The organism is Oceanisphaera arctica, from assembly GCF_002936955.1.
Classification (GTDB): Bacteria; Pseudomonadota; Gammaproteobacteria; order Enterobacterales; family Aeromonadaceae; genus Oceanimonas; species Oceanimonas arctica.
This window is the reverse complement of sequence record NZ_MPZM01000003.1, coordinates 1-56667: the sequence shown is the minus strand read 5'-3', so window position 1 is coordinate 56667 and position 56667 is coordinate 1. Positions and strand designations below refer to the sequence as shown.

At 55.2% G+C, this 56667-nt stretch carries 56 protein-coding genes, 2 tRNA genes and 2 pseudogenes (1 of these 60 only partly in view); 30 read left to right on the top strand and 30 right to left on the bottom strand.

The annotated features are described in order from the left end of the window. On the top strand, positions 1 to 206 hold the 3' end of the coding sequence (locus UN63_RS02375; protein ID WP_104485182.1) for a riboflavin synthase subunit alpha. It extends 400 nt beyond the left edge of the window; 206 of the gene's 606 nt are visible here — the last part of the coding sequence; its start codon lies beyond the left edge, outside the window; it ends in the stop codon at positions 204 to 206. A gap of 40 nt (positions 207 to 246) precedes the next feature. On the opposite strand, the gene UN63_RS02370 is transcribed toward UN63_RS02375, so the two are convergent. Genes UN63_RS02370 through UN63_RS02360 form a run of 3 tightly spaced genes read right to left on the bottom strand, consistent with a single transcriptional unit; the run spans position 247 to position 2179 of the window. After that, a complete protein-coding gene (locus tag UN63_RS02370; protein ID WP_104485181.1) occupies positions 247 to 450 on the bottom strand; it encodes a CPXCG motif-containing cysteine-rich protein in 204 nt (67 codons plus the stop codon). Positions 451 to 476: 26 nt separating this feature from the next. Then, positions 477 to 1223 carry a pteridine reductase gene (locus tag UN63_RS02365; protein WP_104485180.1) on the bottom strand — a complete coding sequence of 249 codons (747 nt, stop codon included), beginning with the start codon at positions 1221 to 1223 and terminating at the stop codon, positions 477 to 479. 8 nt (positions 1224 to 1231) lie between these two features. After that, positions 1232 to 2179 carry a fructosamine kinase family protein gene (locus UN63_RS02360; protein ID WP_229793450.1) on the bottom strand — a complete coding sequence of 316 codons (948 nt, stop codon included), beginning with the start codon at positions 2177 to 2179 and terminating at the stop codon, positions 1232 to 1234. Positions 2180 to 2475: 296 nt separating this feature from the next. On the opposite strand from UN63_RS02360, the gene thrS reads away from it, so the two are divergent. The 8 genes from thrS to cobB all read left to right on the top strand — a co-directional run bounded on the left by thrS (position 2476) and on the right by cobB (position 10323). After that, entirely contained in the window at positions 2476 to 4410 is a 1935-nt protein-coding gene (thrS, locus tag UN63_RS02355; protein ID WP_104485179.1) for a threonine--tRNA ligase, read from the top strand. Then, on the top strand, positions 4407 to 4949 hold the full coding sequence (infC, locus tag UN63_RS02350; protein ID WP_104485178.1) for a translation initiation factor IF-3: 543 nt from the start codon (positions 4407 to 4409) through the stop codon (positions 4947 to 4949). Before thrS ends, infC begins: the two co-directional genes overlap by 4 nt. Before the next feature lie 75 nt (positions 4950 to 5024). Beyond that, entirely contained in the window at positions 5025 to 5219 is a 195-nt protein-coding gene (rpmI, locus tag UN63_RS02345) for a 50S ribosomal protein L35 (protein ID WP_104485177.1), read from the top strand. 14 nt (positions 5220 to 5233) lie between these two features. After that, on the top strand, positions 5234 to 5590 hold the full coding sequence (gene rplT / locus UN63_RS02340) for a 50S ribosomal protein L20 (RefSeq protein ID WP_104485176.1): 357 nt from the start codon (positions 5234 to 5236) through the stop codon (positions 5588 to 5590). A gap of 154 nt (positions 5591 to 5744) precedes the next feature. Next, positions 5745 to 6728 (top strand): phenylalanine--tRNA ligase subunit alpha, encoded by a 984-nt coding sequence (pheS, locus tag UN63_RS02335; protein WP_104485175.1) that lies wholly within the window; start codon positions 5745 to 5747, stop codon positions 6726 to 6728. Positions 6729 to 6743: 15 nt separating this feature from the next. Continuing rightward, the gene (gene pheT, locus UN63_RS02330) at positions 6744 to 9131 is read left to right on the top strand and encodes a phenylalanine--tRNA ligase subunit beta (RefSeq protein WP_104485174.1); all 2388 of its coding nucleotides are present in this window, start codon (positions 6744 to 6746) and stop codon (positions 9129 to 9131) included. Between the two features lies 1 nt (position 9132). Next, entirely contained in the window at positions 9133 to 9438 is a 306-nt protein-coding gene (locus UN63_RS02325; protein ID WP_104485173.1) for an integration host factor subunit alpha, read from the top strand. 168 nt (positions 9439 to 9606) lie between these two features. Further along, positions 9607 to 10323: a Sir2 family NAD+-dependent deacetylase gene (gene cobB / locus UN63_RS02320; protein ID WP_104485172.1), complete on the top strand. Its 717-nt coding sequence runs from the start codon at positions 9607 to 9609 to the stop codon at positions 10321 to 10323. Positions 10324 to 10456: 133 nt separating this feature from the next. On the opposite strand, the gene UN63_RS02315 is transcribed toward cobB, so the two are convergent. The 4 genes from UN63_RS02315 to potA are packed head-to-tail and all read right to left on the bottom strand — an operon-like array spanning position 10457 to position 14341. Further along, positions 10457 to 11506 carry an extracellular solute-binding protein gene (locus UN63_RS02315; RefSeq protein ID WP_104485171.1) on the bottom strand — a complete coding sequence of 350 codons (1050 nt, stop codon included), beginning with the start codon at positions 11504 to 11506 and terminating at the stop codon, positions 10457 to 10459. 1 nt (position 11507) lies between these two features. Then, complete coding sequence (potC, locus tag UN63_RS02310; protein WP_104485170.1) at positions 11508 to 12275, bottom strand: spermidine/putrescine ABC transporter permease PotC; 768 nt, start codon at positions 12273 to 12275, stop codon at positions 11508 to 11510. Next, on the bottom strand, positions 12268 to 13170 hold the full coding sequence (gene potB / locus UN63_RS02305; protein ID WP_104485265.1) for a spermidine/putrescine ABC transporter permease PotB: 903 nt from the start codon (positions 13168 to 13170) through the stop codon (positions 12268 to 12270). The genes potC and potB overlap by 8 nt, the downstream gene beginning before the upstream one ends. A gap of 4 nt (positions 13171 to 13174) precedes the next feature. Beyond that, entirely contained in the window at positions 13175 to 14341 is a 1167-nt protein-coding gene (gene potA, locus UN63_RS02300; protein ID WP_104485169.1) for a spermidine/putrescine ABC transporter ATP-binding protein PotA, read from the bottom strand. Positions 14342 to 14577: 236 nt separating this feature from the next. Between potA and UN63_RS02295 the strand changes: the two genes are divergently transcribed. Both UN63_RS02295 and UN63_RS02290 read left to right on the top strand, forming a co-directional pair. Then, the gene (locus tag UN63_RS02295) at positions 14578 to 15348 is read left to right on the top strand and encodes a DUF2189 domain-containing protein (protein WP_181068150.1); all 771 of its coding nucleotides are present in this window, start codon (positions 14578 to 14580) and stop codon (positions 15346 to 15348) included. After that, positions 15345 to 15944 (top strand): DUF2987 domain-containing protein, encoded by a 600-nt coding sequence (locus tag UN63_RS02290; RefSeq protein WP_104485168.1) that lies wholly within the window; start codon positions 15345 to 15347, stop codon positions 15942 to 15944. Before UN63_RS02295 ends, UN63_RS02290 begins: the two co-directional genes overlap by 4 nt. A 307-nt stretch (positions 15945 to 16251) precedes the next feature. Here the strand turns inward: UN63_RS02290 and ttcA are convergent, their stop codons facing one another. The 11 genes from ttcA to ccoN all read right to left on the bottom strand — a co-directional run bounded on the left by ttcA (position 16252) and on the right by ccoN (position 26209). Then, on the bottom strand, positions 16252 to 17205 hold the full coding sequence (ttcA, locus tag UN63_RS02285; protein ID WP_104485167.1) for a tRNA 2-thiocytidine(32) synthetase TtcA: 954 nt from the start codon (positions 17203 to 17205) through the stop codon (positions 16252 to 16254). Positions 17206 to 17276: 71 nt separating this feature from the next. Continuing rightward, entirely contained in the window at positions 17277 to 18188 is a 912-nt protein-coding gene (gene uspE / locus UN63_RS02280; RefSeq protein WP_104485166.1) for a universal stress protein UspE, read from the bottom strand. A 33-nt stretch (positions 18189 to 18221) separates the two neighbouring features. Beyond that, a complete protein-coding gene (locus tag UN63_RS02275; protein ID WP_104485165.1) occupies positions 18222 to 18968 on the bottom strand; it encodes an FNR family transcription factor in 747 nt (248 codons plus the stop codon). Positions 18969 to 19102: 134 nt separating this feature from the next. Beyond that, entirely contained in the window at positions 19103 to 19783 is a 681-nt protein-coding gene (locus UN63_RS02270) for a sulfite exporter TauE/SafE family protein (RefSeq protein WP_104485164.1), read from the bottom strand. Beyond that, on the bottom strand, positions 19767 to 20009 hold the full coding sequence (gene ccoS / locus UN63_RS02265; protein WP_104485163.1) for a cbb3-type cytochrome oxidase assembly protein CcoS: 243 nt from the start codon (positions 20007 to 20009) through the stop codon (positions 19767 to 19769). Before ccoS ends, UN63_RS02270 begins: the two co-directional genes overlap by 17 nt. Next, the gene (locus UN63_RS02260) at positions 20006 to 22375 is read right to left on the bottom strand and encodes a heavy metal translocating P-type ATPase (protein WP_104485162.1); all 2370 of its coding nucleotides are present in this window, start codon (positions 22373 to 22375) and stop codon (positions 20006 to 20008) included. Before UN63_RS02260 ends, ccoS begins: the two co-directional genes overlap by 4 nt. A gap of 2 nt (positions 22376 to 22377) precedes the next feature. Then, positions 22378 to 22863, bottom strand: coding sequence for a FixH family protein (locus UN63_RS02255; RefSeq protein WP_104485161.1), 486 nt, complete (start codon positions 22861 to 22863; stop codon positions 22378 to 22380). A gap of 89 nt (positions 22864 to 22952) precedes the next feature. After that, on the bottom strand, positions 22953 to 23927 hold the full coding sequence (ccoP, locus tag UN63_RS02250; RefSeq protein WP_104485160.1) for a cytochrome-c oxidase, cbb3-type subunit III: 975 nt from the start codon (positions 23925 to 23927) through the stop codon (positions 22953 to 22955). Beyond that, a complete protein-coding gene (locus tag UN63_RS02245) occupies positions 23924 to 24142 on the bottom strand; it encodes a cbb3-type cytochrome oxidase subunit 3 (RefSeq protein ID WP_104485159.1) in 219 nt (72 codons plus the stop codon). Before UN63_RS02245 ends, ccoP begins: the two co-directional genes overlap by 4 nt. Before the next feature lie 12 nt (positions 24143 to 24154). Next, complete coding sequence (gene ccoO / locus UN63_RS02240) at positions 24155 to 24772, bottom strand: cytochrome-c oxidase, cbb3-type subunit II (RefSeq protein ID WP_104485158.1); 618 nt, start codon at positions 24770 to 24772, stop codon at positions 24155 to 24157. A 12-nt stretch (positions 24773 to 24784) separates the two neighbouring features. Beyond that, entirely contained in the window at positions 24785 to 26209 is a 1425-nt protein-coding gene (gene ccoN / locus UN63_RS02235; RefSeq protein WP_104485157.1) for a cytochrome-c oxidase, cbb3-type subunit I, read from the bottom strand. 305 nt (positions 26210 to 26514) lie between these two features. On the opposite strand from ccoN, the gene UN63_RS02230 reads away from it, so the two are divergent. The 3 genes from UN63_RS02230 to UN63_RS02220 all read left to right on the top strand — a co-directional run bounded on the left by UN63_RS02230 (position 26515) and on the right by UN63_RS02220 (position 31140). Beyond that, positions 26515 to 26985: a hypothetical protein gene (locus UN63_RS02230; protein WP_104485156.1), complete on the top strand. Its 471-nt coding sequence runs from the start codon at positions 26515 to 26517 to the stop codon at positions 26983 to 26985. A gap of 175 nt (positions 26986 to 27160) precedes the next feature. Continuing rightward, positions 27161 to 28456 (top strand): tyrosine-type recombinase/integrase, encoded by a 1296-nt coding sequence (locus UN63_RS02225; protein WP_104485155.1) that lies wholly within the window; start codon positions 27161 to 27163, stop codon positions 28454 to 28456. A 1040-nt stretch (positions 28457 to 29496) separates the two neighbouring features. Beyond that, entirely contained in the window at positions 29497 to 31140 is a 1644-nt protein-coding gene (locus tag UN63_RS02220; RefSeq protein ID WP_104485154.1) for an SNIPE associated domain-containing protein, read from the top strand. A 622-nt stretch (positions 31141 to 31762) separates the two neighbouring features. On the opposite strand, the gene UN63_RS02210 is transcribed toward UN63_RS02220, so the two are convergent. The 3 genes from UN63_RS02210 to UN63_RS02200 form a co-directional block, all read right to left on the bottom strand. Then, entirely contained in the window at positions 31763 to 32173 is a 411-nt protein-coding gene (locus UN63_RS02210) for a hypothetical protein (RefSeq protein WP_104485153.1), read from the bottom strand. Between the two features lie 158 nt (positions 32174 to 32331). Further along, complete coding sequence (locus UN63_RS02205; protein ID WP_229793448.1) at positions 32332 to 33018, bottom strand: M48 family metallopeptidase; 687 nt, start codon at positions 33016 to 33018, stop codon at positions 32332 to 32334. Between the two features lie 28 nt (positions 33019 to 33046). Then, positions 33047 to 33424 (bottom strand): hypothetical protein, encoded by a 378-nt coding sequence (locus UN63_RS02200; protein WP_219821049.1) that lies wholly within the window; start codon positions 33422 to 33424, stop codon positions 33047 to 33049. On the opposite strand from UN63_RS02200, the gene UN63_RS17450 reads away from it, so the two are divergent. The 5 genes from UN63_RS17450 to UN63_RS02175 all read left to right on the top strand — a co-directional run bounded on the left by UN63_RS17450 (position 33346) and on the right by UN63_RS02175 (position 37624). Then, on the top strand, positions 33346 to 33648 hold the full coding sequence (locus UN63_RS17450; RefSeq protein WP_219821055.1) for an EamA family transporter: 303 nt from the start codon (positions 33346 to 33348) through the stop codon (positions 33646 to 33648). The genes UN63_RS02200 and UN63_RS17450 overlap by 79 nt on opposite strands. Before the next feature lie 475 nt (positions 33649 to 34123). Further along, a complete protein-coding gene (locus tag UN63_RS02190; RefSeq protein WP_104485152.1) occupies positions 34124 to 34432 on the top strand; it encodes an ArsR/SmtB family transcription factor in 309 nt (102 codons plus the stop codon). A 79-nt stretch (positions 34433 to 34511) separates the two neighbouring features. Beyond that, positions 34512 to 35783, top strand: coding sequence for an NADH:flavin oxidoreductase/NADH oxidase family protein (locus tag UN63_RS02185; RefSeq protein WP_104485151.1), 1272 nt, complete (start codon positions 34512 to 34514; stop codon positions 35781 to 35783). A gap of 672 nt (positions 35784 to 36455) precedes the next feature. Next, positions 36456 to 36683, top strand: coding sequence for a hypothetical protein (locus tag UN63_RS02180; RefSeq protein ID WP_104485150.1), 228 nt, complete (start codon positions 36456 to 36458; stop codon positions 36681 to 36683). A 2-nt stretch (positions 36684 to 36685) separates the two neighbouring features. Continuing rightward, complete coding sequence (locus tag UN63_RS02175) at positions 36686 to 37624, top strand: hypothetical protein (RefSeq protein WP_104485149.1); 939 nt, start codon at positions 36686 to 36688, stop codon at positions 37622 to 37624. A gap of 378 nt (positions 37625 to 38002) precedes the next feature. On the opposite strand, the gene UN63_RS02170 is transcribed toward UN63_RS02175, so the two are convergent. The 3 genes and pseudogenes from UN63_RS02170 to UN63_RS17370 all read right to left on the bottom strand — a co-directional run. Continuing rightward, positions 38003 to 38206 (bottom strand): cold-shock protein, encoded by a 204-nt coding sequence (locus UN63_RS02170; protein ID WP_071474100.1) that lies wholly within the window; start codon positions 38204 to 38206, stop codon positions 38003 to 38005. 282 nt (positions 38207 to 38488) lie between these two features. Further along, positions 38489 to 39106 (bottom strand): GGDEF domain-containing protein, encoded by a 618-nt coding sequence (locus tag UN63_RS17375; protein ID WP_268244980.1) that lies wholly within the window; start codon positions 39104 to 39106, stop codon positions 38489 to 38491. An 84-nt stretch (positions 39107 to 39190) separates the two neighbouring features. Further along, a pseudogene (locus UN63_RS17370) lies at positions 39191 to 39811 on the bottom strand (transporter substrate-binding domain-containing protein); the annotation flags it as partial. A 534-nt stretch (positions 39812 to 40345) separates the two neighbouring features. Between UN63_RS17370 and UN63_RS02160 the strand changes: the two are divergent. The 6 genes and pseudogenes from UN63_RS02160 (at position 40346) to UN63_RS02140 (ending at position 44630) form a co-directional block, all read left to right on the top strand. Further along, positions 40346 to 40651: an MTH1187 family thiamine-binding protein gene (locus UN63_RS02160; RefSeq protein ID WP_104485147.1), complete on the top strand. Its 306-nt coding sequence runs from the start codon at positions 40346 to 40348 to the stop codon at positions 40649 to 40651. Between the two features lie 95 nt (positions 40652 to 40746). After that, positions 40747 to 40878: pseudogene (locus UN63_RS17445) on the top strand (homocysteine S-methyltransferase family protein); the annotation flags it as partial. Beyond that, positions 40878 to 41123, top strand: a complete 246-nt coding sequence (locus UN63_RS02155) for a BCCT family transporter (protein WP_104485146.1) — start codon at positions 40878 to 40880, stop codon at positions 41121 to 41123. The pseudogene UN63_RS17445 and the gene UN63_RS02155, both read left to right, overlap by 1 nt. Positions 41124 to 41356: 233 nt before the next feature. Further along, positions 41357 to 42682 (top strand): DEAD/DEAH box helicase, encoded by a 1326-nt coding sequence (locus UN63_RS02150; RefSeq protein ID WP_104485263.1) that lies wholly within the window; start codon positions 41357 to 41359, stop codon positions 42680 to 42682. A gap of 205 nt (positions 42683 to 42887) precedes the next feature. Beyond that, positions 42888 to 43583 carry a substrate-binding domain-containing protein gene (locus UN63_RS02145; protein WP_146084702.1) on the top strand — a complete coding sequence of 232 codons (696 nt, stop codon included), beginning with the start codon at positions 42888 to 42890 and terminating at the stop codon, positions 43581 to 43583. A gap of 99 nt (positions 43584 to 43682) precedes the next feature. Further along, complete coding sequence (locus tag UN63_RS02140) at positions 43683 to 44630, top strand: class I SAM-dependent methyltransferase (RefSeq protein WP_104485144.1); 948 nt, start codon at positions 43683 to 43685, stop codon at positions 44628 to 44630. 176 nt (positions 44631 to 44806) lie between these two features. Here UN63_RS02140 and UN63_RS02135 read toward each other — a convergent pair whose 3' ends face one another. Further along, positions 44807 to 46894, bottom strand: coding sequence for a sensor domain-containing diguanylate cyclase (locus UN63_RS02135; RefSeq protein WP_104485143.1), 2088 nt, complete (start codon positions 46892 to 46894; stop codon positions 44807 to 44809). A gap of 34 nt (positions 46895 to 46928) precedes the next feature. Further along, complete coding sequence (locus tag UN63_RS02130; protein ID WP_181068149.1) at positions 46929 to 47519, bottom strand: biliverdin-producing heme oxygenase; 591 nt, start codon at positions 47517 to 47519, stop codon at positions 46929 to 46931. A 199-nt stretch (positions 47520 to 47718) separates the two neighbouring features. Between UN63_RS02130 and UN63_RS02125 the strand changes: the two genes are divergently transcribed. The 3 genes from UN63_RS02125 to fabA all read left to right on the top strand — a co-directional run bounded on the left by UN63_RS02125 (position 47719) and on the right by fabA (position 51169). Then, positions 47719 to 48450: a hypothetical protein gene (locus tag UN63_RS02125; protein ID WP_104485141.1), complete on the top strand. Its 732-nt coding sequence runs from the start codon at positions 47719 to 47721 to the stop codon at positions 48448 to 48450. Positions 48451 to 48592: 142 nt separating this feature from the next. Further along, positions 48593 to 50548 carry a Lon protease family protein gene (locus UN63_RS02120; protein ID WP_104485140.1) on the top strand — a complete coding sequence of 652 codons (1956 nt, stop codon included), beginning with the start codon at positions 48593 to 48595 and terminating at the stop codon, positions 50546 to 50548. Positions 50549 to 50638: 90 nt separating this feature from the next. Continuing rightward, positions 50639 to 51169: a 3-hydroxyacyl-[acyl-carrier-protein] dehydratase FabA gene (fabA, locus tag UN63_RS02115; RefSeq protein ID WP_104485139.1), complete on the top strand. Its 531-nt coding sequence runs from the start codon at positions 50639 to 50641 to the stop codon at positions 51167 to 51169. A 109-nt stretch (positions 51170 to 51278) separates the two neighbouring features. On the opposite strand, the gene rmf is transcribed toward fabA, so the two are convergent. The 4 genes from rmf to rlmKL all read right to left on the bottom strand — a co-directional run bounded on the left by rmf (position 51279) and on the right by rlmKL (position 56279). Further along, on the bottom strand, positions 51279 to 51455 hold the full coding sequence (gene rmf / locus UN63_RS02110) for a ribosome modulation factor (protein ID WP_071474110.1): 177 nt from the start codon (positions 51453 to 51455) through the stop codon (positions 51279 to 51281). A gap of 590 nt (positions 51456 to 52045) precedes the next feature. Continuing rightward, positions 52046 to 53947, bottom strand: coding sequence for an ATP-binding cassette ATPase Uup (uup, locus tag UN63_RS02105; RefSeq protein ID WP_104485138.1), 1902 nt, complete (start codon positions 53945 to 53947; stop codon positions 52046 to 52048). Next, on the bottom strand, positions 53944 to 54177 hold the full coding sequence (locus UN63_RS02100) for a glutaredoxin family protein (RefSeq protein WP_104485137.1): 234 nt from the start codon (positions 54175 to 54177) through the stop codon (positions 53944 to 53946). Before UN63_RS02100 ends, uup begins: the two co-directional genes overlap by 4 nt. Further along, entirely contained in the window at positions 54177 to 56279 is a 2103-nt protein-coding gene (rlmKL, locus tag UN63_RS02095) for a bifunctional 23S rRNA (guanine(2069)-N(7))-methyltransferase RlmK/23S rRNA (guanine(2445)-N(2))-methyltransferase RlmL (protein WP_104485262.1), read from the bottom strand. The genes UN63_RS02100 and rlmKL overlap by 1 nt, the downstream gene beginning before the upstream one ends. A gap of 180 nt (positions 56280 to 56459) precedes the next feature. Here rlmKL and UN63_RS02090 point away from each other — a divergent pair. Together UN63_RS02090 and UN63_RS02085 are read left to right on the top strand one after the other, a co-directional pair. Then, a tRNA-Met gene (locus UN63_RS02090) sits at positions 56460 to 56536 on the top strand. A 44-nt stretch (positions 56537 to 56580) separates the two neighbouring features. After that, positions 56581 to 56657 (top strand) — tRNA-Met (locus UN63_RS02085). Positions 56658 to 56667 lie beyond the last annotated feature (10 nt).

Below are 56667 nucleotides of genomic sequence, written 5' to 3'. Positions count from 1 at the left end.
TTACCAAGGGTTATATCGGCATCGACGGTATCAGCCTGACGCTGGGAGAAATACGGGAAGACCGCTTTGCGGTGCATCTGATCCCGGAAACCCTGTCGCGCACCAACCTGGGCCATATTGAGCCAGGTTATCCGGTCAACATCGAGATAGACCCGCAAACCCAGGCAATTGTCGATACGGTAGAGCGGGTGATGGCGACACAATAATATTATGCCAACATACACTGTGTTCGTTTAACACAACCGGTCAGAAAAACTGCTCATCATCCGCATCCACGCTCAGTTCAACCGAGTCGCTTAGTTCATTACGTTTAACCACTATATGCATGGCATTGCAGCAGGCCATGCAGTCTTCGTAATAGTCCTGATCACCTTCGGAAGCATCAACCACGATGCGAGTATGATGACCACAGTGAGGGCACAGGATATTTTGCTCAAAATAGTCTCGCATCGGGCTTTCCTTATATTGGTTTCAACTCAGGCTTCGGGTAGCCCACGGCTGGATCTCCCGCCATCAAGGGCAATAATCTGCCCGGTCAGGTAACGGGGACCTGCCAGCAGAAAGGCGGCCGTCTCCGCGATTTCCCGGGGCTGACCCAGGCGGGCCATTGGAATAGACCCCAGCACCTGCTGTTTCTGCTGCTCGGTCAAGGCATGGGCCGGCCAGATGATGGCACCGGGCGCGATGCCGTTGACCCGAATCGCCGGAGCCAGCTCTTCTGCCAGTCCACGGGTAAGGGTGGCCAGGGCATTTTTAGCCATGGTGTACAGCAGGTGATGTTTCAGTCCTTTCTCTGCATGAATATCCACCATATTGATGATGGATCCCTGGCTGTCTCTTAATGCCGGTGCCAACGCCTGGATCAGGAAATAAGGAGCAGCGGCATTGGTGGCGGCCAGATCGTGCCACTGCGCCGGCGTACCCTCACCGAAAGGGGTAGGATAAAAGCTGGAGGCATTGTTGATCAGACCATCGAGGCGGCCGAAGTAACCCAGGGCCTTGTCGGCCATGCCGCTCAATTCATCGAGTCGGGTCAGATCCTGGCATAGCAGACGAACGCTGTCTGGTCGTATGGCGTTCAGTTCCTGCATCAGGGCCGTGGCCACGTCTTCACTGCGATGATAATGCAGCACCAGTCGATATCCCTGCTGATGCAAATGGCGGCTCATTTCGGCACCTATGCGTTTGGCGGCACCGGTAATCAACACCACGGGTTGCGGCATAACATCTCCTAACTGGCAATAATACGATACAGGCTGTCTTTGGCCTGAGCGAGATAAGGCTCGCCGAAATGGTTAACATGATTAAGTAAATGGTAGAGGTTGTAAATCTCTCGCCGTTCCCTGTAACCCTCTTCCAGCGGCCAGACTCTATTGTAACCTTGATAAAAGACCTGAGGGAACTGGCCAAACAGCTCGGTCATGGCGATATCAGTCTCTCGGTCACCAAAATAGCTCGCAGGATCAAACACTACGCCCATGTGTTCGTAAAAGGCAACATTGCCCCGCCAAAGGTCGCCGTGCAACAGGGAGGCGCGAGGCTGGTGATGGATCAGGTGCAACTTGATGCCCCCGATGATTTCTTCAATATCCCCCAGACGGATATCTTTTTCTTCCAGCAACTTCAGCTGCCAACCGATCCGCTGTTCGGAAAAAAAGGTGGCCCATTTCTTATGCCAGCTATTGGGTTGTACCGACAAGCCGAGAAAGTTGTCTTCATCCCAGCCATACATCGGCTGATGCTGGCTCTGATGCAGATGAGCCAGCTGGCGACCGAGCATATACCAGTCCTCTTCATCCGCATCACTAAAAGACAGGTATTCCAGCACCAGGAAGCTGATGGAAGCGGTGGTGCCGCTACAGATTGGCCTGGGAATGGTCACCGTCTGGCTACGCCGCAGGTGATCCAGACTGGTCCATTCACCGCGAAACATATCCACCCGTTCCTTGTCATTCAGCTTGACGAAATAGCTGCGTCGGCCGTCCGAAATCCAGAAGGCCTGATGGATATCGCCACCGGGCAGTGATTTTTTCTCTTTAATGAGAAAATCGCTGCCGGTTGCTTCCGAGATCTGGTGAGCGATCACCTGCCACATAATGCCTCCGCTGGGGCTGGGTTTGCCCACAGTATAGGCCAGGACGTCACAGCCAAAGCCCATCGAGATAAAAATCCAGGCCAAGGCCTGCACCAGGTAAAAGCCTGACGCCGCCGTCGACACCATGCCGATGGTAAGTCACTGTCATTACACGGGGCAGGGCACCATAAAAGTGGTGCAGTCGTGGCAGAAAAAGCGCAATTCTGGTAAAGTCCGTGGCTCTCAACCTGTGCCGCCGGGCAGCATAAGCACCCCAAGGCGCGCCAGACTGGCAAGGTACGCCAGATGGTTGACGCAGCCATGAAGCTTTCATTATATAGATTCATTTTCATACACTACATGTGCGCTTTGGTAGGGTGCACCACTGTTAAGGACATTTCATGCCGACAATTACTCTTCCCGATGGTAGCCAACGCCATTTCGAACAAGCTGTTTCCGTGCTGGACGTGGCACAGGATATCGGCCCCGGTCTGGCCAAGGCCTGTATCGCCGGCCGCATCGATGGTCAACTGGTTGACGCCTGTGAGCTGATAAATGCAGACGCCAAACTGGCGATTATCACTGCCAAGGATCAGGACGGTCTGGAAATTCTCCGCCACTCCTGTGCCCACCTGCTGGGTCATGCCATCAAGCAGTTATGGCCCCAGACCAAGATGGCGATAGGGCCGGTGATCGACAACGGTTTCTATTACGACATCGATCTCGACCACGTGCTGACCGAAGAAGACATCAGCAAGCTGGAAACCCGGATGCTGGAACTGGCCAAAACCGAATATGCGGTCATCAAGAAAAAGGTCAGCTGGCAGGAAGCACGGGATACCTTTGCCAAACGGCATGAACCTTACAAGATAGAAATTCTGGATCAGAACGTCAGCCAGGACGACAGACCCGGCCTCTATCATCACGACGAATACGTCGACATGTGCCGTGGCCCGCACGTGCCCAACATGCGCTTCTGCCAGCACTTCAAGCTGCAGAAAGTCTCCGGCGCCTACTGGCGTGGGGATGCCAAGAACAAGATGCTGCAGCGCATCTACGGTACCGCCTGGGCCGACAAGAAGGCGCTCAAGGGTTACCTGCTGCAGCTGGAAGAAGCCGCCAAGCGGGATCACCGTAAAATCGGCAAGCAGCTCGACCTCTATCATATGCAGGAAGAAGCACCGGGCATGGTGTTCTGGCACAATGACGGCTGGACCATCTTCCGTGAGCTGGAGCAATTCGTGCGCGACAAGCTGCGCGAATACCAGTACGAGGAAGTGAAGGGCCCCTTCATGATGGATCGGGTGCTGTGGGAAAAGTCCGGCCATTGGGATAAATATGCCGAAAACATGTTTACCACCCATTCAGAAAACCGGGACTACGCCATCAAGCCGATGAACTGTCCGGGCCACGTGCAGATCTTCAACCAGGGCCTGAAGTCCTACCGGGATCTGCCGCTGCGCATGGCGGAATTCGGTTGCTGCCATCGTAACGAGCCGAGCGGTGCCCTGCACGGCCTGATGCGGGTTCGGGGCTTTACCCAGGACGACGCTCATATCTTCTGTACCGAAGATCAGATCCAGCAAGAAGTGTCTGCCTGTATCCAGATGGTGTATGACACCTACGAAACCTTTGGCTTCAGCAACATCGCGGTCAAGCTCTCGACCCGTCCCGAGCAGCGTATCGGCAGCGACGAAGCCTGGGATCAGGCCGAGCTGGCTCTGGAGCAGGCGCTCAAGGCCGCCGACATCGAATATGATCTTCAGCCGGGTGAGGGTGCCTTCTATGGCCCTAAAATCGAATTTACCCTGTACGACTGTCTGAATCGGGCCTGGCAATGCGGCACCGTTCAGCTCGATTTCGCTCTTCCGGGGCGCCTGGGTGCCAGCTATGTGGGCGAAGACAACGAACGTCACGTGCCGGTAATGATTCACCGTGCTATCCTAGGGTCAATCGAGCGCTTTATCGGTATCCTGATTGAAGAGTACGCCGGTCTTTTCCCGACCTGGCTGGCCCCGAATCAGGTAGTCGTGCTCAACATTACCGATAATCAAGCCGATTACGCTCTCAATCTGGCTAACAGCCTGAATAATGTTGGCATTCGGGCCAAAGCGGACTTGAGAAATGAGAAGATAGGCTTTAAAATCCGCGAGCATACTCTGAAGCGGGTACCTTTCATGCTGGTTTGCGGCGACAAAGAAGTCGAAGCCGGCAAAGTAGCGGTTCGTACCCGGAAAGGACAGGATCTTGGCGTCTTCAACGTAGAAGAGCTGACCTCGCTGATACAGCAGGAGATCCTTACTCGCGGTAAGAAAACAGTGGAGGATAGGTTATAAAAGGCGCTAAAAGAGGGAGCAAACCAGCTCCACGCAATCGACTGAATGAAGAAATCCGACTGCCAGAAGTTAGATTGGTCGGCCTGGAAGGCGAACCGATTGGTGTCGTCTCTATTGCCGAGGCTCTCGAAGCTGCTGCCGGCGCAGGTGTAGACCTGGTGGAAATCAGTCCTAATGCCGAGCCGCCCGTCTGCCGTCTCATGGACTACGGCAAGTTCATCTACGAGAAGAGCAAGGCGACCAAGGAACAGAAGAAAAAGCATAAACAAATCCAGGTCAAGGAAATCAAATTCCGACCCGGTACAGATGATGGCGACTACCAGGTAAAACTACGCAACCTGGTTCGCTTTTTAGAAGAGGGCAACAAAGCCAAGGTCACGCTGCGTTTTCGCGGTCGTGAAATGGCGCACCAAGAGCTAGGTTTCGATTTGCTCAACCGTATCAAAGCGGATCTGGACGAATTGGCCGTGGTCGAGGCCTTTCCCAAGCTGGAAGGGCGTCAGGCTGTCATGGTGCTTGCCCCGAAGAAAAAACAGTAAGGTTTTGCAAGTAGCCGGGTAATGGTTATCCGGCTCGCCTTGTCTGTTTGTTGTTATTAACAATGCGGAGTTGTTATGCCGAAGATGAAGTCAAACAAAGGCGCTGCAAAGCGCTTTAAAAAAACAGCGAGTGGCTTTAAGCGTAAGCAGTCCCACTTGCGTCACATCCTCACCAAGAAAAGCACCAAGCGTAAGCGTCAGCTGCGCGGTAAGTGTCTGGTAGCTCCGTCTGACGTTGCCCAGATCAAATCCATGTTGCCGACTGCTTAAGAGGATAGTGAATAATGCCAAGAGTTAAACGTGGTGTGACTGCTCGCGCTCGTCACAAGAAAGTACTAAAGCAGGCCAAAGGTTATTACGGTGCCCGTTCACGCGTTTATCGCGTAGCGGTACAGGCAGTTACCAAGGCCGGTCAATATGCTTATCGTGACCGCCGTCAGAAAAAACGTCAGTTCCGTCAGCTGTGGATTGCGCGTATCAACGCTGCAAGCCGTCAGAACGGTCTGTCATACAGCCGCTTCATCAATGGCCTGAAAAAAGCCTCTGTTGAAATCGATCGCAAGATCCTGGCTGACATCGCCGTACACGACAAGACCACCTTCTCCGCTTTGGTTGCCAAAGCAAAAGAAGCCCTGGTTTAAGTCGCTTAGACGATAAATAAAAAAGGAGGCTCCGGCCTCCTTTTTTGTTGCTCCTTGCCGGGCTCAGTGGTGGCAGGGAAGAGACATATCCTTTATTATCAAGACCTTCAAATTATTCAGTGTCTGCATCAAGCGGGCAAGTAACGAGGAATACATGGATCAGCTGGAAGACGTGATCGTCAAAGCACAGGCGGAGATCCAGGCTGCCGCCAACGCCGCCGAACTGGATGACATCCGGGTACATTATCTGGGCAAAAAAGGCTTCTTTACCGAACAGTCGAAGGCCCTGGGCAAGCTGTCTGCCGAAGAGCGCCCCGCCGCCGGCCAGATAATCAACAAGGCCAAACAGGCGGTCAGCGATGCCATCAACAGCAAGCGCGAAACGCTGCAGCTGGCAGAGCTGAACCAGAAACTGGCCAGTGAGACCCTGGACATTACCCTGCCGGGCCGCCGTCAGTCTGCCGGTGGTCTGCATCCGGTCAGCCGCACTATCAAGCGCATCGAGTCGTTTTTCGGCGAGCTGGGCTTTCAGGTGGCCGAAGGTCCGGAAATCGAAGACGATTTCCATAATTTCGATGCCCTGAACATTCCGGCTCATCATCCGGCCCGAGCCGATCACGACACCTTCTACTTTAACCCCAAGCTGATGCTGCGCACCCAGACCTCCGGCGTGCAAATCCGCACCATGGAACAACAACAGCCGCCGATCCGCATCATTTCACCGGGCCGTGTCTATCGTAACGACTACGATCAGACCCACACCCCGATGTTCCATCAGGTGGAAGGTCTGCTGGTCGACGAAAACGTCAGCTTTACCCAGCTGAAAGGGGTGCTGCACGATTTTCTGAACAACTTTTTCGAAGAAGATTTGCAAATCCGTTTCCGTCCCTCCTATTTCCCCTTCACCGAGCCCAGTGCCGAAGTGGACGTCATGGGCAAGAACGGCAAGTGGCTGGAAGTGCTGGGCTGCGGCATGGTGCATCCCAATGTGCTACGTTCGGTCGGTATCGATCCCGAGCGTTACAGCGGTTTTGCCTTCGGTATGGGTGTTGAACGTCTTACCATGCTGCGTTATGGCGTGAACGACTTGCGCGCCTTCTTCGAAAATGATCTGCGTTTTCTCAAGCAATTCCGGTAAGCGGCAGGAGCAATAATGAAATTTTCAAAATCATGGCTGGATGAATGGGTCAACACCGGCCTTAACGCCGAGGCTCTTGCCGAGCAAATCACCATGGCCGGTCTGGAAGTGGATGGCATAGAGCCGGTCGCCGGCGATTTCAGCCAGGTGATAGTGGGTGAAGTGGTCGAATGTGGCCAGCACCCGGATGCCGACAAGCTGCGCGTCACCAAAATCAATGTCGGTGGCGACGAGCTACTCGACATCGTCTGTGGCGCGCCCAATTGCCGCCAGGGCCTGAAAGTAGCGGTGGCCGTGGTCGGCGCCGTGCTGCCAGGCGATTTCAAGATCAAGAAAGCCAAGCTGCGCGGCCAGCCGTCCCACGGCATGCTGTGCTCCTACGGCGAACTGGGCATCGAGCTGGACTCCAGCGGCATCATGGAGCTGCCGGCCGACGCCCCCGTCGGTACCCCGGTGCGTGACTACCTGGCCCTGAACGATGTCATCATCGAAGTGGACCTGACCCCCAACCGCGCCGACTGCCTGAGTATGGCCGGTCTGGCCCGGGAAGTGGGTGTACTGAATCAGCAGGATGTGAACTGGCCCGAGATCCCGGCGGTCCCCGCCAGCATAGACGACAAGGTCAACATCGAACTGAAAGCTCCGGCGGCTTGCCCGCGCTACCTGGGTCGGGTAGTCAGAAATATCGACGTCAACGCCACCACACCATTATGGATGCAGGAAAAACTGCGCCGCAGCGGCATCCGCAGCATAGATCCGGTGGTAGACATCACCAACTTCGTGCTGCTGGAATGGGGCCAGCCGATGCATGCCTTCGACCTGGCAACCCTGAGCGGTAACCTCAGCGTGCGCATGGCGGAGCAGGACGAAAAACTGACCCTGCTCGACGGCAATGAAGTCAGCCTGAACGCCGACACCCTGGTAATTGCCGACGAGAAGCAAGCCGTTGCCATGGCCGGCATCTTCGGTGGTGAAGCCACCGGCGTGACCGACACCACCCGCGACGTATTGCTGGAATGCGCCTTCTTCAGCCCACTGGCCATTACCGGCCGCGCGCGTAGCTACGGCCTGCACACCGACTCTTCCCACCGTTTCGAGCGCGGCGTCGACTACCAGTTGCAGCACAAGGTGATGGAGCGGGCGACCGCACTGTTACTGGACATCTGTGGCGGCGAAGCCGGCCCCGTGGTGGAAGCGATCGCCGAGTCCGAACTGCCCCAGGCAAGTACAGTGACCTTGCGTCACGCCAAACTGAATCGTCTGATTGGTATCGACATCGAGGCCGCTCAGGTGACCGACATGCTGGCTCGACTGGGCCTGGATGTAACCAGCACCGCAGACGGCTGGCAGGTCGTGGTGCCCAGCTATCGTTTCGACATCGGCATCGAAGAAGATCTGGTGGAAGAAGTGGCCCGTATCTACGGCTACAATAATATTCCCGATGTAGCCCCGGTGGCCGGTCTGACCATGTCTCGCCATCAGGAAGCAAAACTGCCCCTGAGCCGGCTGAAAGATGCGCTGGTGGATCTGGGTTATCAGGAAGCCATTACCTACAGTTTCGTGGATCCCGCTCAGCAGCAGCGGTTGTTCCCGGGCGTCGACACCATGGTGCTGCCCAACCCCATCGCCGCCGACATGTCCGTGATGCGGGTGTCGCTGTGGCCGGGTCTGATCCAGGCCGCAGTCTACAACCAGAACCGCCAGCAATCTCGGCTGCGTCTGTTTGAACAGGGTCTGACCTTTGTACCGGATGAAGCCTCTGAAAACGGCGTGTGTCAGACTCCGGTTCTGGCCGGTCTCTTGCTGGGTCCTGTGGTGGATGAGCACTGGGACATGGCCGACAAGGGCGTGGACTTCTTCGATATCAAGGGCGATGTCGAAAGCCTGCTGGCCCTGAGTGCCAACGAGTTGAGCTTCTCCTTTGCCCGGACCGACATCGGTGCCCTGCATCCGGGTCAGTCGGCCGCCTTGTTGCAACAAGGCCGGCAGGTCGGTCTGCTCGGTGCCGTGCATCCGAGTCTGCTGCGCAAGCTGGGACTCAAGTCTCAGGCTTATGTATTTGAAATCGAGCTGGCGGCCCTGACCGGACGCCGCGTGCCGGAAGCGGCCGAAGTGTCTCGCTTCCCCGCCAACCGCCGAGATTTGGCACTGGTGGTCGATCAGTCGGTATCCGCCGGCGATATCCTTGATTTAGCTAGGAAAGTTGGCGGAGATCAATTGGTTGGATTAAACTTGTTCGATGTATACCAAGGACAGGGTATTGCCGACGACAAGAAGAGCCTGGCGCTCAGCTTGGTGTTGCAGGATACCCACAGGACTTTGGAAGAAAAAGAAATTGCCGACACCGTGGCGCGTATTGTCTCGGCACTTTCTGACGAGTTTAGTGCTTCCTTGAGGGATTGATATGGCGTTAACCAAGGCCGACATAGCAGAGCATCTGTTCACCGAACTGGGCATGACCAAGCGTGATGCCAAAGACATGGTGGAGGCGTTTTTCGAAGAAATTCGTTCCTCACTGGAGCTGGGTGAACAGGTCAAGATTTCCGGTTTCGGTAATTTCGAGTTGCGCAACAAGGGCGAACGCCCCGGGCGTAATCCCAAAACCGGGGAAGACATTCCCATCTCGGCCCGGCGGGTAGTGACCTTTCGGCCCGGCCAGAAACTCAAGGCCAGGGTAGAAAACGTACCACAGCTCGACGATTCAGAATAAGACCAAAGCCAGGCCCAGAGCCTGGCTTTTTTATATCTGATTAAGGCTTTGTTTATTTCCTCACCATTCACGCTTCACACCTCACCCATCACAGATTAAGACTAAGGGCGCATTGTCTGCGGGGGAGGGATGCTGTTAGCCTAGACTCAGGATAAATTCAGCAAAGGTATGCGGACCGTGCGCAAAGGCAATATCGTTATTCTCACCGGGGCCGGCATTTCGGCCGAGTCGGGTATCAGAACCTTCAGGGCCAGTGACGGCCTGTGGGAAGAGCATCACATCGAAGACGTCGCCACCCCCGAAGGCTATCGGCGTGATCCGGAGCTGGTGCAGCGTTTTTACAATGCTCGCAGAGAGCTGTTGCAGACCGTCGAGCCGAATACCGCCCACCAGGCACTGGCCCGGCTGGAAGCCGAATGGCCGGGGCAGGTCACCCTGGTCACCCAGAATATCGACGACCTGCACGAACGCGCGGGTAGCAAGAATGTGCTGCACATGCACGGTGAACTGCTCAAGGCCCGTTGCCCGCACTCCAATCAGACCGTCGACTGGACAGGTCCTCTAAACACCACGGATCTGTGCCATTGCTGTCAGTTTCCCGAGCCGCTACGGCCCCATGTGGTGTGGTTTGGGGAAATGCCGCTGCAGCTGGATCACATCTATCAGGCCCTGAGCGAGGCCAGTCTGTTTATCGCCATCGGCACCTCCGGTAACGTCTATCCCGCCGCCGGCTTGGTGCATGAAGCAACGATGCATAACGCCCACACCATAGAGATCAATCTGGAGCCCAGCCAGGTCAACAACCATTTTAGCGAGCACCGTTACGGGCCCGCCACCATGAAAGTGGTCGATTATGTGGACGAGCTGCTCAGCAGCCGCAAATAACCGCTGTTCCTGATGGGTCACCTCCGCGAAGGCGGAGATCCATGGCACAGAGCACTTGATTTCCGCCTTGGCGGGAATGACTCACAACAAACCGGCAATATGAAAAAGCCCGCTGTCAGCGGGCTTTATATGGTTACCGGGAGCGCAGTTTGACCCAGTAGTCTTCGTAGATGGCCAGGGTTTCATCGCCCAGATCGTCCTGGAAGTGACCCTTGCCGATCACCTCAGGAGGGGGGAACAACACCGGATTTGCAGCCACCTCGGCCAACAGCAGCGGCTTGGCCCCCTTGTTCGGTACCGCCAGACCCAGCTCCTGAATGATCTGCGCGGCGATATCGGGCCGCATCAGAAAGTCCAGAAACTGGTGGGCGGCATCCACCGATTTGGCGTTGGCGGGAATGGCGGCGCTGTCTACCCAGAAGATGGCACCTTCTTCCGGATACACATATTCCAGGGCGATGCCGTCCTGCTGGGTCTTGTAGGCCTGATCGCTCCACAGCAGCCCCAGCGAAACTTCACCGGTCACATAGGGCATGCGCGGGTTGTCGGAATTATACAGCAGCACGTTGTCCTGCAGCGGCAGCAGCTTTTCGTAGGCGGCCTCGATTTCAGCCGGCTCACGACTGTTGGCGGAATAGCCCAGGGTCAGCAGCGCCATCTGAAAACTTTCGCGAATATCGTCGGTCAGCATCAGCTGGCCTTGCCATTGGCTGTCCCACAAATCCTGCCAGGAATGGATCTCGGCATCAGCCAGATCGTCCCGGTTCACCGCAATGCCGGTGCTGCCAAACGAGTAGGGCATGCTGTAGCGGTTACCCGGATCAAAGTCCTTGTTCAGCATGCTGTCGTCAAGCTGGTCAAAGTGGGGCAACTTGCTCTTGTCGAGCGGCTGCAGCATGCCTTCACGCGCCATCTTGCTCAGCATGTAGCTGGACGGAAAAATCAGATCGTAACTTTCGCGTGCCTTACTGGTTTGCAACAGCTTGAGCTTGGCATACAGCGCCTCGTTGGAGTCGAAGCTAGCGTAATCCACCTTGACGCCTGTTTCCTCGGTAAAGGCCTGCAGTACATCTTCGGGCAGATACTCGGCCCAGGCATAGACAGACAGACGATCCTGCGCCTGCGCCAGCATCGGCAGACTCGCGGCCACTACCAGGGCCAGAGGACGGAACCAGAATTTCATATCAGCGTTTATTCCTTAACAGCAGTTGGGATATCACCACCAGCGCCAGCGACACCGCCAGCATGATGGTGGCCAGGGCATTCACCTCGGGGGAAACACCCACCTTGACCATCGAGTAGATTTTCAACGGCAGAATTTCGTAACTCGGACCGGTGACAAAAGAGCTGACGATCACATCGTCCAGCGACAGGGTAAAACTCAGCAGCCAGCCGGCGGCAATGGCGGGCCCGGCCAGCGGCAGGATTATCTTGCGAAATATCACCGCCTCGCCGGCACCCAGATCTCGGGCCGCTTCCAGCATGCGCACATCAAAGCCCTTGAGCCGTGAATAGACGGTGATCACCACGAAGGGCAGGCAAAAAGTGATGTGAGCGAACAACAGCGACCAGAAGCCGAGTGAAACTCCCAGCACCACAAACAGCGCCAGCAAAGAGATGGCCATCACGATGTCCGGCGACATCATCACCACAAACAGCATGCCGCCGACGAAACCCTTGCCGCGAAAGCGGTAGCGATACAGAGCCACCGCCGCCAGGGTGCCGATCAGGGCCGCCGCACTGGCCGACACCAGGGCGACAGTTACCGAATGACGGGCGGCCTCCATCAGGCTGGCGTTGTTGGCCAGCCGCACGTACCAGTCGAGGGTGAATCCGTCCCAGCGGATGCCGTAACGGGAACGATTGAAGGAGTTGACGATCAATACCCCTATCGGAATATACAGATAGGCGAACACCAGCAGCAAGACGCTGCCCTTGAGCCAGTTAATCATCGATCGACACCTTCTTGTTCAGCATCTTCGCCGCCCGGTAATACAGAAACATCATCCCCGCCATCAACACCGTCAGAGTCACGCTGGTGGCTGCACCGAAAGGCCAGTCCCGGATGTTGAGAAACTGGGTCTTGATGATGTTGCCAATCAGCAGATTCTTGGCCCCGCCAAGCAAGTCCGAAATATAAAACATGCCCAGCGCCGGCAGAAAGACCAGCAGGCAACCGGCCACGATACCCGGCAGGGTCAGCGGCAGTATGATCCGAAAAAAACGCGCCAATGCACCGGCCCCCAGATCCTGCGCCGCTTCCAGCAGCCGGCCGTCGAGCTTGTCGATGGCGGAATACAGGGGCAGCACCATGAAGGGCAGCAGTATGTACACCAGACCGATAATCACCGCCACCTCGGTAAACATGATGCGCAACGGCTGTTCAATCAGCCCCACACTCAGCAATACCGTATTGAGCAGCCCCTTGGTTCCCAGCACCACCTTGAGCGCATAGGTACGGATCAGCGAGTTGGTCCAGAACGGCACTATCACCAAAAACAGCATCAGGGGCCGGATGCGGGCCGGCAGCCTGGCGATGATAAAGGCGAACGGATAGCCAAGCAGCAGACACAAGAGGGTGGCGATACCGGCCATCAGCAGCGAGTGCCCCAGCACCTTCACATACAAGGGATCCAACAGGCGGCCATAGCTGTCCAGGCTGAACACCAGGCTTATCAGACTGGCGTGATCCCGGGTCATGAAGCTGGTGACAATGATCATCAGGTTGGGCAGAAACACGAACAACAGCAACCAGCCGACAATAAGCGTGACCGCCACATTTCTGAAACCATTAGCCCGGATCCGCCTGGCTCGAGAGCCCTTCTCTCTTAAACCCTCGGTATGCATGCCATCAGTGCTGTTCATAGGGCAACACCACTTCCCAGCTGTCGGCCCAGCTGATGTCTACCTGCTGACCCAGACGATAATCGAAGTCCGGATCGTCTTCGTTGAAGAACTCGGAGATCAGGATCAGCTGTCCCGACTGCAACGCCACCCGTGACTCCAGAGTGGCGCCCTTGTACAGCCGCTCGACAATACGCCCCGGCACGCCCATTGTTTGTCGATCAAAAGTTTGCGAATCGAGAGTCTGCGGGGTCGTGGTGTCTTGCGGCTCGTTGCCTTCGGAACGACTCACCTTCATGCGCACGTCTTCCGGACGCAGCAGTACGCACACCTTGTCACCGGCGCTGAACGAGTGCTTGCTGTGTACCACGCATTCCCGACCTTCTACCCGGGCATGCCAGGCGCCGGCCGGCTCGGCCCGCGCCAGCAGCTCGCCGTCCATGATGTTGATCTCGCCGATAAAGCGGGCCACAAACAGATTGGCGGGCGACTCGTAGATCTCCCGCGGGGTGCCGTCCTGCACTATCTTACCGGCGTGCATCACCACAATCCTGTCGGACATGGACAGGGCTTCTTCCTGATCGTGGGTCACAAACACGAAGGTAATGCCGAGTCGGCGCTGCAGCTGCTTGAGCTCACTCTGCATCTGTTTGCGCAATTTGTAGTCGAGGGCACTGAGCGACTCGTCGAGCAGCAGCACTCTGGGGCGGTTGACCACGGCCCGGGCGATAGCCACCCGTTGTTGCTGGCCACCGGAGAGCTGATGCGGATAGCGGTTTGCCATCTGCTCCAGCTGCACCATCTTCAGTGCCTCCAGCACCCGCGGGCGGATCTCCGCCATCGGCAGCTTTTGCATGCGCAAACCAAAGGCTACGTTGTCGAACAGCGTCATGTGGGGGAAGAGGGCATAACTCTGAAAAACGGTGTTCACGTGCCGGTGTTCGGCCGCTACCCGGGTAATGTCTTCGTCGGCGAGGGTAATACGGCCACCGTCTGCCTGTTCCAGACCGGCCAGCAGGCGCAGCACCGTGGTTTTACCGCAACCGGAGGGACCAAGAATAGTGAGGAATTCGCCGTCATAAATGGATAAATCCAGGTTGTCTATGATAGCTTTGCCGTCGAACGTTTTACTGACACCAGTCAGAGAGACCAGGGGAATAGTGTGTTCCGCCATGTACCCTTATACACCTCGATGAAAACGCGCCGCGTTTTGAGATAAAAAAGAGCACGCATTCTAGGTCCGGGCTGCACCGAAGCAAAACGAATATTTATGGCCGAACCGAACACTTTTACTGTTTAACGACTGTCTGACCCATTTTTTAATTCCCTTGTTTTTATAATGGCTTAGCGCTACTGCCTCAGCCCTCTTCCTCCGTTATAATGGCACCACTTCAAGTAAGAGACCGTATTATGAACGAACCACGATTTGCCCGGCTGCAACAATCGCTGGAGCAGGGCTTTACACTGACTCCCAAGGCTGTTTTTCAGGAGGCCTGGCAGCGTATTCAGGGCGCCAAGATGCCGATATTGCTGGCCACCGTCGGCGTGGTCGGCTGCTGGCTGCTGTTGAACCAGTTATTGGTGACAGTCAGCGGCGAAGGCGAGGAGGCTTCATGGAACCTGAGCCTGCTGGGCTTGCTGATTTCCATGATCATGGCGCCCATGAGTGGCGGCCTGGACATGATGGGCGTGCACAGATCCGTAGACAGACCCATACGCCCCAATCAGATTTTCGACTACTTCCGCTATCTGTTGCCCCTGGCACTGGCCAGCATGATCATGGGCATCATCAGCAGTCTGTTTCTGCCCCTGGGTCAGAGCCTGGGACTGCCGCCCATGTTGTCGATGCTGCCGACGCTGATCCTGAGCGTGGCGCTGATGTTCACCTTTCCGTTGATCCTGGAAAAGGGCCTGAGCCCGATACAGGCCATTACCACCTCGTTGCGACTCTTTGCCCGCCAGTGGCTGGTGCTGCTGTCTATCCACTTGATGATGATGTTGCTGTTCATGGGCGCGGTATTGACCTTCGGCATCGGCCTTGTCTGGGTCGCCCCCCTGTATATAGTGGTGAAAGGCATTCTCTACCGGGAAGCCTGTGGCGTTGAAGGCATGCCGGACAGCCCGCAAGCCGCTTCTTCAAATACCCTTTCCAATACCCCCAAGGATCGTTTCGACGCATGAGGCTCTCTTTCATCATTACCATGCTGGCCCTGACCACTACTCCGGCGCAGGCAACGCCGTTCAACCTGGGCTACAGCGGCTTTTACAAGTACATGTCCAAGGTAGAAAAAGCCAAGGTGGAGCACGCCGAGCTCGGTTTTTATCTGAGCCGCACCGACGAGCAGGGGCTATGTAGCATAGAATCCGGCATCATTCGGGTAGATGACACGCTCAAGGGGGAGGTCGAGGTGCTGCCCCACGGCCAGTTTTTACTGCCCTACGATAAACAACTGGATCTGGACAAAGCCCTGGTCGAACTCGAGGTGACCGATACCGAGCAGTGTGATATATCCATTCAGATTCAGGCTAATCTGGTCGCCGGCGATGTGTCCATGGCGCAACTACGCCAGGCAGAAGACGAAATGTATCGTCTGCTGCAGAAGATGGCCGGCTGGCCGGGGAGATACTTTGTACCGGAACTGAAGGGGATAAAGCTGCATCCGGCCAAGCCGGGGCAAACTCTGAACGGCGTGGAACAATTAAAACTGAGTGATGCCGATCTGGCTGACGAGCGCACCCTGTCACTGCCGGCAGTACGGATCACTCCCTGGTTTTAGGCTCTGAATAAAGAGGCAACAGGGTTGCCTCTTCCGACACGCCATGAACCCATCCCTAGTCGTCTGCTGGCGGCGCTAGCAGGCGATACCGGCACTTCAACAAATCGCCCCCTACAAGAGCCAAACCAGCATGGTAATAATGCATTCGCCAAAAACTCAGCATGAACCTCTATGTAGTGAAATGTTGGCCCGGCAATAATCGATACCAGACAGGATAAAATTCTGCAGCCGATCATCAGTAAACAGTAACCAACAAAAAAGGCGCCGCGGCGCCTTTTTTGTTGTCTCACATCGCTCACATCGATGGTTATTTCACTTCGATGATGTCGAGCCGTTCACCCAGTGGCGGGGCGGCGTCTTCCTCTTCTTCATCAATAAAGCGCGGCGCCACGTCCGGCTTGTCGAAGCCGATGTCACCGCCGTCGATCACGCCCGAGTCGCTGGTGATGTTTTTGAAGTCGAACTGCTGATGATCCAGCAGGTGAGACGGAACTATTTGCTGCAGCGAGCGGAACATGCTTTCGATGCGGCCCGGGAAGCGATTGTCCCAGTCTTGCAGCATGTTCTTGATGGCCTGACGTTGCAGGTTTTCCTGCGAGCCACACAGGTTGCAGGGGATGATCGGAAACTCACGGGCTTCGGCAAAGCGCACCAGGTCTTTTTCTTTACAGTAGGCCAGCGGACGGATCACCACGTGCTTGCCGTTGTCGCTGACCAGCTTGGGCGGCATCGACTTCATGGTGCCGCCATAGAACATGTTCAGCAGCAAGGTTTCGAGAATGTCGTCTCTGTGATGGCCCAGGGCAATTTTGGTGGCTCCCAGCTCGGTGGCGGTACGGTACAGAATCCCTCGGCGCAGGCGGGAGCACAGCGAGCAGGTGGTTTTTCCTTCCGGCACCTTGTCCATCACGATGGAGTAGGTATCTTCTTCCACTATCTTGTATTCCACGCCCAGCTCGTCCAGGTAGGCGGGCAGCACATGCTCGGGAAAGCCCGGTTGTTTCTGATCCAGATTCACCGCAATGATGTCGAAATGGATCGGCGCATGGGCTTTCATGTTGAGCAGAATATCGAGCATGGCATAGCTGTCTTTGCCGCCGGACAGGCACACCATGACCCTATCGCCTTCTTCAATCATGTTGAAGTCGGCAATCGCTTCGCCCACATGACGACGCAGTCGCTTGTGCAGCTTGTTGAAGTTGTAGTCCTGCTTGGCAGTTTGAACTGACTTGTCTTGTTCGGAAATCGCTTGTTCGGTCATGGTAACCCCGGCAAAAAAACTGGGGCTATTATAGTGACTGGCGCCCCGAGGGCAAGGCGCCAGTGGCGGGATTAGACGTCGGGCCGCAGTACCAGTACGTCACAGCTGAGCTTGTCGATCACATGCTCGGCGGTATTGCCGAGCAGGGCGGCGGACAGGCCAGTGCGGCCGACCGAGCCCAGGATCACCAGGCTGGCGTTGGTGGCATCAGCACAGCGGGGAATGACTTCTTCTGCCAGTCCTTCCTCCAGGTGCAGCGCTTTGGACTCCAGATCGAAACGCACCGCATATTCATACAAGGCGCGCTCATGGTGTTTCTTCACCGCGGCATTGTAGACATGAGGGTCGAAGTCCGGCAGCTCCAGCGCCATGTTGGTCGGGGTAATGGGATAGGCGTTCACCAGATGCAGGCTGGCCGACAGCAACCGGGCCACTTCCGCACTTTCGGCGATGACCTTGTTATTCAGCGCTTCCTGGCCCTTGTCGTCGCTGCAGCAGTTGACGGCCGCCAGTACATTGCCACCCATGGGCCAGTCCCGCTCCTTGACCAGTAGCACGGGGCAGGGGCTCTTGCGCAGCAGATGCCAGTCGGTGGGAGTAAAGATAAAGGACTGGATCAGCGCATGCTTGTGGGTGCTTTTCACCACCAAATCGTGCTGACCATCCTGAACCTGTTGAATAATGGCCTCGAACGGACGACTGTGCCATACCACCTTGATAGCAAAACGAATTTTGCTGTCTTCATAGGGCGTCAGCAGGGTTTTCAGCCACTCTTCCTGGCTCTGAATCACCCCTTCACGCATTTCGTCCCGCTCGGTGCTGGACAGCATGGAGGTCATTTCATAAGAAAAGTCGTAGATGGGCAGAAACAGGGTGATGTCGGCCTGCTCCTGCAGCGCGGCGACAGACACGGCGCGGTGCAGGGCCGGCTGGTTTTCTGCCACCGGATCCATCACCACCAGAATATGTTGATACTTAATCATAAAGAGTCCCTTTCATGAAAGTGATGATGCTCGTCAGACCGCCGGCGGCGTTCCGGCCAACGCGGCCAGAGCCGGCAGATCCACGATGCGAATATACTTGCCGTCCACCTCGATAAGATGGTTTTTCTGAAAGCGACCCAGCAGGCGGCTGACGGTTTCGACAGTCAATCCCAGATAGTTGCCGATATCACCCCGGGTCATGGTCAGGCGAAATTCGCGGGCCGAAAAGCCGCGCATGGAAAAGCGGTTCGACAGGGCGTGCAGAAAAGAGGCCAGTCGCTCTTCCGCGGTTTTCTTGGAAAGCAGCAGTATCATCTGCTGATCGCCATTAATCTCGTTGCTCATCAACCGCATGATCTGCTGCCGAAGCCGGGGCAGCTTGCCAGACAAGTCGTCCAGCACCTCATAGGGGATCTCGCATACCATGGCGGTTTCCAGCGCCTGGGCAAAAGAAGGGTGGCTACCGTTATTGATGGCGTCGAAGCCGATGAGATCGCCGGCCAGATGGAAGGCCGTGATCTGTTCGTCGCCCTGCTCGCTAATGGTATAAGACTTGATAGAGCCGGAGCGGATAGCGTAAAGCGCCTTCAGCTCTTCGCCAGCCTTGAACAGTTCCTGACCTTTCTGAATCGGTTTTTTGCGCTCTATGATGTTGTCCAGCTCGTCCAGCTCGTCGGTGTTAAGCCCGAGCGGAATACATAACTGGCTGATACTGCAATCCTGGCAGTGAATTGAAGAACTGTTCGCGGCAGTTTTAGTTGCCTTTATAATATTTCCCATGGCTCAACCCTGGCAGTGAATGTCACAACTGCTCGCGGCAGTTTTAGTTGTTGTTATCTGATTTCCCCATGGCTAAATACGGCGATGGCATCACAGCACAATCATAGCACCGATGTCAGGGGCTTAATAGCGTGTTAAAGCAGCGAAAAAGCCTGGTAGAGCGTGAACAAACCATAACAAATCAACAAGATGCCCGAGCTTTGACGAAACCCCGGATGGTTGAGCCAATGCCTGAGCTGGCCGGCCAGCCCGCCCAGTGCCAGCAGGGTAGGCAGGGTGCCCAGCCCGAACAAGGCCATCACCCGGGCGCCTTCCATGGCGCCGCCCGACACCGCACTCCAGGTCAGCGCCGAATACACCAGGCCGCAAGGCAACCAGCCCCAGATCATGCCGAAGGGCAGGGCCGCAACGGGATGCCTAAACGGCACAAAACGACCGGCCAGCGGTTTGAGATGACGCCAGAGGCCATTACCGAGCTTCTCCAGTTTCAGCAACACAAACCACCAGCGTGCCAGATAGAGCCCGAGCAGTATGGTCATCACCCCGGCCAGCAGCCGAAGAAATACCAGACCCTGCTTACCCAGACTGACGTCCGCCAGACTGGCGAATACACCGCCGACCAAGGCACCGGCCAGGCTGTAACTGACAATGCGACCGGCGTTGTAACTGAGCAGATACAGCCATTGCCAACGGCGCTGAGTAGTAGGGATGGCCATGGAAAAGGCCGCCGCCACGCCGCCGCACATGGCGATGCAGTGACCGGCCCCCAGAAAGCCAATCAGCAACGCAGCCCATGCATCAAGCTGAGTGGTCATGCCGGCTCTTCGGTTTGGGGGCGTCCTGTTTGTGGTGGTCTTGCGGACCTTGCCGTTGCGCCTGTTGATGAGCCACGTCGTCGTCATCAAACAGGATATTGCTGCCATGCCGATCCAGATCTTCAAACTGGTCGCTTTTTACCGACCAGAAGAAGACAGCGATAGCGATGGCAGCAAACACCATGGCGATGGGGATCATCAGGTACCAGATTTCGACGTCGTTCATAGTCTAGAAAGCCTCAGTGAATTGGTCATCACAATCAGGGAGCTGACCGACATGCCTATCATGGCAAACCAGGGAGAAACCTGGCCCATGGCCGCCAGCGGCAGTATCACCAGGTTATAACCCAGCGCCCAGCTAAAGTTCTGTTTAATCACCCGTCGGCAGCGGGCAGAGATATGCCGCGCGGTAAGAATGTGCCGCAGATCGTCGGCCAGCATGATGGCGTCGGCACTGTTTTTGGCGATATCGGTGCCGCCGGCCATGGCAAAGGAGACATGAGCCCCGGCCAGCACTGGCGCATCGTTGATGCCATCACCCACCATCAGGCAGATTTCACCGGCCTGATCACAACTGCGCAGATAGGCCAGCTTGTCATCGGGACTGGCGTGTTTGATCAGCGTGTCGACGCCAAGCCGCTCGGCAACCCGTTCGGCCTGACCGGAACTGTCGCCGGTCAGAATGGTGGTGGCGATGCCCTGCTCCCGACAGTCACGAATCAAGGCATCGGCTTCTTCGCGCAGCGGATCGGTCAGCTCGAAACGAGCCACCGGGCCTTGCTCATTGGCCAGATAGACACAGAGCTCGGCATCCTGATTATCCGGTGCCAGCCAGGCACCGCTGCCCAGATGCCAGCGGGTGCCGTCAATCAGGCCACTGACGCCGCGACCGACCCGATTTTGCCGCTCGGACACCTGAAGTCGCTCATCCCGACAAGGACGAAAAGCACGAGCTATGGGGTGTTCCGACTGGGCTTCCAGAGCGGCGGCCATGGCCAGCACCTGCAGCTCATGCAGGTCGGCCAGCAGAGTCACAGAGGTCACTGCCACCTCACCCCGGGTCAGGGTGCCGGTTTTATCGAACACGATGCGAGTGACCTTGGGCAGGGTGTCCAGCACATGGGCCCGGCGCACCAGCACACCCGAACGGCTCAGACGGGAGGTCGCCACTGTCAGCGCGGTGGGAGTGGCCAGCGACAAGGCGCAGGGACAGGTTGCCACCAACACCGACAACATGACCCAGAATGCCTTGTCGGCATCGAGCTGTAGCCATACCACATAGGTGGCCAGAGTCACCAGCAACAGCGCCGCCACAAAGTAGCGGGACAACTGATCGGCCAGAATGGCTACCCTGGGTTTTTCCGCCAGGGCATCGTCCTGCGCGCGCAGTATTTCCGATACCCGGGCATCGGCCAGGGGGCGCAGAACCCGCAACCGCAAGGGCGCCTCCACGTTGGTGGTGCCGGCAAAGACCGTATCGCCCGGGTGTCGGGTCACCGGCAGGTGCTCGCCGGTCAGCATCGATTCATCCACGCTGGTGCTGCCGTCGAGTATTTGTGCATCGGCCGGGATCTGACTGCCCGGCGCCACCAGCACAGTCTGACCCGGATGCAGGGTTTTGGCGGCCACTTCCTGCTCGCCGGCTTCGGTTTCTAACCGGGCCAGCATGGGCACCAGCAAGGTCAGGTTCGCGGTGGTTTCCGAGGCCCGCCGCTTGGCCCGCATTTCGAGAAAACGACCGGTCAGCAGCAGAAAGGCGAACATGGATACACATTCGTAATAGACGTCACCGGTCTGGGTAACGGTGGCATAGACCGAGGCGAAAAAGGCAAACACCATCGCCAGCGATACCGGCAAGTCCATGTTCAGCGCCCGGTTTTTAAGGCCGCGCCAGGCATTACGATAGAAGGGCAGGGCAGAGTAGGTCATCACCGGGATGGACAGCCAGAGGCTTATCCAGCGGAAATACTCGACCAGATCCGCATCGGTGCCCGGAAACAAATCTTCATACAGCGCCAGTGCCACCATCATCACCTGCATACTGGCGATGCCCGCCACGCCCATGCGCAGCAGATAGGATTTCACTTCCCGGTTGTAGGCCTGCTCATGCTGATGGGGCTGAAAGGGCCGAGCCTGATAGCCAATATCGGCAAAGGCGGCCAGCAGCTGGCTCAAGGGCACCTGTTTATCGTGCCAGCGCAGCCGGGCCCGCTCTGTGGTGGTATTGACCTGAATCAATGACACCCCGGGCACCCGGGCCAGGTGACGCTCGATCAGCCAGGCACAGGCGGCACAACTCAGTCCGGTGATGGAAAGCTGTACTTCTTTGAGATTGTCTTTATCGCTGACGAAGTCCTGCTGTATCTCGGCCAGATCGTAATGCTGCAGCTGTTTAAGCTCGTCGGGAACCGCATCGGCCTTGGGGGCGGGAGCAGAGCGATGTTGATAGTAGCTGCCCAGACCACAGTCGATAATGGTATCAGCCACCGCCAGGCAGCCAGGGCAGCAGAAGGGCTGATTGAGGCCCTCCAGCTCCAGTTGATAGGTACTGCCGGTGGGAATGGTTTCACCGCAGTGAAAGCAGCCGCCCACGATCAGCTCCCGGCGCGAATGATCAGCCGATCGGCTATCGGCAGGCTGATGCGTTTTTGCATGCGCCAGTGGCCATCGAAGGCCTCAATCTGCAGGTTCCACTGGCCCTTCATCAAGGGCTGATCCAGCCGCTCTCGATACACACCGCTCGCGTCGCTGGTCATCAGCATCTGTTGATCCTGCTTGGCCAGGGTAGGGTGGGTGAAGTACATCCGTACCGCCTCACCATTATTATGCTGACCTTCAATCTTGAGTGCGAGCTGACCACCCTGATAGCTCAGTTCGGCCACCAGACCCAGATCGGCGGCCTGTTTCAGCTCGCTGAGATCCTGGTTGATGGCCCGGCCTTTTTTGTAGTAGTCATCGACCACCATGCTGTCGGCCCCGGAGCTTGCCAGGTAAAAGGTATAAAGGCTGGCCGCAACCGCACACAGCGGCAATACGATAAGAAACCAGGGCCAGAACTGCTGATACCAGGGACGTTGCATAACCAATTCCTACGACAAAAAAAGCGGCGTCTAATATAACAAAAAAAAGCCCCGACCAGCGGGGCTTTTTCACCAAAGCCCGGTGGGCCTTATTTACTGTTGTTCAGGCTGTAAACATAAGAGGCGAGCAGATGTACCTTGTCTTCACCCAGAATGTCTTTCCACGCCGGCATAACGCCGCCACGACCGTTACGCACGCTGTCTTCCACCGCGGCACGAGAGCCACCATAGAGCCAGATACCATCGGTCAGGTTCGGCGCACCCATAGCCTGGTTACCTTTGCCGTCCATACCATGACAGGCGGCACACATGGCGAAGCGAGCCTGACCCTTCTGGGCTTCCACTGCATCGACCTTGCGGCCGGACAGGCTAAGCACATAGGAAGTCACTTCACGCACACCGTCTTCACCGAGGCTGGCACCCCAGGCCGGCATGGCACCTTTGCGACCATGAAGCAGCGTGGTCTTGATTTGCTCGGGCGTACCACCGTACAGCCAGTCGGCATCGGTCAGGTTGGGGAAGCCGCGAGCACCGCGGGCATCCGAACCATGACACTGGGCACAGTTCTGCAGAAACAGACGCTGGCCCACCTTGGTGGCGTTTTCATCCAGGGCGATGTCGGCAATGGCACGATAGGTAGTGCCGTCGGCTTCATAGGTCAGCTCACGGAACTTGGCGCCGAAGACTTCATCGGCCTTGACCATTTCCCGCTCGTACTGCACCAGCTTGCCCTGCTCACGCGCGTCGGCAGAAGCGGCATGATATTCTTCCAGAGAACGCACGTTCTGGTTGGAACTCTGCCAGCCCAGCAGACCCTTGAAGTTACCCAGGCCTGGATACAGCGCCAGGTAGATCAACGCGAACACCACCATGAATATAAACAGGTAGGTCCACCACTTGGGCAGCGGGTTGTTCAGCTCGGCAATACCATCGTAGGTATGACCGGTGGGTGCGCCTTCTTCCATTCCCATCTTGTCGCGAGAACACCAGATCAGCAGGGCCAGACAACCAAAAATGGTCCCCAGGCTGATCACGGTTACAAACACACTTAGAAAAGTACTCATTTTTTATTAGCTCCTGCGCGATCCTGCTCAGTACCCGGGGGTATTCCGTTCGCCTCGTTTTCATCATCAAAAATAGAGCTGGCTATCGCATCGAACCTGTCTTTGCGTCGTTTACCGTAGGCCCACCAGACCAGCCCGATAAACAACACAAACAATAACAGCGTCTGATAACTGATCAGCGTTGGCTTGAGCGCTTCCAGGGTACTGAAATCCATAATCGACTCCGGTTATTTAAGGGCGTGGCCCAAAGACTGCAGATAGGCGATGATGGCATCCATCTCGGTCTTGCCCTTCACCGCGGCCTCGGCACCAGCAATATCGGCATCGGTATAGGGTACGCCGAAGCTATCCCGGAACAGTCTCAACTTGGCCTCAGTGTGCTCGCCATCCAGTACGTTGGTTTCCAACCAGGGGAATCCGGGCATGTTCGACTCGGGCACCACATTACGCGGGTTGATCAGGTGCACACGGTGCCACTCGTCAGAGTAACGACCGCCTACGCGCGCCAGATCAGGACCGGTACGCTTGGAACCCCACAGGAACGGATGCTCCCACACGCTTTCACCGGCAACAGAATAGTTACCATAGCGCTCGGTTTCTGCACGGAAGGGGCGGATCATCTGGCTGTGACACACATGACATCCGTCGCGAATATAGATATCACGACCTTCCATTTCCAGCGCGGTATAAGGGCGCAGGCCCTCTACCGGCTCGTTGGTCTGCTGCTGGAAAAACAGCGGCACGATTTCGACCAGGCCACCGAAGCTGATGGCGATCACGGTTAACACCACCAACCAGGTTGTGCTTGTTTCGACCAACTCGTGACGATTATTTGGGTTCTTCATTCACAAGTCTCCTTATGCCGGTTGGGGAATGGCTTGCAGGGAGCCTTTCGGCGCCTGAATGGTACGGTAGGCGTTGTAAGCCATCAGCAACATGCCGGTCACGAAGAAGCAGCCACCCAGGAAGCGAACGAAATAGAACGGGTAAGAGGCTTGCAGACTTTCAACAAAGCTGTAGGTCAGGGTGCCGTCGTCGTTTACCGCACGCCACATCAGACCCTGCATCACACCGCTGATCCACATGGACACGATGTACAGCACGGTACCAATGGTCGCCAGCCAGAAATGCGTGTTGATCAACTTCATGCTGTACATACGCTCCTGACCGAACAGGTTGGGGATCAGATGGTAAACGGCGCCGATGGAAATCATGGCAACCCAGCCCAGAGCACCGGAGTGCACGTGACCAACGGTCCAGTCGGTGTAGTGAGACAGGGCGTTAACGGTTTTGATCGCCATCATGGGGCCTTCGAAGGTGGACATACCGTAGAACGACAGGGACACGATCAAAAAGCGCAGAATGGGGTCATAACGCAGCTTGTGCCAGGCGCCGGACAGGGTCATGATGCCGTTGATCATGCCACCCCAGGAGGGGACGAACAGGATCAGTGACATCGCCATACCCAGAGACTGGGCCCAGTCGGGCAGGGCGGTATAGTGCAGGTGGTGAGAGCCGGCCCAGATATACAGGGTGATCAGCGACCAGAAATGCACGATGGACAAACGGTAGGAATATACCGGACGACCCGCCTGCTTGGGTACGAAGTAGTACATCATCCCCAGAAAACCGGCAGTCAGCAGGAAGCCCACGGCGTTATGACCGTACCACCACTGGATCATGGCATCGGCTGCGCCGGCATACATGGAGTAGGACTTCATGCCAGTCAGCGGTATTGCCATACTGTTGACCAGATGCAGCACGGTAACGGTCAGAATAAAGCCGCCGTAGAACCAGTTCGCTACATAGATATGCGAGGTAGTACGCTTGTACAGGGTTCCGAAGAACACGATAGCGTAAGACACCCATACGATGGCGATGGCGACATCAATCGGCCATTCCAGTTCGGCATATTCCTTGGAGGAGGTATAACCCTGGGGCAGGGTGATGATCGCCGCCAGAATAATGGCTTGCCAGCCCCAGAACACGAACGATGCCAGCCGGCCGCCAAAGAGGCGGACCTGACAAGTACGCTGCACCACATAGAAGGACGTGGCCATCAGCGCGCTACACCCAAACGCAAAAATAACCGCGTTGGTGTGTAATGGACGTAATCGGCTATAGGTTAGCCAGGGCGTATCGAAATTGAGGGCAGGCCAGACAAGCTGTGCTGCGATCAGCACACCCAACGACATACCGACAATACCCCAGACTACGGTCATGACCGTAAACTGGCGAACTACAGTATAATTGTAGTTTGGTTGATTATTAGTTTGACTCATCGTTATAGTTCCGCTTCCACTGCTGTTATCAGGTTTGCGTTCACACAGGGGTGCTCACGTCGGAAGGATTGAAGACAACCGTTTTTGGTGCTATCAGACACCCGAACGGCTTCGTTAACTTTTGGTTAACAAAGCCGTTCGGGAGACACTGAACGCACCGCGACGATGATAAATGAGTGGCTGCAAAAATAACAGTATAAACAGTAATATGATTACCACTTAACCCCCCTCATAAGGCATAAGAAACTACCTTGATCAAGATCAAGCAGGGGGGGAATTGCATACAATACAGGAACTGAATTGGCATGAGAGATCGACTGACCGGCCCCAAGCTGGTGCAAATTTTGCTGGTGTTGGGCATTTTATCGAGCGCATTCTGGCTTCGAACCTACATCGACGACGGCGATGACACCGCATTAGAGAAAGATAATGTCGAATTTTGTGACATGTATCACGAGAAATGTCGGGTGGAGCAGGGAGATTTGTGGGCCGAGGCACAATTACAGGTCGACAGACTACAGCCGGAATCACCGTTTCAGCTTGCACTGACGTTTTCCGACCCCGCGGTGAAGGTCACCCGCAGCCGGCTGGAGGGGGAGACCATGTACATGGGCACGCTACCGGCCCTGATCAGCGAAAGTACGCCCGGTCACTGGCAGGGGCAGGCTCTGGTAGGGGCCTGCACCGAGCGCAGCATGGTCTGGGCCTGGGTACTGGATGTCGAACATAATGGCGAGTCTCACCAGCTGAAGTTCCTGTTCGAAGTCGAGCGCTGAAGCTGCATCTGTTCATAGTGCCTGTCCGGAGTTGTGACTGAGCATTAAGCATAGAACAGGCGATAGTGGATATTGATAACACCGGATAATGCCGATAACTGTATTTATCGGCATTAGTCTCTGTGAATACGTTATACTGTTCATCCATACAGTCAATATCAGAAAAAGCTGCCCTATGAACGCCCCCGTATTACCGCTGTTTGATGCCCCCCAGTACCTGGAAGAGGGCAACAGTGTCGTTAACCAGCATATTGCCGATGTCACCCTGAACGCGGTACCCGATGCCGCTTTTATCTATGAACATGCCATGGACTGGCTGCTCGAAAGCCGGTTTAACGAGAACAATTACAAAACCTACCGCAGCGAACTCACCACCTTTCTGCACTGGTGCTTCGACGTCGAGCAGGTTTCTCCAATCGGGTTGAATCGCCGGGGCATCAACCGGTACGTGGAGTATTGTCTGGCACCACCGAAGGCATTGATTGCCTATCGTAACGTGGCCCAGTTTGTACTGAACAAGGACTGGGGCGAACGTCAGCCCAACCCGCAGTGGCGACCGTTTCTGGGCAAGAAAGTCGAGGGTATCGAACAGCCATACCGGCTGAGCGACAAGGCGCTGAAAACCAAGATGGCCATACTGTCTTCCTTCTATGGCTATCTGATCAACGAAGAAGTCACCGAGCGCAATCCGGCGGTCATGTGGATGCGTCACAGCCGTTTCGGCTCCAGCCCCGTCGTGGTTGCCGGCCTCGGCGAAGAAGACGAAGTACGGGTATTCAGCGATCTGCAATGGTCCTATGTAATGGATACCGCGCGGCAGCTGGCAGAAAAAGAGCCCGAACGGCACCAGCGCACCCTGTTCTTGATCTCCCTGATGTACGGCTGCTACCTGCGCATCTCGGAAGTCGCAGCCCGGCCCGGCTTTTCACCGGTGATGAGCCAGTTTCGCCGCGACGGTCACACCGGGATCTGGAGCTTTCATATTCCGGTCAGCAAAGGCGGCAAAAAACGCACCGTGGCCGTATCCCGTGAATTGCTCGAGGCACTGCAGTGTTATCGCCGTTATCTCAAGCTGTCACCCTTGCCCGCACCCAACGATGCCACGCCGCTGTTTGTTCGCCACAAGGCCGCCGGTCGGGGGCGGGATCAGGGCCTGATCAACGCCAACCTCGGCATACGCCAACTGCGCGACCTGCTTAACGAACTGATGGCCGACGCCGCCGATGCCGCCGCACAGGACGGTTTCGATCAGGACGCCAGTGAGATGCGCAGTTTGACCGTGCACAGCATTCGCCACACCGGCATCACCCACGACATCAATTACAACGGTCGTCCGCTGTCTCACGTGCAGGCCGATGCCGGCCACGACAGCATAGACACCACCTCGCAGTATCTGCACACCGGCAAGGTCGAACGCCATGAAAGCGCCGCCGGTAAGCGACTGGACAGGCTGAAAATCGAAGCGGAATAACGAGGGTAGAAAAGCAGGTTCCGATCCTGCTTTTCACAGAGCTACTGCGTAACTGAAATTAATTTAACATAATATACATTATGCGAAGTTAAAGAAGCTATTGCTTAAGAGCATGAAACCCATTTGTGAGTTCCAGTTTCAAATGGGATTTTTCCACTTAAGTGAAACTCTTAATTTTCAGGTGCTTATATGAAAAAACTAATAATTTCATAGCCATTTTTAACAATTTCCTCCAGGCATTTCGGTTTTCGTCATTGTCCCGCAATGGCGTCGTGCGCATGGTTCTTCACAGGTGATCCATGCATTAGTCGTCTTCGCCTGCGCTCCCTGGTTCATGTCAGCACCGTGTGACTGACAGCGCTCGGCATGCTGAGGATCGACCGGCACAGCTCACGGCTTAGTTTGCTCCTCAGTCTGGCATCATCCGCCATCCGCTACTGGCGAACAATCAAAGCCCATTCAGCGCCAGACCATGCTTCTGGTCTGCCTGTTTCGGCTGGCAGTATCATCCGGCCCTGACCGTCGGTATCTCAGCCATACATTCATTTACCATGGGTACCGATGATTAACCTGGCTCTACCTAGGCCGCCATAGCACCAAGTCTCATAACCGCCCACGGCCATGCTCATCTGGCAGCAGGCTCGCATCATCATGGAACACGCGCCATCTCGACTTTTTTTATTAACCGCCTTCAACGGGTTTCACCGGCATTGTGATGCACAGCATTACGGCTCTGAGTGTTGCCCTAACTGGTAACCGCACACATAACAGAGCCTCTATTTACCATAAACCTGATGTTGGGCTCATTCTGTTTGCCAGGCTGACCAATGGTCATGCCCCGCTCAACGCCATTACTGAACCTTGGTTGCCAGGAAAAGCCAAATAAGTGCCCTACCCTGTTTACCAACGTGCCCCCATGAATGTTGCACTTATTATCTGAATTCCCGCATAACTTCCCAATCTACATTGACTTCTTAGGTAGTCTTTGTTCCATTTGTATCCTTAACAACGATCGGGATACTCAATAAAAAGGTAAAAACATGGAAGAAACCAAAGCCGCTGGTGATGGCGTCGCTGTCATCATCACCCTTCTTATTTTCTTAACACCCTTATTTGTTGCCTGGCTTTCCAGACGAAAGCGTAAAAAATTGGAAAGGAAGCTGATTGACGCACAGGAAGCCCTCGCGCAGGCAGCACAGCACAGCAGCGCCCTTGATGCCAAATACAAGCCCATTACCGATATGGAGTTACACGCCCAACGTCTGCTTGACGAAGCAGAAGAACAAGCCCAGTCCATTAAACTGGACGCGGAACAAATGTATTCAAAAGCAGATAATAAGTTGGTGACAGCTATGGCCGAAGCAGAGCGTCTGGTTCAGGATGCATTGACGCAAGCCAGCGAGGAAGCTGAAGTCATCAAGAGCGAAACCATAAGACTCAATGCCGAGGCCCGTGAAAAAATCAAAAGTGCCAAAAGCAAAGCTGAGCAAATAGAAGAGGAAGGCCGGACCGAAGCCAACAAGGTGATCGACTTCGCCAAGCGACGTGCGGAAGAAATAGCCGGTGATGCCCTGGAAGCCAAAGGCAAGGCCGATCTCTATGAAGCTACTGTGCTAGCCATGCGTAACACCATTGATGGTTACAAAGACGATTACATCATCCCTAATCATGCCGTACTTGATGAATTGGCCGAAGAATACAGCCACAAGGAAGCGGGCGAGCAGCTTAAACAGGCTCGTAAACGGGTACGAGATTTGGTTCAAAACGGCCATGCTGGCAACTGCGACTATGTCGAACATAATCGCAAGGTATACGCCATTCACTTTGCCGTTGATGCCTTTAACGGCAAGGTGGATTCAGCCCTCGCCAAAGTTAAAAATGACAACTATGGCAAAATAAAACAGGAGATCCTGGACGCCTTTGCTTTGGTCAATCACAACGGCATGCCCTTCCGTAATGCCCGCATTAATCGCGAATACCTTGATGCTCGCCTGGAGGAACTAAAATGGGCCGTGGCCACCCACGAGCTACGCCAGATAGAGCGGGAAGAACAACGCGAAATCCGTGAGCAGATGCGCGAGGAAGAAAAAGCACGGCGCGAAATGGAGAAGGCCATCAAAGAGGCCGAGAAAGAAGAAAGGATGCTGCAAAAGGCGCTAGAAGCCGCCCGTAAAGAACTGGCCAGTGCCAATGACGAGCAACGCCTGCAATATGAAGCCCAATTGACCGAGCTGGAAGCCAAGCTAGTGGATGCCGAAGCTAGGGGCCAGCGCGCCATCTCCATGGCTCAGCAAACCCGGCGTGGCCATGTTTATGTAATCAGCAACATCGGCAGCTTTGGAGAGAATGTGTTCAAGATTGGCATGACCCGGCGCCTTGAGCCGCTGGACCGGGTGAAAGAACTTGGCGATGCCTCAGTACCCTTCGACTTTGATGTTCACGCCATGATATACAGCGACGACGCCCCTGCCCTGGAAAAAGAGCTGCACCGCCGTTTTGACGAGGCGTCTGTCAACAAGGTGAACCCGCGCAAGGAATTTTTTAGCCTGAACCTGGCAGAGATCCGCCAAGCAGTGGAGCAGCAGGGTATGAATGAAGCGCACTGGACTATGAAGGCAGAAGCTACCGAGTACCGGGAATCACTCAGTATTTCTAAAAAGCAGAAAGAAGAAGTAGCTGCATAACAGTAATTCAGACCCGATCTGACAGTTACTGACTTTTCTGTCCGTGTCTGTCAGATCTCAATCAGCTCAAGTTTTTCTCCTGCCAGACTGATTTGCCATCAAGTACATTACAGACCTTACATGGTGTTGGACGCTGTCGTGCTCCAGGAGCAAGACCTTCATCACGACTTGCTGGATACCTACGCTTCCAAGAGAAAGTCTCCCTGCCCTTGGACTTATCAGGCTCGGTGCATGATCACTTTTATGGCGGAAAAAAACATAGCTATGTCATAAGGAAGGTCTTCTTACATATTCCGATTCCCAAGGTTCGGCCATTTACTAAACGCAAGAAAATACAAAAGAATTACGTTTACGAGTGGAACCACCATAAGTAGGCTTAGCCACTTCGAATGGCCCGCTTTAGAAAAGATAAACCAAAAAGGCACAACCACCACGGCTGCCATTACCAACATCATGAGTGGTCCCATAGACCACATTTCCATACCATGCATGTTTTCATACATAATATTTCTCCTTTTCTGTAGATCCCAGGTAGCAGACCAAGGCAAGATTGGATGTCGCACTGGCATGAGAAATTTAGATACTAACTACCCCGCGCCATATGCGGGGTATGGGATGGCAGTTATTTATGCTCTTCAACATCATGCTCCATCATTTGCCCCATCATCATTTGCATCATGTTCATGCGCTGCTCCATCATGCCCATGCGCTCTTCCATCCCCATTGATGACATGCTTTGACTTCCTGAACGCATTCCCCCCTGGCCACCCATCATCTGCATCCCTTCCTGCATATCTTTCATATGAGTTTGCATCAGTGCCATGCGTTTTTCGGGATCACTTTCCTGTTTGATATTGGCCATCAATGCCTGCATTTCTTCCATATGCTGGTGCATAGTCTGCATCTGTTCATGATTCATCATGCCCATCATACCGCCACCTTTATTTTCCGTCCCGTGTGGGTGGTGACTTTCGGCAAAGACCGGGCCAGACATGACAGCTGTGATCATTATTACCTTGGCTAATGTCTTCATTGTGATCTCCTTAGACCTTTTTTGCTGATACGGGAATAACCGAGGAATCCTTCCAGGAAAGGCTGTAGCAATCGGTATCAACAGTTTAGTCGAGTGAGCCGAGTTCCCCTTGTCATAGATCAAGAAGCAACAAGACAACCACCCTGCCCTGATCAGCCTTAATACTCCCACCCTTCATAGGATAAAGGCCCGCTGTTCAGCAGCGTTCGCCGCTCCTGCCAGTCGGGAAGATAACGATCCATGTACTGGCGAAAGCGATCGTTGTGGTGGCGCTCCAGCAGGTGGACCAGCTCGTGAACCAGTATGTACTCCAGGCATTCGGGGGGCTTTTTAGCCAACTCCAGATTGAGCCAGATGTGTCTGCTCTGAATATTGCAGCTGCCCCACTTGGTTTTCATCTTCTTTACGCCCCAGCCAGCAGCCTCCACTCCCAACAATGGCTGCCAGTACACCAGCAGCTCGGTGATGCTTTGTTTCATCTCATGGCGGTAGAAATCATCCAGCACCCGGGCCTTGTTGTCCCGGCTGGTACCCGGATTGACCAACAGGAGCAGCTTACTGTTTCCCTGTCTGGTAATTTCATGGCGGCCGGTACGCTCTGTCAGCTCCAGACGATAGCGCCTACCCCACAGATAGTGAGACTCGCCACCTACCAGCTCCCGCTCCGTCTGGCGCGGTTGCTCGGCAAAGCCCTGCTGTTGTTTTTTAATCCAGGGCAGCCGGGAGATCACCGCCATGCGAATGGCGGTGTCGGTCATTTTTTCGGGGGCAGATACCCGAACCCGGCCATCGGGTGGCAACACGCTGATATGCAGGTGCTTGATGGCCTTTCGATTCAGTTGCACGGAAGGCTGCCAATCTGCATTACCGGCATCAGTGATAGTCCTTCTGGGCCTTGGCCAGCTCCATCACCTGCTTAATGTCCAGATCATAGCCGCTGGTTTCTTCCCGAACCGCATTGGCAATTTCCCGCTCCTTGAAGAGATCTCCGATCCAGTCGGCCTTCTTGGTATAACGGATGGCAGTATCGATTTTGGTCACCAGTACTTCATCCTGTCCCAGGTTATCGTACAAGGCCCGTTTGGCTTGGGTATCCATGGTGGCGGGATAACTGGCACCACCTTGTTCAGGTTGGGTCACCTTGCTGGCCAGGGCGCGGATCTGCTCCAAATATTCCTGATAAGACAACGCCTGTTGCCGACGTTGCTCAATCAGCTCGTCCAGCAATCGCTGGGCTTGCCGTTCTATCAACGGCTGTCGCTTATGTTCTCTATTTCAAAATATTGGAGTCGGCAGGAACAACCAACCTGCTACTGGTCACATTGCTGGTTCCTGTCTCGGCGATATTGCTCGGTTCACTGCTCCTCAACGAGACATTGGAAGCTGTCCATTTTGTGGGAATGGCGCTGATTGCTCTGGGCTTATCCGCCATCGATGGGCGACTGTGGGGGCGCAGGGTGACTGCTAAAGCCTAACTGGCACTGCACAGAATTTCCACTGAACGACCAGGCAGGCAAGCAGCGCGGCAGCCTGCCGAAGCCATGGAACAACTACACAACCATGGCCGCTAATAAAATCTACTGCCCCTGCATGACTTATGTGGAGCTGTCGAACTCATTTGAGCGACCGCTTTGCCGTAAGGAAAGTAGAAGGTTCGAGAAAGATGATTGATGAGGTGATAGCAGATAACCGGGCCGGAACCGTTTGCTGAACTCCCCTTCTATCAAAACCATAAAATAAGGGCAGCCTCATGCCTGCCCTTGACTGTTACTTGCCTTTTGATGGGGCATTACCACGACCGCCGCCTGAAGGGCCTCAGAGAGACCCTGCTAGATGATGTTAAAATCAGACTTCACTTGTGCTGTGTGCCACTATCCATCTTAAAATCGAGTGTAAATAGTAGTAAACTCTGCCATTGACTTAAACCTAAATATCGAGATATCTTGATTTATGAGTATTGAAAGCGTAATTTCTGCCCTCAACAACCCTATGCGGCGTCGAATTCTTGACTGGTTGAAAGACAGGTCGAACTTCCCGGCTTCGCTGCCAGAGCATGCCGACTTGGACGGCGTCTGTGTTGCGTACATTCAAGAGAAGGCTGGGTTGTCGCAATCAACAATCTCAAACTACATGAGTGTATTGAAACAGGCTGGGTTGGTGGTTGCTGAGCGCCATGGACAGTGGACGTTTTATCGGCGTAATGAAGACAACATCCAAGCGTTTATCAATGAGGTTGAGAAAGAATTGTTGAAGCCGTAATCGTGGGCATACCACCGCGGCACGAACGGCATGTTGCACACAAAAACGAAGTATCGAAATACTGAGATGGAGAAGCTCAATGACGCAACCTACGACCAAGTATGATTTTTCAAACCCGGAAAGTGTATTGGGCCGCCCGCTTGAGCTTCCCTGTGGTGTGATCCTCAAAAATCGACTGACAAAATCGGCAATGTCGGACTCCCTTGGTGATGGCAAAGGCAATGCTACCGAAATGCAGGCTCGACTCTATGAACGCTGGGCGGAAGGTGGCGTAGCATTGTCGTTGATTGGCGAGGTGCAAGGTGATCCGCGTTATCCCGAAAAGCCAGGAAATCTGGTGTTGGGACCGGATACAAATCAAAAGGCGTTGCGCTCTTTGGCGCGCCGGGGGGCGACTAAGGGTGCACACCTTTGGCCGCAACTCGGGCACGCCGGCGCGCTTTCCCATTTGCCTATCAGCCGACCAAAGGGCCCATCCTCGCTGGATATTGAAGGACTGCAATGCGCGGGTATGACCATCGAAGACATTGAGGAGCTGCCGGGTATCTACGCAAGGGCCGCGTCCATCGCCAAAGATGCGGGATTTGGTGGAGTGCAAATTCATGCCGGGCACGGATTTCTTCTAAGCCAGTTTTTATCCCCGTTGTTCAATCGCCGAACCGATGGGTATGGCGGATCAATCGATGCGAGATTCCGTATCGTTGGCGAGGTGATAGAAGCGGTTCGGCAGGCCGTTGGTACTTCGTTCCCGATTGCTATCAAGATCAATTCAACCGATAAGCTGGAAGGTGGATTGACGGAAAGCGAGGCGATGGAAGTGGTCCGCATCCTCGATAAAACATCTATTGATCTGATCGACATCAGCGGTGGCACCTATTTCCCTGGCGCCGTGGCAAGCTCGGATGGTGCCTCTGGTAACGGGCCCTACTTCCTTGATTTTGCACGCCGAGTGAAAAAGGTGACCGCCATTCCAGTTATGGCAACTGGCGGCTTCAAGACGCGTCAACAAGCAGTAAAGGCTGTCGAGAGCGGCGCTGTCGACATGGTGGGTGTGGCTCGGGCAATGGCTCTAAATCCGTACCTTACTCGTGATTGGTTGAGTGTCGCTGGTGGTGACCCGGTGTTTCCTAAATTCGAGATATCTCCTTCAGGTGGTGTGACTGCTTGGTATTCGATGCGACTGACGGCGCTGGCAGAAGACAACGAAGATGAATTCACTTTGTGCCTGGAGTCCGCCATGAGGCTCTATGAAGAGCGCGATGCGGCGCGCTGCGATGCCTGGCGTAACACCTTCTCTCCGACCCTCAGCAATGGATCGAAAGAGTCCTCCTCACGTCCAGACTCACCATAAACCGTGTTATCGAAATCATCCCGGCCACCTCTGCCTTTGATTTGGCCAATGACACTGGGAACCATTTGCTGACTTCCCCCTCGATCAAACTCATAAAATAAGGGCAGGCTCATGCCTGCCCTTGACGTTTACTTGCCTTTTGGTGGGGCATTACCACGACCGCCGCCTGAAACGACTCCTGTTGTACTAGGCCAATTCCCTCCGGGGCCAGGGTGACTGGATGGTCCACGACCACCCCCACCACCTTTGCCACCACCACCGCCTTTGGAACTACTTCCGCTACCTTTCGCCATTACTGCCTCCACTTATTCGTCTATGGCAACAAATTAAGGCTAGCCGACCCGCTGTGTCAGGATAGTTGTCCGATAGGCTGACAACATCATCCGGTTCTTATTCAGCCATACATTCATTCACTGTGGCTCCGATGATTAACCAGCCTTTGGCCAGACAAACGAGCCCATCTTGGCGGTTATGGCGCCAGATGATCATAACCGCCCAAGGCCATGATCATGTAGCTGGCTGATGTTTGTTTCTCTTTTTATTAGCAATCAGCAGCTCGCCCCAATCCCTTCGGGACCTGACGTGATAAACGAGAAGACCCTATTTACCATAACGCAGTAGTTTCCGCATTATCGGACTGACCAGTGGCTATGCGAACGATCGCTCCAAGCTGTGGCCATCTGGCAGCAAGGTACCAACCCTGCCAAGAACAAATATCTGATTTTTATCAATCCCCTGCCCTTGGGTTCACTGGCAGCAGCTAGTAATATCGATGATACTTTCAACATTAGCGTCGAAGGTCTGGATGAGATAGAAATTCCCGCCACACCCACTGTCGACTGTGAGACGGTCGACGACATCGTGTTTAAAATTAACCAGAAGCTTGAAAGGACGGAGTGAAAATGTCTAACGATATCCCCGAAGTCAGTAAATCTACCCTCCCTACCGACCTCCCTTATACCGAAGCGGCACTCTACGCTGTGTTCCTGAGTACTAGCGCTAGCAAGACTTCTCCTCCCCCTAAGGCCATCGTCAAGATGACAGTGCTGGGAATACTGGAGTCACTCCACACCGAACCCAATGCAACCATGGGCTACTACGAGCTGGGGAAGGAGAGCATGGGTGTTCGCCGTCCCTTGTTCTCTTACGTGGTTGACTCTCTGCACCTCCTCTCGGAAGAAGCCTTGCGCTACCTGAAGGGCCTCGCTCTTTATGGTAAGCGTGAGTTGGAGTATGAGGATGAAATGGAGCAGGTTACCATTGAGGCGGTGTTGGGTTACGCCGTCGCTAAAATAGACTCCGTCCTGCCGGAAGATACCCCGGATACCGATAGAACCGAGGTAGCAAAAATCCTGGACCGGTCGTTAGCTGGTATCGATGGGGTTGTGGTCTACGATAGTGATTCGGTGCGCAAGTCCTGTACTGTGCTTTACAAAGGTCTTCAGCTAGGTGTCGTGGGTGAGCGCGCAGCTAACGGTATGGTAGTCATACAGTTGGGCGAGGGAGTCGAGCGTACTGATACCATCGAAGCCGCTGTCGCGCTCCTGAAGGAAAAGATAAAAGGAGTCGAATCCTCTACCCCTCCCTCGGATTTCTCCTCTTTAGAAGAAAGGTTGATTATGGCCTTCTACGCGATAGACGGCGTTGAGATCCAGGAGGATGACGTCAGTAAAACATCCTGTTTGGTAACCAATAACGGTAATCTTATCGCCACCGTCGCGCATTACGATGGTAACCAGGCGACGATGAAGATTCCTGGAGAAACCATCAGCATCCGTACCCCGCTCTCGGAGATAATTGAGAATCTGAAAGAGGCGATCGTGCACCGCGGTTGTAAATAAGCGCTCATCTTAAGCGCTAATAAAAGGTCCCTTCTGAGACCTTTTGTTTTTTCCTCTCCGGGATACAGCGCCGAACGGGCTCTCCGTGCGCAGTCTCCTCGCCCGGCAATGGCTGCCAGCGCCAGCACTTTTCAATATCGGCGATGGAATATACCGGCCGCCGAAGCTTCTGGTTGGCAACAAGGACGTGCCTATTGTTTTGTTGGCCCATTAAAACCGAGATTCTGATGCTGGGGGATTTGTGACAATCTTTTTCATGTTGGCATAACATTATGCCTGTTGATGCCGTCCATCTGCAGCCCGTTCACAGTATTTTGCTACAGGCACAAAAAAACCCGCCGAAGCGGGTTTTTTAGGTCTTGAATTACCGGAGGGTAATTACAGAGCCTGAATCTGTGAAGCCTGAGGACCCTTGGCACCTTCAGTAGCGGTGTAGGATACTGCCTGGCCTTCTGCCAGAGTTTTAAAACCACCGCCTACGATTTCAGAGAAATGCGCGAACAAATCTTTGCCGCCATCAGCAGGAGTAATAAAACCAAAACCTTTTGCTTCGTTGAACCACTTAACGGTACCGTTAGCCATTTTTTCTTACCTTTATTTTAGTGAGAGCTTATGCTCGGAAAATGCAACAAATATCAAAGAAGGGAAGTTTGGTGACTGTAGTGCCGTAAGGAACAAACAATATACAAAGGCCGCGCTAACTTGAAACTCTATGCTGGAGCGCACTCTACGGAAGCAAAGGGATGGCGTCAAACATTATCGTGAATATTTTTTTTGTTATTTATACAACAAAAAAATACCGCCCCCTTCTACTACCATGCCTATTGCGTTCGGACCGGTTGCGACCGGTTCTCTGGCTGAGCATCATCGGGTATCGGAGCGCGATGTATTCTGTGCTTCAGGCTTGATGGCCGCATCATTCACAAGATGCAGTATGTTGGATGTAAAGCGGCGATCCGGATGTTGTTTGGCCTGATACATGGCTTCATCCGCGTATCGTAACAGGGTGTCGGCATCGGTGCCATTGTTGGGGTACAGACTGATCCCCAGGCTGCCACTGATGCATACCTGCTGCTCGCCAATGGTAAAGGGCTGTTGCAAGGTATCCAGTATGCGATCGGCAATCATGTCGGTATCACCGACATGATCAAGGTGCTCCAATATGATCACGAACTCGTCGCCGCCCAGGCGTGCCACCGAATCTTCCTCACGCACACAATATAACAGCCGTTTGGCCACCATTTGCAGCAAGAGGTCTCCAGCAGCATGCCCCAGGGTATCATTGACCGGTTTAAATCCATCCAGGTCAATAAACAGCACCGCCATTTGGGCTTTAGTTCGTCTTGCGTGACTTAGTGCATGCTCCAGCCGGTCCATCAGCAGGATACGACTGGGCAAACCGGTCAGTGTATCGTGGTGGGCTCGCTCAAGTTGTTCGCGGATGTCTTCTGTCTTCCATTTCCAGAGTACCAGGCACAGCATCAGGATGATGAGCAGGGTAAGAGCAAAAAAACCGAGTAATGCCTGTTTTTGCTGCTCGGCCTTTCGCCCGCCTTCCAGCCATTTATGATGTAACTGCTGGTAAGTGCCGTTTCGCTGCAGTATGGTCATCCCCTGATTGATCTGCGCCAGCAACTCCCGGTTACCTTTGGCGACCGCAAAGCCGTATGTATAGAAGGGTGGGATAGTGCCGGCGAGGACCAGGTTCGTCAGTTTATGTTGCTGGATCTGATACAGCGCTATGCTTTTAAAGCTGACCATGGCATCGTGCTGCCCGGCCGCCAACAGTTTTAATCCAGCTGGGGTATCGGCCACCGTTACCGTCACCAGCTCCGGGTACAGATTGAGTAAATAACGATGTGAAAAATCATCCTCTATGGTGATGACTTCCTTGTTGTGTAAATCATCAAGAGAATAGACGTCGCTATCACCATCTCGCACGATAATGGCGATCGGTGAGATATGATCAGATTCGGCGAAATCGTACAATAGTCGCCGCTCCGGTGACGATATCATGGTCACCATATCGACACCTCCGGTATTGAACCGGCTTAGTACTTCCTTCCAGGGCATGGCCCGGAATTCCACCTCGAACCCCATCACTTCGCCTATCTCACGGATGAGCTCGATATTGAACCCCATGGCCTGATTGGAGGCATCGTTTGCTTCAAACGGAAGTAACTGCTGATCAAACCCGTAAACAAATACAGGGCGATCGGCGGCCTACGTTGCTATGGAGCTGAGAGACAGGATAAACACCAGTATCATCTGTTGCTGGCTGCGAGAAAGGATACTCAGTAGCCTGTAAATAACCGGAGAGATCCGGGTGGTTCTGGATTTTACCACTAGCATAGCTCCCAATCCGTTATCTTCGCGCTTTATTGTTTTCTTTCTTAACCGACCCAAGTGTAATTTGCATACTCAATCGGATACAGTTATTTTTCATTGCAATTTGCAATAAATATAAAGATAGAATGCTTGTTGATTGAGCATGTAGGCATAATCAAGGTGTCAACAAGTGGTGCCGCAGTTATGCGCCAGCCCGTCATGCTGTTCCCAATCACAACAAGACTCCCTAGCCGCCGAGCATGAGGCCTGCGTTCCCGGTCTTTTTACCTAACGTCTCGGCTGGCCGGCACAAACAGCCAGACTGGCCCTTGTGCTCTCGCCGCCATTGCGCCGAATATGGCCGCAATCTCCCCATAACCTAGGAAAATGCTGATGTATGTACTAATGGATATCATGGTGTCGCCCGGCGGCGTGGGCACGTCGGTTTCGCCTTATGTGGCCATGTGCCAGAAAATTTTTGAAGAGGCCGGCCTCACCCACAGCATGCATGGCTACGGCACCAACGTGGAAGGCGAGTGGGAAGAGGTGATGGCGGCGGTCAAGCGCTGCCACGACGATCTGCATGCGGCCGGAGCCGTGCGTATTACCAGCCACATGAAGGTCGGCACCCGGATAGACAGAGAGCAGACCATGGCTGACAAGGTCACCAGCGTGCAGGACAAGCTGAACGCCACCTGAACCAGCGAGCCCTGTTGTCGCCATTCGCCATAGTTGTCGCCGTAATGAGATATAACCGGGGCTCTCTGCCTCGGTTATAGGAAGATTTAACGCTTCAGGCCTACCGTAATTTCGCCCAGTCATGGATCCGGGCCTGCGCCAGCATCGTCGGCGATTGTTGCGGCATTACCCCTTCTCATCTCCGGGAACTGACCACACTCAAGGAAGGTACCTGTGTCGAATCTTAATGATGACTACCCACCAGCGGACCCTAGAGGGCAATCCGGACAACAAGGTGAAGATGATCTGGTGTCTGGGCATTGGCGGCATCGCCATGGCAGTGTTCTTTACCGGCGGCAGCATAGATACCATCAAGGCTCTGTGCGGGGTGGCCGGTTTTCCGATGATCTTTATCTACGCCATTCTGATGAAATCCTTTTTTAACTGGGTCAAACGGGACTATCCGCAACTGTCTAACCCCGCCTTTATCTGATGTCATGCAGGGAGGTCAATGCCGAATTGGCCTCTCTGACCGTCAAATTCATACCGACTCAGTGTTTTATGCTGCGATGTATCAAAATATCCCGAGACCGCATTAACCGAAACAGTTATTTATACTGCGAGATGTCGATTTGACGATATGGTTTACTTGATGAGTAGCGCTGTTACACTGCGCGTCTTACTTTTTTTGCCTATTGGCGGCCTGGTTGCCGGTAGATGTTATTCATGCGTGTGGTTAATACACGTATTGTTGATGAGTGTATTTCCATGCCTGAATCTTTAACTTTTAGTGCGTTTAATCTTCACCCCAGCTTGCTGTCCGCCCTGCCAGCCCAGTTTCAAGTGCCCACCCCTGTACAACAACAAACGCTGCCCTCAATCATGGGTGGCCAGGATGTGTTGGCGCTAGCACCGACCGGCAGTGGCAAGACCTTGGCGTTTGGTTTGGGACTCTTACAGCAACTCACAGTGCAGCCGCCGGCGATGGGTAATGAGAGCACTCTTACGACGGCGCCTTACAGCCGTGCGCATATGCGCGCCGTGGTCATAGTGCCCACCCGAGAGCTGGCCGCACAAATCAGTGAAGTGCTTACCCCCTTGGCACAGAGCGTGTCGCTGACGTTGACGACCTTGTGTGGCGGCGTGGACCTGGAGCTACAAGTGGCTGATTTTAATCGGCAGCCAGCACAAATTGTGATTGCCACGCCGGGCCGGTTGTTAGACTTGCTCAGACAAAAGTTGATCTCATTGAAGGCCGTACAACATTTGGTGTTAGATGAGGCAGACCGCTTGCTGGAAATGGGCTTTTGGCCGGATATACAAAAGCTGATGGCCGCCATGCCCGCCCTACAGCAACAGCTGTTGTTTTCTGCCACCTTGCCCGCCGAGTTAGCAGAGCAGCTAACGCAGTTAGTACCTAATGCCCATCGCTTTGCCGTCGGTAGCCAAAACAGCGTGGTCGAGGGTGTTAGCCAAACCTGTTACCTGGTGAATAAAGGCAGCAAGGCACAGGCTTTGATTGCGCTGCTTAAAGGGCAATTAACGCGCCAGCAAGTGTTGGTGTTTATTAATGCTCGCGACAGTGCCGATGCGGTGGCCAAAAAACTGAATAAAGCCGGTATTCAGGCGCTAGCCTTGCATGGTGAGAAAGATCAAGCCGAGCGCGAGCAAGCATTGCTGGCCTTTAAACATGGCGATATTAACGTGCTCGTCGCCACCGATTTACTGGCGCGCGGCATTGATGTAACTGCCCTGCCGGTAGTGGTTAACCTCGACTTACCGCCCAGTGCGCCGGTTTATGTGCACCGCGTGGGTCGTACCGCTCGGGCCGGCTTAACGGGCGCGGCTGTTTCGTTAGTGTGCCATGGCGAAGCCAGCGCACTAGCCGCTATTCGTGAGCTAACCGGTGAAGCCTTGCCTTTGCTGCCACTGGCCGGCTTCCCTGTGACGGATCAACCCGCCAGTGAAGCGCGCAGCAAACGCCCGCCGCGAGATAAACAAGCCAACCGGCGCAACGCCAACAAACGCCGTAACAAATCAGTTAGGGACTAAACAAGTCAGTTAGGGACTAAACGAAACAGTAAAGGTGAATGCTCACAGCGACAGGCTTGGCGGGCAGGCCCTATTGTCACTTAAAGGAGAAATCAGCGTGCCCTTGATGGCCAGTTTACCCTGGTATGATTTACCCAAGCGACAGCTACAGTTGGACCATTTTTGGTCGGTATTAAAACTCCAGCTGCAAGACAGAGATGTTTCCTTGCTGTTGGATACTAAATTGCCGAATAGCCTGGATCGCCACACCCCGCTGGAACAACAGTGGGCCAATCCGAATTTGCTGCTTAGCCAGTGCTGCGGGCCGGATCTGTTCACCCCTCAGGCGCAGGGGCTGGTGCCGATTGCCCGCCCGGTATTCGGCGATCTCGACTGTACTCCGGGCCAGTATTTCAGCTATATAGTCAGCGCCAGCGGTCGTGAGCCCGAAAGCCGCCGGTTCAAAGGCCGTCAGTCAGCAGGCATGACCCGCTTCGTGATCAATTCCGCCAGCTCCCGCTCCGGCTGTGCCGCCCTGTTTGAATGGGCAGCCGCCAGCAATATTGACTGTGACGAGGTGCTGATCAGTGGTGCCCATGCCAACAGCCTGGATTATCTGCGCCGTGGCGCGGCGGATCTGGCGGCGATCGATGCCCACAGCTGGCCCTTGCTGGATAGCCGCGGCACCACCATCATCGGCAGAAGCACGGAGGCGCCCACCCCGCCCTTTGTGATGCATCAACACAACCCCATCGGCGCGACCTGGATGCGCGAGGCATTGAGCAGCGCTATCCAGCAGGCGGGTGCCTCAATCAATATCGCGGCGGTGATCGGCACCAACAGCCAGACCTATCAGCCCATTCCCGCGCCCTGGAGCGCCAGCCTGCCCGTTGGCGCCAGCACCTGCTGCGCCCTGGCATAAGCAGATTTACCTCAACCGAAAGCGCCAGTACGGCAGCGGTGGCCTAATCAAAAGCCGGCCGCTAGAATAGCGCCCCTGTTTCGCCAGCCCGAGAATCTCATGGATACCACTGCCCTGCCCGTCTTTTATCGCCAACTGTGTGCTGCCTTTGAACAGAGCCGGAATGACCACCCCGAAGAAATCCGACGGCTGTTTCATGGCCGTGGCCGCCGCTGGCCGGGGCTGGAGCAAATCACCGCCGACTGGCTGGATGGTCAGTTGCTGGTGTCCCTGTTCAAGGAGCCGACGCCGGAGTTTATAACCGGGCTGAACGCCCTGCTGCAGGCGCTGACCGAGCAAGATTTCTGGCAACAGAGTGGCGCCAGCGCCCTGTTGCTGCAACACCGTAGCCGGGAAGGCGCGCCGGTAGACGTATTATGGGGAACGCTTGAGCCTCGCCCTCAAGTTCGGGAGCAGGGCCTGCACTATCAACTGGAACTGGGTCGTAACCAGAATCACGGGCTGTTTCTCGATATGCGCCTCGGGCGCAACTGGGTACGGCAACAGGCGCAGGGCAAGCGGGTGCTGAACCTGTTTGCCTATACCTGTGGCTTTTCGGTGGCGGCAATCGAAGGGGGCGCCGAGCAAGTGGTCAATCTGGACATGGCAAGGGCGGCGCTGAGCCGGGGTCGAGACAATCACCGGCTGAACCATCACGATCTGGGCAAGGTGACCTTTCTCGGTCATGAGCTGTTCAAGTCCTGGGGCAAGGTGCGCAAGCTGGGGCCTTATGATCTGATCATCATAGATCCGCCTTCATTCCAGAAAGGCAGCTTTGCCCTGACCCAGGACTATCACAAGATCCTGCGCCGCCTGCCCGAACTACTAACCGAAAACGGCCAGGTACTGGCCTGTGTCAACGACCCCGATGTTCCCAGCCGGTTTCTGATCGACAGCATGGCTGAGCAAGCGCCAGCATTGCACTTTACCGAACGGCTGGACAACCCGCCCGAGTTTGAAGATATAGATCCGGAAGCCGGACTCAAGGCATTGGTGTTTGGTCAATAACGTGTTCAGACGCTGATGTTGAAGGGCCTGATATTAAAGGGTCAGGCCTGGAATTGAACATCCCGTCGGCGCCAGTCAGCAGACTGGCCGGGTATACACAGATAGAACGCCAGGCTCAATCACCCGGCGTGGTTTGTATTGCCTTGCGCTGCAAGGCCTGCCAGCTCAAGCGGCAACTACGGGATGCTCCCCTGGCCATCTTCGGTCATGACCCGGTTTCGCCCGGCCTGCTTGGCGGCATACATCGCCGTGTCGGCCCGATCCACCAGACTCTTTCGGTTGTCCCCGGGCCGCCATTGGCTGATCCCCATGCTGATGGTCACCTGACCCACAGATCCAAAGTCGGTGGCAGCTACCGCTTTCCTGACCCGTTCGGCCAGGACTTTTCCGTTTTCCAGATTGCAATTGGATGCCAGGATCACAAACTCTTCTCCACCCCAGCGTCCCAGATAGTCACTATCTCTCAGCGTCGTGGTAATGACCTCGGCCAGGGTGACCAGCACGGCGTCGCCGGCCTCGTGTCCATACCTATCGTTGATACGTTTGAAAAAGTCCACATCCAGTAACAGCAACGCCGATGGTTGGCCAAGACGCATCGCCATATTGATGTCGCGATCAATCGCCTGTTCGATACGATAACGATTCCAGACCTGGGTCAGCGCATCCGTGGTGGCGATCCCTTCCAGACGACGGTTAACCTGGGTCAGACGACCATTGAGATCACTGATGGCCTTGACCAGAATCGCCACCGTCACATCTTCCCCGATATCCAGTGCCGCCCGTTGTTCCCGAGGTAACCAGGGTTCGCTCTGCTCCCGCACCTCCTCTAACCAGGTCTCGAATGATCGATTCGGTGATAAAGTCCGCTGGCCATCCTCGATATGAGACAAGGCATCCAGGCGGCCGGCCCAGCGATAGCTTTTCAGCCGCTCGGCACGAAACAGCAACAACCAGTCCCGTTGTGTCACATCGACGGGTAGCGGAATCGCCAACAGCCCGCAACACTCCGCCAGCCCGCATTCTTCGGCCAGCGGGGTGGAGGCCAGATGCTGACTACACCATACCCCGCTCCCCTGATGATGCGTGTTCAGCCAGGCTCCCACTCTCGACAGCTCGTCTTTCGGTGGCACCTGACCCGTGCTGCATACCTGTCCGTTATGGATCAGCGCAACCCCGCAGGCGTTGAACAGATCCAGCCATTCTTTGCTGCGGCGTTCCAACAGTTCCAGTGGCTCCTGAAACCCCATCTGCGCCTCGCCCTCGCCCAACAGCTCACGACAATCCTGAACCCGCCGCAGGTACACCGTTTCATCTCGGGACTTGAGCAGGAACAGTCGCTGGGTAGTAACCTGTACAAGGGTATAGACAGCCTCACGCACCAGTGGCGACAGGGGGGTCGGCGTCAGGCCATGACAGGCGAGCAGCCCCCAGAGATCGCTGTCACCCCGGATGGCAACCGACAGCGCCGACTTTACGCCCATATTGTGCAGGTAGCGCAGGTGCATGGGCGACACCGCCCGCAGAATACCGACAGACAAGTCCAGCGGCTCTGGCTGTTCGGAATCCACCGCCGGCACCAGCGGCACCGCCGATACGGTGGCATCGGGAATGCTGCGCACCGGGTTGACCAGATAAAGGCCGCGAACCTGTGGCGGTATATCGCTGGCCGGAAACGAATGGCCCAGATAGCCGGACGCCTGTTCACTGCGGCTTTCGGCGACCACGGTACCGTGCCACTCGGCATCAAACCGATACACCATGACCCTGTCATGACCGGTCAGGGAGCGCACTGCCTCTACCAACGACTGCAGCAGACTGCCGTCAGTTTCGGCACCGGCGATACGGGTCAGCCATTCATTCACCGCCGGCAGCAAACGCTGCTCTTTCATGCCGCCTACCCGCTCCAGCTCTATCAGTACCCGCTGGCGGTGGCGATAGGCGATAATCCGGAAACGACAGCGACAGCCGTCAATCCGTCGGCTAATGGTCAGGGTGCCGGGCAGTCGCTCCCTTTCCTGCAGTTCCTGACGCAGGCGCTTAATCAGCCTGGCGCCGAGTAGTCGGGAGGGTGATGTATCCAGGGCTTGCGACACAGTCACCCCCAATATCTGTTCGATATTGGCACTGACCTGCACAATCACCGCTAATTCATGATCCAGGCTCAGCAGGCAGCCGGCAGGCTGAATGGCGCCGGGGGCATGTACCGCTTCACGGTTGCACTGCGCCTGTAACGCAGTCAGTTCAGGGGTTATCTTGGGGGGCACGGCATACTCTTCCGATTAAGGGACATATTCAGCATCAGGCGCAACCGAGAGGAGCCGTCGTCTGACATTCATCGAGACCTGACAGGAACAGTTGAAAAGCGGCACTGGCAGCCGACACTGCCGCCATCTGTTCCTGCTCGGGGCAATGCCGTTCGGCAAACTGCCAGAAGGCACTCCAGCTGTCATCATCCTGCGCCACCGTGAAATAACGGCTCGGCACCTGCTTACCCAGGGTGCGGTGAACATTGTGTGCGATGATCCGGCTACCGAGCCTGGCCCCTTCCAGCACATACAGCAACCCGATCAGCTGGCCGGGGCGACAGACCTCCAGAGTCACTGTCTCGACGATAACCGGTAACGACTGACTCATGGATACCAGATCGTCCGCCAGCGCAGGCGCGCGTGGTCGCAGAGGGTAGTCCAGGAGCTGGGTATGCAGCCCTCGCGCTACGGCTTCTTCCAGCCGGCATTGGGCGGGATAGAGCGCCAGCAGAGCCATTGTGTATTCTTCATACGACAGCCTCGGACTAATCAGTGGGCGTAACACGCTATGGCTGTCCAGTCGACGGTGTGCATCGCGTGTGGCCTGCCTGAGACAGGCGGCCAGTGCACTGGTCACTTTCATGATACCTCTTGGAAAACCATTAACGCGCATCGTCAATGCGAATGATATGAGCGGCTATTATCCGGGAAAAGAACGAGTTAACGCAATCCATAAAAGAATCATGTTAGACCTTACATGTTGGCATAAAAGTGGTTACTCCCTCGCAAATCATCTGCGCCATCGGTTATGATCGGGCCAATATCCGGTAACAAGAGACACCATGGACATCATTATTTCGGCCACTCATGCCTTGACCAAATGGCTGGGCGTCACGCTGCCCAAACTACCCAGCCCCGATGGCAAACGCCTCGGCACCCAACCGCTAACCACCGGTTTTGCCCAGATAGCCTGGCAATGCCATCTGCAGGAACACGGCCGCAGGAGCGGCCTTCGCTACCATACGGTCATCGCGGTAGAGGCATATAGCCGCTATGCCATTCTGCTGCCCTTTACCATGCCGCCGACCCAGTCCGAGCTGGAAAAAGTGCTGCTGGAGCGCTGGGGCAACGAGGCCTTGCAGCTGGCGCTGGACAGCGGCGCCATCAATGACGATGAGCTGCCATTGATGGCAGATTGTTTTGCGACCCAGGATTGTCACACCCGCTGGTTCAACAACAACGATCTCAGCATCAACGGCCATGTCGCCGATGCGGGTCAATGGGTGCAACAGACCCTGACACACGAGGGCATGGATTACCTGGATGACAATCACTGCTATGGCCTGGGCATGCACATCAACCAACGATACAAAACCGTCGGTGGTCAACGAGCCAAGGCGTTTCGGCCTGTGGTTCGCTTGCTGGACGACGCCCTGTTTCGCTTTGGCGCCGGCCTGGCGGCAGTGACCTATCCCGACACGCGGGTCGGTGACTTCCCCTGCCCTTATCCGGATCAGCCCGTTCGCAATAACGTGGTACAGCTGGCGCAATACCGGCGTAGTTCATCACGCTGAGCAAATGATTAAATTACATGCAATTACAGGCAAAACCGGGGATTAAAACGCGCTTTTTACCGCATATTCGCCATAGCACTGTCGACCCCGGGCTTGGCTGCAGTATACTGACGGCAATTTACCAATATTGATGAGTTTTTGAGTGCAGCCACTGAGTCATGTCGAACTGAACCCTGTTTTTACACTACCCGAACTCTCCACCCTGAACGATGTGCCCTCGCTGTCGTTCAGCGCGCTGCAGGCCCGGGTAGATTCCGCCTTCGCCACCCTGTCGGAATTGAACGCGGTCAATCCGGTGCTGTTACTCAACGGTTTTCCGGGCACTGATTATGAAGAGCTGGTGCAGGATCTGGTCAGAAAGCACGCCAAGCATGCGGACTTGTTCGACCTCTGTTACGCCGAAAACCTGAATCACTCACAAAAACCCATCTGGTTGCGGTTGAAAGCCGGCACCGGCCTCGAATTCTGCGAGCTGGTCGGCCAGCTGCTGGAACTGTCGTCCCGTCACCTGGAAGCCGAACACATAGTGCAGCGGATCCTGAAAAAACAGGGTAACGACGAAAAAATTGCCGACTATCTGTCATTGCTGTCTCAGCATGTGGCCGCCGGCAAGGGCTTCAGTCACCCGGTGCTGATCAATCTGATGGTGCACCGGCACGACGACACCATTCCCATCGTTTATGCCCGCCAGTTCACCCCCGAACAGCTGTTTGGCGCCATACACTTTCAGACCGAGCAGGGCTCGGTGTTCAGTCACCATCATCTGCTGGAACCGGGCCTGGTTCATCAGGCCAACGGCGGCTATCTCATAGTTCCGATTGAAGAGCTGCTCGATCAGCCCAACCTCTGGTTTAGACTGAAACATGCCCTCGCAGCCCGCCAGATAGAGTGGAGCCGCGCGGCGGAAATGGCGTCGTTTTACTTCCAGCCCGAGCCACCACCACTGGATATTCACCTGATTCTGGTCGGCGATCGGCTGTCGGTGGCCGAGCTCTATCTGCTCGACCGGGAGCTGGATACCCTGGCGTTCCTGCGGGCCGATATCATTCCCGAATGGGATGTGCGCGAAGACTTGCCCTCTTACCTCGGTTTTCTGTCCCATCTGCGCCAGAAGCACCAGCTGCTGGACATGGATGGTAGCGCCATACTGCGCCTGTGCCGCTATGGATGCCGGCTGACCGAGCACCAACACCGATTATCGCTTGTCGAATCCCAGCTGGTGGCCATGATGCAATTGTCGGACGTCATCGCCCGGCGCGAGCAGAGCGAACTGATTACCGAAGCCCATGTGGTGCTGGCCCAGCAAGAGCAAGATCACCGATTGAGCTTTCTGGTGGAGCAATCGGATCTGGGCGTGCGTGACGGCCAGTATCTGCTGCAGACCAGCGGCAAGGAAGTGGGCCAAATCAATGGTCTGTCGGTCATTCAGATCACCGGCCACCCTTACGATTTTGGCGAGCCTGTACGACTCACCGCCACCGTGCACCTGGGCGATGGCGACGTGGTAGATATAGAGCGCAAGGCCGATCTTGCCGGTCATATTCATGCCAAGGCGATGATGATCATTCATGGCTACCTGTCCAACCTGTTCGGGGCCGAGCACCCTTCACCGCTGTCCGCCAACCTGGTGTTCGAGCAGTCTTACCACGAGATAGACGGTGACAGTGCCTCCCTGACCGGCCTCTGCGCCCTGCTCTCGGCCTTGGCCAAGGAGCCGATTTATCAGCACTTTGCGGTAACCGGCGCCGTGGATCAGTTTGGTCATGTGCAACCGGTGGGCGGCGTAAACGAGAAAATAGAAGGCTTCTTCCGGCTGTGCAAAATTCAGGGGCTTACCGGCCAGCAGGGTGTCTTGCTGCCGGCCAGCAACCGGCTGCAGCTCAATCTGTCGGATGAAGTCAGTGCCGCCATCGAAGCAGGTCAGTTTCATATTTATCCGGTCGCCCATGTCGAGCAAGCCATCGAGCTGCTCACCGGCAGTGTGGCCGGCGATGTCGAGCAGCCGGATACGCTGTTCGGCCGCATTCGTGACCGCCTCGATGAGCTTAACGGTCATACCGTGGAAAGCGGCTTTTTACGGCGCCTGTTCCGACGCTGAAGTGATCGGACTTGTCTGGCGAACAACTGTTCGCTAAAGTGGCGCCAATTTGCAATCCAGGCTTTGGCCTGAACAAAACGGAATAGTGAAATGTCTTCACAAAAAGAACTGGGTAAACATTCCTTTACCAGAGAAGAATTGCTGGCCTGTAGCCAGGGTGAATTATTCGGCCCGGGCAACAGCCAGTTGCCGGCCCCCAACATGCTGATGATGGATCGCATCATGCGCATCAACGATGATGGCGGCGAACACGGCAAGGGCGAGATCATCGCCGAGCTGGATATCAATCCGGATCTGTGGTTCTTCGGTTGCCACTTCCCCGGCGACCCGGTAATGCCCGGCTGTCTGGGTCTGGATGCCATGTGGCAGCTGGTCGGCTTCTTCCTGGGCTGGAAAGGTGGCCCCGGCAAGGGTCGTGCTCTGGGCGTAGGTGAAGTGAAGTTCACCGGTCAGATCCTGCCGACCGCCAAGAAAGTGACCTATAAAATCACCCTCAAGCGGGTTATCTGGCGCAAGCTTGTTATGGGCATCGCCGATGGTACCGTGGAAGTTGACGGCCGCGTGATTTACGAAGCGAAAGATCTGAAAGTCGGTCTCTTTACCGATACTTCCAACTTCTGATCGGCTTCTGCTCGATGGCTCTCTGAGCCAAGGTACCAAGCAAATAAGTACCGATAAAATATCAAGGCCCCGACATGTCGGGGCCTTTTTTGTTGAAGCGGTAACTGATTTATTTTATGAAGAGGCCCGAGCCCTTGTCTTCCATGGCATCTCGCCAACCCCCCAGCCAATGTCCTTTGGCATCAAAATCATTATAGGGGCATTGCTCTTTTGCTCGACCACTGACGCCAGCCTGGTAACCGCGAGTACGCGCTCTTTCCAAGCGGTCACGTTTTTGTCTCTTCATAGGTATAACCCTCGTATAATCAACAAAAAGTGCACGGCAGCGTTACCGCCGCCGCCCCTTATCAATAATAGAATTGCGGCTTCAGATCAAGATTAATTTTTAATCAAAAACGAGTTTCCGAGATTAACGACTGATATCTATGACATTTTAATGAACGCCGAGAAAACCAAAGCTGTGAAATGTGAGTTGCTTCACTCCGACCATGTCGCACGGCTGTGTTGCCTCTTTTCAAGCACAGAGTTATCCGAAGACGGTGCTTACAGGCAACTCTGATACATCAAGGAGGACAAAGGGATCTGCTCAGCCGACCCTCCGCGCCAAGGCCGAAAAATGCTCCTGCCATTGCGGCATTCCCGCCATCCATCGGCGGTCAGATGGCTCGGCGGAGCCTAGAGGGGGCAGCTTTTAGTCTGACCGAACATCCAGTGAAGGTTCGCAGTAGGCTAAAGCGGTGAGTGGCACGTCCCGCGGCGAGTCGGCTGAGCGGGCCCTTTGTCCGACCTTTGCAGAGCAACCAGGTACAAAAATTAGATAGCAAGATGCCCGCATCGGCGGGCATCTTGAAAGTAAAGAAGAGTGACGTCAGCGGCTTAACCGGCGGACATTGCTTCCAGTTCTTCCCAACGGGCGAAGGCGACTTCCAGCTCGGCTTCGGCATCGGCCAGTTGCTGCAAGGTCGACTGCGTCTGCTCTTCTGGCTTGCTGAAAAAATCCGGGGCATTGACCGCTTGCTGCAATGACGCTATCTGCTGCTCCAGCTGTTCCAGTTTCAGTGGCAAACCGCTCAGCTCTTGCTGCAGTTTGTACGACAGCTTCTTACCAGGCTTGGGCTTGTTGTCAGCCTTGGCCGCCGGCTTGTCGGATTTTTCTTTCGCTACTGCCACTTCGGCCTGATAAGACAATTGATGCTGCATGTCCTGATAGCCACCGACAAACTCGCTGACCTTACCCTCGCCTTCAAACAACCAGCAATGGGTAGCGGTGTTGTCGATAAAGTCCCGGTCGTGGCTGACCAGCAGCAGGGTACCTTTATAATCGGCGAGCAGCTCTTCGAGCAGCTCCAGGGTTTCTACGTCCAGGTCATTGGTCGGTTCATCGAGCACCAGCAAGTTGCTGGGCTTGAGGAACAGGCGAGCCAGCAGCAGTCGGTTTTTCTCACCGCCCGACAGGGCTTTCACCGGAGTACGGGCACGCTTGGGCTCGAACAGAAAATCCTGCAAATAACCCAGCACATGGCGGCTGCGACCATTCACTTCCACTTCCTGCTTGCCTTCGGCCAGGTTGTCCATCACGGTGCGCTCTGGATCCAGCTGTTCCCGATACTGATCGAAATAGGCCACTTCCAACTTGGTGCCGCACTTTAAAGTACCCGAGTCGGCTTCAAGCTTACCCAGCAATAGCTTGATAAGCGTACTCTTTCCGCAACCGTTTGGCCCCACCAGCGCAATTTTGTCGCCACGCTGGATCAAGGTAGAGAAGTTGTTTAGCAAAAGTTTGTCTTCGTAGGCAAAATTAAGGTTTTCCGCCTCAAACACAATTTTGCCGGAACGGCGTACATCATCCAGGGTCACGCTGACCTTACCGACGCTTTCACGACGCTGACTGCGCTCGTTGCGTAACGCCTTGAGGGCGCGCACCCGGCCTTCGTTACGGGTGCGGCGCGCCTTGACGCCCTGGCGGATCCAGGCTTCTTCCTGTGCCAGGCGCTTGTCGAACAATGCATTCTGTTCCGCTTCAACCCGCAGCGCTTCTTCTTTACTGACCAGGTAATCGTCGTAGTTGCCGGGCCAGCTGGACAGCTTGCCGCGATCCAGGTCCACGATGCGAGTGGCCATCTTGCGAATAAAGGCACGATCGTGGCTGACGAAGACGATGGCGCCTCTGAAGTCCACCAGAAAGGTTTCAAGCCAGGCGATGGCCTCGATATCCAGGTGGTTAGTCGGCTCATCCAGCAGCAGAATGTCCGGATCATTGGTCAGCGCACGGGCCAGGGCCACCTTGCGCAACCAGCCGCCCGACAAGTCGTTCAGCCGAGTGTCACCATTCAGCTCCAACAAGGTCAGACTCTGATTGATACGGGTATCAAAGTGCCAACCGTTGGCCACTTCGACCTGCTCTTGCAGGCGCATCAATTCGTTCAGCGCTTTTTCTGAACAGTCGTGACCTACTTTTTCTAATTGATGATGATACTTGGCCAGCAAGGCACCCATCTCGGCCAGACCACCGGCCACATAGTCAAACACGGTCTGATCGTCGGAGACCTTGGGGGGATCCTGCTCGAGTCGGGCGATATTGATGTTCTGTTGCAGCTGGCGACGACCGTCGTCCAGCTGCAGTTCGCCGGCAATGACCTTCATCAGGGTCGATTTACCGGCACCGTTACGGCCTACGATACAGACCCGCTCTCCGGCCTGAATATTGAATTCCAGCCCGTCCAATAACGGGGCGTCACCAAACGCCAACTGGGCATTTTGCAGGGTTAACAAACTCATGATGTCACTCGGTTAAAGGCAATAATATCGGCTGCGCTAAAGGGCCAGTCCAGCTCAGCGCCGTCTTGGCGGCGCAAAACCGGAATGCGTACCGCATAAGCGGCCAGCCATTGCTCGTTGTTGATAATATCTTGTTGCTCTGTGTCGCTATTCAGGCCGCACTGCTCCAGCAGCGCCCAGGCCTGTTCGCACAGATGGCAACCATCGGTAGAAAACAGCGTCAGGCTCATCATTGACTCCGGCGAATTTCCCAGCAGTTATGGATGTGCGGGTTACGGGCAAAGTCTTTCGGCAAGCTGGACTTGGTAATGTCGCGAGCCTCCAGGCCCAGTTCTTCCAGCCCGGCCATGTCCATCTTGAAATGACGCTTGTTGTTGGAAAAAATCAGCAGGCCATCCGGGCGCAGTCGCTTGCTCAGCAGACGCAGCAGTTCGATATGATCTTCCTGCACATCGAAGGCATCTTCCATGCGCTTGGAGTTGGAGAAGGTCGGCGGATCGACGAAGATAAGGTCATAATCGTCACCGGGTTTACTCAGCCAGTTCAGGCAATCTGCCTGAATAAACTGGTGGCGGCGACCGGTTAAACCATTGAGCTCCATGTTACGTTCGGCCCAGCCTAAATAGGTTTTCGACATATCAACCGTGGTGGTGGTTTTGGCACCACCCAAGCCGGCATGCACGGTGGCACTGCCGGTATAGGCAAACAGATTGAGAAAATCCTTGCCCTTGGCCAGTTCGCCCAGCTGCTTGCGGATGGGTCTGTGATCCAGAAACAGGCCGGTGTCGAGGTAGTCGTGCAGGTTGACCAGCAGGCGGGCGTTGTGCTCCTGCACTTCCATCCACTGATCGCGGCGGTCCAGCTTTTCGTACTGCTCCTTGCCCTGCTGGCGCGAACGCACTTTTAAAATAACCTTGCGGCCTTCAACACCCGTCACCGCCTGGGTGGCTTGCACCAGATCGTAGAAACGACCACGGGCCTTGAATTCGGGAATGGTTTTCGGCGCCGCGTATTCCTGGATGACGATATAGTCCTGATAACGGTCGATGGCGGCGTTGTATTCCGGCAAGTCCGCATCATAGAGCCGATAGCAGTCAACCTGCTCGTTACGGGCCCATTTTTCCAGCGCCTTGATGTTCTTTGCCAACCGGTTGGCAAAGTCTGCCGCCAGCGGGCGCGCGGTTTTCGCGTCTTCGGCAATAAGATAGTTGCGCAGGTCACAAGCCAGGGCGCCGTTGAACAGCTTGTAGATTTTTTCGTGGCGCAGGCGCAGGCAGCTGAGCAACTCGGGGGAGCTTGAGATCAGGCTGACATGCCAGCCTTTAAATTGCTCACGCAGTTTATCGCCCAGCTGCTGATGCAGGCCTAATAAAGAAGGAAACTCACTCAATCGTTCGCCGTAAGGCGGGTTGGAAATCACCCAGCCTGGCTCGGCGGCGGGGTTTTCAAGGGTATTCACGCCCCCGGCCCTAAAGCGAATAAATGCAGCGACCCCCGCTGCCTGCGCGTTATCTTCGGCAAAAGCCAATACCCGTTTGTCTTGGTCAAAACCATAAAGTTCGGTATTCGCCTGTTTCATACCACGCGTAGCACGAACCGTGGCCTCGGCGGTAATCTCCTGCCACAGTTCACGGTTGTGGCCGCTCCAGGCCATAAAGCCGAACCGGACTCGCAACAAACCGGGCGCATGGTCGGCGGCCATCAGGGCCGCTTCTATTAGTAAGGTACCGGAACCACACATGGGGTCGACCAACGGCTTGGTAATATCCCAGCCACTGCGCAGCAAAATGGCGACTGCGAGGTTTTCCTTTAAAGGTGCCTCACCTGCCTGCTGGCGATAGCCCCGTTGGTGCAAAGCAGGACCCGACAAGTCCAGGGTAATGCTCAACTGATTATTACGCTTGAGGTGCGCCAGAATGCGGATGTCGGGAGTGCGCTTGTCCACGTTGGGCCGCTCGCCCCAGCGCTTGGTCAGCCGGTCGACGATGGCATCCTTAATTTTCAGGGCGCCATACTGGGTATTGGTAATCGCTTCATTGCCACCGGAAAAGTCTACCGCGAAGGTCTGCCCTGGTTGAATATGCTGCTCCCACTCGATATTGGCCGCGCCCAGATAAAGGTCCATATCATCGCGCATGGTAAAATCGGCCAATTGCAGCATGATGCGAGAGGCCAGCCGGGACCACATGCAGGCACGATAAGCGGTGGCCAGCTCTCCCTTGAAGGCCACACCGGCCACGGTTTCCTGAAGCTCGGTGGCCCCCAGGTTTTTCAGTTCATCGGTGAGTAAGGATTCCAGGCCCTTGGGGCAGGTAGCAAAAAACGGCAGCATAGTCAGGCTTTTCAAATAAAAGAGGGCCGTATTATACCTGAAACCGCCGCCGGCTTGTAAAAATTGCCGCCTGTTGCACGCAATATCGGCAGGTTGCAGCATTATCCATCATACGAAACAAAGTTCTGGCAGAGCCCTTGCTTTCAGTGATGTGGATCACTAGTATACGCAGCCTGAGGACGCGGGATGGAGCAGTCTGGTAGCTCGTCGGGCTCATAACCCGAAGGTCGTCGGTTCGAATCCGGCTCCCGCAACCAACTCAGAAAGTGGTACAGTAGTAGAATAAAGCGCAAGTATAGGACGCGGGATGGAGCAGTCTGGTAGCTCGTCGGGCTCATAACCCGAAGGTCGTCGGTTCGAATCCGGCTCCCGCAACCAACTTGGGCAA

Excerpts from the sequence above, each read along its gene's own strand:
- rlmKL (WP_104485262.1), bottom strand. The coding sequence starts at position 56,279 with ATGCTGCCGTTTTTTGCTACCTGCCCCAAGGGCCTGGAATCCTTACTC.
- UN63_RS02170 (WP_071474100.1), bottom strand. The coding sequence starts at position 38,206 with ATGGCTAACGGTACCGTTAAGTGGTTCAACGAAGCAAAAGGTTTTGGT.
- thrS (WP_104485179.1), top strand. The coding sequence starts at position 2,476 with ATGCCGACAATTACTCTTCCCGATGGTAGCCAACGCCATTTCGAACAA.
- rpmI (WP_104485177.1), top strand. The coding sequence starts at position 5,025 with ATGCCGAAGATGAAGTCAAACAAAGGCGCTGCAAAGCGCTTTAAAAAA.
- ccoN (WP_104485157.1), bottom strand. The coding sequence starts at position 26,209 with ATGAGTCAAACTAATAATCAACCAAACTACAATTATACTGTAGTTCGC.
- pheS (WP_104485175.1), top strand. The coding sequence starts at position 5,745 with ATGGATCAGCTGGAAGACGTGATCGTCAAAGCACAGGCGGAGATCCAG.
- UN63_RS17375 (WP_268244980.1), bottom strand. The coding sequence starts at position 39,106 with ATGCTGTGCCTGGTACTCTGGAAATGGAAGACAGAAGACATCCGCGAA.
- UN63_RS02150 (WP_104485263.1), top strand. The coding sequence starts at position 41,357 with ATGCGTGTGGTTAATACACGTATTGTTGATGAGTGTATTTCCATGCCT.
- UN63_RS02370 (WP_104485181.1), bottom strand. The coding sequence starts at position 450 with ATGCGAGACTATTTTGAGCAAAATATCCTGTGCCCTCACTGTGGTCAT.
- UN63_RS02275 (WP_104485165.1), bottom strand. The coding sequence starts at position 18,968 with ATGGGAAATATTATAAAGGCAACTAAAACTGCCGCGAACAGTTCTTCA.
- UN63_RS02295 (WP_181068150.1), top strand. The coding sequence starts at position 14,578 with ATGAACGAACCACGATTTGCCCGGCTGCAACAATCGCTGGAGCAGGGC.
- pheT (WP_104485174.1), top strand. The coding sequence starts at position 6,744 with ATGAAATTTTCAAAATCATGGCTGGATGAATGGGTCAACACCGGCCTT.
- uup (WP_104485138.1), bottom strand. The coding sequence starts at position 53,947 with ATGAGTTTGTTAACCCTGCAAAATGCCCAGTTGGCGTTTGGTGACGCC.
- rmf (WP_071474110.1), bottom strand. The coding sequence starts at position 51,455 with ATGAAGAGACAAAAACGTGACCGCTTGGAAAGAGCGCGTACTCGCGGT.
- UN63_RS02220 (WP_104485154.1), top strand. The coding sequence starts at position 29,497 with ATGGAAGAAACCAAAGCCGCTGGTGATGGCGTCGCTGTCATCATCACC.
- potA (WP_104485169.1), bottom strand. The coding sequence starts at position 14,341 with ATGGCGGAACACACTATTCCCCTGGTCTCTCTGACTGGTGTCAGTAAA.
- UN63_RS02365 (WP_104485180.1), bottom strand. The coding sequence starts at position 1,223 with ATGCCGCAACCCGTGGTGTTGATTACCGGTGCCGCCAAACGCATAGGT.
- UN63_RS02140 (WP_104485144.1), top strand. The coding sequence starts at position 43,683 with ATGGATACCACTGCCCTGCCCGTCTTTTATCGCCAACTGTGTGCTGCC.
- UN63_RS02230 (WP_104485156.1), top strand. The coding sequence starts at position 26,515 with ATGAGAGATCGACTGACCGGCCCCAAGCTGGTGCAAATTTTGCTGGTG.
- UN63_RS02160 (WP_104485147.1), top strand. The coding sequence starts at position 40,346 with ATGTATGTACTAATGGATATCATGGTGTCGCCCGGCGGCGTGGGCACG.
- UN63_RS02130 (WP_181068149.1), bottom strand. The coding sequence starts at position 47,519 with ATGAAAGTGACCAGTGCACTGGCCGCCTGTCTCAGGCAGGCCACACGC.
- ccoP (WP_104485160.1), bottom strand. The coding sequence starts at position 23,927 with ATGAGTACTTTTCTAAGTGTGTTTGTAACCGTGATCAGCCTGGGGACC.
- uspE (WP_104485166.1), bottom strand. The coding sequence starts at position 18,188 with ATGATTAAGTATCAACATATTCTGGTGGTGATGGATCCGGTGGCAGAA.
- UN63_RS02175 (WP_104485149.1), top strand. The coding sequence starts at position 36,686 with ATGTCTAACGATATCCCCGAAGTCAGTAAATCTACCCTCCCTACCGAC.
- UN63_RS02125 (WP_104485141.1), top strand. The coding sequence starts at position 47,719 with ATGGACATCATTATTTCGGCCACTCATGCCTTGACCAAATGGCTGGGC.
- potB (WP_104485265.1), bottom strand. The coding sequence starts at position 13,170 with ATGCATACCGAGGGTTTAAGAGAGAAGGGCTCTCGAGCCAGGCGGATC.
- fabA (WP_104485139.1), top strand. The coding sequence starts at position 50,639 with ATGTCTTCACAAAAAGAACTGGGTAAACATTCCTTTACCAGAGAAGAA.
- UN63_RS02245 (WP_104485159.1), bottom strand. The coding sequence starts at position 24,142 with ATGGATTTCAGTACCCTGGAAGCGCTCAAGCCAACGCTGATCAGTTAT.
- UN63_RS02225 (WP_104485155.1), top strand. The coding sequence starts at position 27,161 with ATGAACGCCCCCGTATTACCGCTGTTTGATGCCCCCCAGTACCTGGAA.
- UN63_RS02155 (WP_104485146.1), top strand. The coding sequence starts at position 40,878 with ATGATGACTACCCACCAGCGGACCCTAGAGGGCAATCCGGACAACAAG.
- UN63_RS02190 (WP_104485152.1), top strand. The coding sequence starts at position 34,124 with ATGAGTATTGAAAGCGTAATTTCTGCCCTCAACAACCCTATGCGGCGT.
- ttcA (WP_104485167.1), bottom strand. The coding sequence starts at position 17,205 with ATGACCGAACAAGCGATTTCCGAACAAGACAAGTCAGTTCAAACTGCC.
- UN63_RS02270 (WP_104485164.1), bottom strand. The coding sequence starts at position 19,783 with ATGACCACTCAGCTTGATGCATGGGCTGCGTTGCTGATTGGCTTTCTG.
- cobB (WP_104485172.1), top strand. The coding sequence starts at position 9,607 with ATGCGGACCGTGCGCAAAGGCAATATCGTTATTCTCACCGGGGCCGGC.
- rplT (WP_104485176.1), top strand. The coding sequence starts at position 5,234 with ATGCCAAGAGTTAAACGTGGTGTGACTGCTCGCGCTCGTCACAAGAAA.
- UN63_RS02325 (WP_104485173.1), top strand. The coding sequence starts at position 9,133 with ATGGCGTTAACCAAGGCCGACATAGCAGAGCATCTGTTCACCGAACTG.
- UN63_RS02315 (WP_104485171.1), bottom strand. The coding sequence starts at position 11,506 with ATGAAATTCTGGTTCCGTCCTCTGGCCCTGGTAGTGGCCGCGAGTCTG.
- ccoS (WP_104485163.1), bottom strand. The coding sequence starts at position 20,009 with ATGAACGACGTCGAAATCTGGTACCTGATGATCCCCATCGCCATGGTG.
- potC (WP_104485170.1), bottom strand. The coding sequence starts at position 12,275 with ATGATTAACTGGCTCAAGGGCAGCGTCTTGCTGCTGGTGTTCGCCTAT.
- UN63_RS02255 (WP_104485161.1), bottom strand. The coding sequence starts at position 22,863 with ATGCAACGTCCCTGGTATCAGCAGTTCTGGCCCTGGTTTCTTATCGTA.
- UN63_RS02210 (WP_104485153.1), bottom strand. The coding sequence starts at position 32,173 with ATGAAGACATTAGCCAAGGTAATAATGATCACAGCTGTCATGTCTGGC.
- UN63_RS02290 (WP_104485168.1), top strand. The coding sequence starts at position 15,345 with ATGAGGCTCTCTTTCATCATTACCATGCTGGCCCTGACCACTACTCCG.
- ccoO (WP_104485158.1), bottom strand. The coding sequence starts at position 24,772 with ATGAAGAACCCAAATAATCGTCACGAGTTGGTCGAAACAAGCACAACC.
- UN63_RS02100 (WP_104485137.1), bottom strand. The coding sequence starts at position 54,177 with ATGAGCCTGACGCTGTTTTCTACCGATGGTTGCCATCTGTGCGAACAG.
- UN63_RS02185 (WP_104485151.1), top strand. The coding sequence starts at position 34,512 with ATGACGCAACCTACGACCAAGTATGATTTTTCAAACCCGGAAAGTGTA.